The organism is Caulobacter sp. GW821-FHT12D05, from assembly GCF_058807295.1.
Genome location: NZ_JBXAQO010000004.1, coordinates 382,684 through 438,256, shown reverse-complemented (window position 1 = coordinate 438,256; position 55,573 = coordinate 382,684). Strand labels below are relative to the sequence as shown.

The following is a 55,573-nucleotide window of genomic DNA, read 5'->3' as shown; positions in this document are numbered from 1 at the left end:
GCGCGAGCACCTGCCGCGCCTGACCGAGCGCTTCTATAGAGTGGAAGGCCAGAAGAGCGGCGAGCGCTCGGGCACGGGCCTGGGCCTGGCGATCGTCAAGCACATCATGAACCGTCACCGGGGCGGGCTGACGGTCGAGAGCGTCCAGGGCGAAGGCGCGACCTTCGGCGTCTATCTGCCGATGGCCAAGGCGACGTCAGCCCCCGCGCCGGTCCCGCCGCCAACGGCGACGGCCGAGGCCTAGAATTCGTTCCACTCGTCGGTCTTGACCGCCACGGCGGCCGAGCCCGGCCGGCTGATCGGCGCGCGGGCCGGGCGTGAGGCAGGACGGGGCGCATAGGCCGGGGCCGATTGGGCGCGGGGCGCGACGCTGGTCGTGAAGCGGTTGACCAGGGCCGACAGCTCGTTGGACTCCTGCCGCAGGCTGGCGGAGGCGGCGTTGGCCTCCTCGACCATGGCCGCGTTGCTTTGGGTGACCTGGTCCATGCGGTTGACGGCGGTGTTGACCTCCGAGAGGCCGACCGACTGTTCGCGCGACGACTCGGCGATCTCGGAGATCAGGCCGTCGATCTGGCCGACCTTCAGGGCGATGGTCGACAAGGCCTCGCCCGTGTCGCCGACCAGGCGGACGCCACGCGCCACCTGCGAGGACGAGTTGGCGATCAGGATCTTGATCTCCTTGGCGGCCTCGGCCGAGCGCTGGGCCAGGGCCCGGACTTCCGAAGCCACGACCGCGAAGCCGCGACCGGCCTCGCCCGCCCGCGCGGCTTCGACGCCGGCGTTGAGGGCCAGAAGGTTGGTCTGGAAGGCGATCTCGTCGATGACGCCGATAATGCTGGTGATCTGGCCGGACGACTTCTCGATCTCGCCCATGGCGGCCACGGCGTCGCCGACGATCTGGCCCGAGCGGGCGGCGTCCGCGCGGGCGGCGGTGGCGGCCTCGGACGCCTGCTTGGCGCCGTGGGCGCTACGGCTGACCGTGGCGGTGATCTCGTCGAGCGCGGCGGCGGTCTTTTCCAGGTTGGCGGCCTGCTGCTCGGTGCGCTGGGCCAGGTCTTCCGAGGCGGTCGAGATCTCCTGGGCCCCGGCCCCGACGCTCTGGGTGGCGTGGGCGACCACGCCCATGGCCTCGTCCAGCACCGACATGGCGGTGTTGAAATCGTCGCGGACCTTGCTGAACTGCGGATCGACCGGATCGGCGATGCGATAGGTCAGGTCGTTCTGGGCCAGGTGCTCGAGGCCCTGGGCGATCTCGTTGACGGCATGGACGCGGCCGGTGACGACGGTGGCGAACTTCACGACCTTGGTGATGTTGCGCTTGTGGTCGAAGATCGGATTGTACGAGGCCTGGATCCAGACCTCCTGGCCGCCCTTGCCCACGCGCTTGAACTCGGCGGCCACGAACTCGCCGGCGTTCAGCTTGCGCCAGAACGCGGCGTATTCGGGCGAGGCGCCATAGGCGGCCTCGACGAACATCCGGTGGTGCTTGCCCTGGATCTCCGACAGGGCGTAGCCGAGCGCGCCCAGGAAGTTGTCGTTGGCGGTGATGATCTGGCCGTCCGGCGTGAACTCGATCACGGCCTGGGCGCGGCCGATGGCGTCCATCTTGCCGCGCTCCTCGGCGCTCTTACGCTTCTCTTCAGTGATCACCGTGGCGATCTTGACGATGCGCGAGACGCGACCCCGCCCGTCGCGGATCGGGTTGTACGAGGCCTGGATCCAGATCTCGACGCCGCCCTTGCCCAGGCGCAGATACTCACGCGCGTCGAACTCGCCCCGGCCCAGCTTCTTCCAGAAGTTCGCATATTCCTCGCTGACCGCGTGGGTCGGCTCGACGAACATCCGGTGGTGCTGGCCGACGATCTCGTCGAGGCTGTAGCCCATGGCCGTGCAGAAGTTGGCGTTGGCCGACAGGATCTTGCCGCTGGGGTCGAACTCGATGGTCGCCAGCGACTTGTCGAGGGCGGCCAAGGTCTCCACGGCGTGCGAACGCTTGAACATCGTGCCGGCTTCCTGGGCGGTTAGGGAGGTTCGAGCGCGAACCTGCCCGTCCAGCTCTTCACCAAGTCCTAAATGAAGAAGCGCGACGTCCCCGCTTTGAGGGCGATGAAATCGCTCGCGATCGTTTTCCTTTTCTAGCGCTTTGAAATAACGCGGAAATTTAGAGGCCAAATCCAGATCGCGCATGGCGTGCGACGGGGTGCGACATATCGACCGGGGCTGTGACGTTGCTGAATCCCGACAGTCATCGGACCGCGGGCCGGGCGCTGTCGTCAAACTGTCACAGATCCGTCGCATAAGCACAGCGCCGGCCCGGCATAGATCGGGGCGGGGGAAGGTCAGCGATCCTGCGGGGCCTTCGACAACTCGCGACAAGATTAGCCTCACGCATGCTGACCTGGCTCTCGCTCCTCGTCCTGGCGCTGTTCTCCGGTGTGGCTTTCGCCGCCGGTCGCCGCCGCGCCGTGGCCTCCGCTGGAGGCCGCAAGCGCGTCCTCCACTCCCTGCCGGATTACTACGGGACCTACGCGGCCCTGTGGGCCGGCGTGCCGGCCGCGCTGCTGCTGCTGCTGGGCGCCGCCTTCGGTGGCCGCGTCGAGGACGCCATGCTGCAGTCCACGCGTCCCGCCGCCGTCCAGGCGCTGGAGCCGGACCGTCAGGCCGTCTTCTATAGCGACGCCCACGCGATCGCTTCGAAGCAGCCGCCGTCGGAAGTGACCTACGAAGGCGAGATCAAGGTCGCCCTCGACGCCAAGGTCGCCGAGGCCCGCCGCATCGAGGCCGTGCTGAACGTCGGCATGCTGGCCGGCGCCGGCGTGCTGGCCCTGGCCGGCTTCCTGCTGGCCTTCCCGCGCATCTCCACCGAATTCCGCGCCCGCAACCGGGTCGAGGGCTGGGTCAGCATCCTGCTGATCGGCTGCTCGGTCGCGGCCGTGCTGACCACCTTGGGCATCGTGCTCTCGCTGGTCTGGGAAAGCTGGCGCTTCTTCCAGAGCGTCAACCCGATCTCGTTCCTGTTCGGCACCGAATGGAGCCCGCAGATCGCCATGCGCGCCGACCAGGTCGCCTCGGCGGGCGCGTTCGGGGCCGTGCCGCTGTTCGCCGGCACCTTCCTGATCATGCTGATCGCCATGCTGGTGGCCGCGCCTGTCGGCCTCTACTCGGCGATCTACCTCTCGGAATATGCCGGCCGCGGCGTCCGCGGCGTGGTCAAGCCGCTGCTGGAAATCCTGGCCGGCGTGCCGACCGTGGTCTACGGCTTCTTCGCCGCCCTGACGGTGGGCCCGCTGTTCCGCGCCGGCTTCAACGCCATCGGCGCGGCCCTGCCGGCCGGTCCGCTGGCCACCTATCTGATGGAAGTCCAGAACCAGATGGCCCTGGTGGCCGGGGTGGTGATGGGGATCATGCTGATCCCGTTCGTCTCCTCGCTGTCGGACGACATCATCAACGCCGTTCCGCAGTCGCTCCGCGACGGCAGCTACGCGATGGGCGCCACCAAGTCCGAGACCGTCAAGAAGGTTGTCCTGCCGGCCGCCCTGCCGGGCATCATGGCCGCCATGCTGCTGGCCGTGTCCCGCGCCGTCGGCGAGACCATGATCGTGACCATGGCCGCCGGCCTGCAGGCCAAGATGACGGTCAACCCGCTCGACACCGTGACCACCGTCACCGTCCAGATTGTCACCTTGCTCACCGGCGACCAGGAGTTCGACAGCCCGAAAACGCTGTCGGCCTTCGGCCTGGGCCTCACCCTGTTCGTGGTGACCCTGACGCTGAACATCGTCGCCCTGCGCATCGTCCAGAAGTACCGGGAACAATATGACTGACGCCACCCTCGGCGCGGCCGCCCCGCGCTCCGCCGCTTCGGCAGCCATGGAAGCCCGGCTGAAGAAGCGCCACGCCGCAGAGCGGACCTTCAAGGCTCAGGGCATGGCCGCCATCATCGTGGCCCTGGTGTTCCTGGTCGTGCTGGTCGGCCGGATCGTGAGCCAAGGCTACACGACCTTCGAAACCCACACGCTGAACGTGCCGGTCTATCTGAACCCGGACCGCATCGACACGTCGGACCTCTCGGGCGTCAACTACGACTACATCGTCGCCGAGGCGGTGATGAAGAAGTTGAACATCCAGGACGACGACCTGGGCTCGGTCTCGACCAAGGTCCAGGACCTGGTGTCGCGCGACTTCGGCTTCCAGATCCTGAACAAGCTGAAGGCCGACCCCAAGCTGATCGGTCAGACGATCACCCTGACGGGTCCGCTGAAGGCCGACGCCGATCTCTACTTCAAGGGCGAGATCAAGCGCACGACCGCCGAAGGCGACCGCAAGCTGGACAACCAGCAGCTGGACTGGCTGGACAAGCTGGAAAAGACCGGCGCGGTCACCTCGGGCTTCAACTTCGCCTTCTTCACCAATTCCGACTCGACCGAGCCTGAACAGGCCGGCGTGCTGGGCGCGGTGGTCGGCTCGGCCATGATGCTGATCATCACCGCCCTGATCGCGGTGCCGGTGGGCGTGCTGGCCGCGACCTACCTGGAAGAGTTCGCCCCGAAGAACCGCTGGACGGACATCATCGAGGTCAACATCAACAACCTCGCGGCCGTGCCGTCGATCGTCTACGGCCTGCTGGGCCTGGCGCTGTTCATCAACTGGCTGAACGTGCCGCGCAGCTCGCCGCTGGTCGGCGGCCTGGTGCTGGCCCTGATGGCCCTGCCGACCGTGATCATCGCCACCCGCTCGGCGCTGAAGGCCGTGCCGCCGTCGATCCGCGAAGCCGCCCTGGGCGTCGGCGCGTCCAAGACCCAGACGGTCTTCCACCACGTGCTGCCGCTGGCCATGCCCGGCGTGATGACCGGCGCCATCCTGTCGCTGGCCCACGCCCTGGGCGAGACCGCGCCGCTGCTGATGATCGGCATGGTCTCGTTCGTGCCCGGCGTGCCGGAAGGCTTCACCGGCGCGGCCACCGTGCTGCCGGTCCAGGTGTTCATCTGGGAGAACGCTTCCGAGCGGGCCTTCCACGAACGCACCGCCGCGGCCATCATCGTCCTGCTCGTCTTCATGATCGTCATGAACGCCGCGGCCGTCATCCTGCGCCGCCGCTTCGAACGCCGCTGGTAGGTTTCACATGACCCAGATCCTGAACCCCAACGCTTCGCCCCTTCTCCGTGGACACGCCATGACCGTCCAAAGCCCCGACGACACCGCCCACACGCCGGTGATCCACACCACCGTTCCGCACGGCCACGCTTCGGCGGCGGTCGGCGAGGCCAAGATCAAGGCGCGCGACGTCAAGGTCTTCTACGGCGACAAGCAGGCTTTGTTCGATGTGAACATCGACATCCCGGGCAAGTCGGTCACCGCCTTCATCGGCCCGTCGGGCTGCGGCAAGTCGACTTTCCTGCGCTGCATCAACCGCATGAACGACACCATCCCGTCGGCTCGCGTCGAAGGCTCGATCGAGATCGACGGCAATGACGTCAATCTCAAGAGCGTCGACCCGGTGGTCCTGCGCTCGCGTGTCGGCATGGTGTTCCAGAAGCCGAACCCCTTCCCGAAGACCATCTTCGAGAACGTCGCCTACGGCCCGCGCATCCACGGCCTGGCCTCGTCCAAGGCCGACCTGGAAGCCGTCGTCGAGAGCAGCCTCAAGAAGGCCGGTCTCTGGAACGAAGTCGCCGATCGCCTGCACCAGCCGGGCACCGGCCTGTCGGGCGGCCAGCAGCAGCGTCTGGTGATCGCCCGCGCGATCGCCGTGTCGCCGGAAGTGATCCTGATGGACGAGCCCTGCTCGGCCCTGGACCCTATCGCCACCGCCAAGATCGAGGAGCTGATCGACGAGCTGCGGACCCAGTTCTGCATCGTCATCGTCACCCACTCGATGGCCCAGGCCGCCCGCGTCTCGCAACGCACGGCCTTCTTCCACCTGGGCAAGCTGGTCGAGAGCGGTCCGACCGAGGAGATGTTCACCAATCCTCGCGACAGCCGCACGCAAGACTACATCACCGGCCGCTTCGGCTAAGCGGAAGGATCCCTCAAATGACCGAACATACCGTCAAGTCGTACGGCGAAGAGCTGGCCCACCTGACCGCCGAAGTCACCCGCATGGGCGGCATCGCCGAAAGCCAGGTCGCCGACTGCATCGCCGCCATCGCCCGTCGTGACGCGCCGCTGGCCCAGGCCGTGGTCGCCGGCGACGAGCGCCTGGACGCCTTGCAGGGCGAGATCGAGCGCAAGGCCTTCCGCCTGATCGCGCTGCGCCAGCCGATGGCCGTGGACCTGCGCCACGCCGTCGCCGCCCTGAAGATCTCGATGAGCCTGGAACGCTGCGGCGACATGGCCAAGAACATCGGCAAGCGCGCCCTGATCCTGACCGAAGCCGATCCGATGACGGCCCTGACCCGCTCGATCGAGCGCATGGGCAAGCTGGTGCAAGGCCGTCTGAAGGACGTGCTGGACGCTTACACGACCTCGGACCTGCAACGCGCCATCGGCGTGTGGAGCCGCGACGAGGAAGTCGACGAGCACTACAACTCGATCTTCCGCGAACTGCTCACCTACATGATGGGCGACCCGCGCACGATCAACGCCTGCGCTCATCTGCTGTTCGTGGCCAAGAACCTCGAGCGCATCGGCGATCACGCCACCAACATCGCCGAGATCATCCACTTCGAGCTGACCGGCGACGAACTCGTGTCGCAGCGTCCCAAGCTCGACGTCGTGGCGCAGTAACCTAAGAGGCGACTTGAAGTGACTCCCTACGTTCTGGTGGTGGAAGACGAAGACGCCCTCGCCACCCTGCTTCACTACAACCTCGACAAGGAAGGCTACCGCGTTGGCGTGGCCGGTGATGGCGAGGAAGCCCTGATCATGGCCAATGAGCGGGCCCCTGACCTGGTCATCCTGGACTGGATGCTGCCCAAGGTCTCGGGCATCGAGGTCTGCCGCCGCCTGCGCGGCCGGGCCGAGACCCGCAACGTGCCGATCATCATGCTGACGGCGCGCGGCGAGGAAACCGATCGCATCCGCGGGCTCGACACCGGCGCCGACGACTATGTCGTTAAGCCGTTCTCGATGGTCGAGCTGACGGCCCGCGTTCGCGCGGTGCTGCGCCGCATCCGTCCGGGCCTGGCCGACGACCGCATCACGGTCGGCGACATCATCATCGACCGGGTCGCCCACCGCGTGAAGCGTGGCGGCAAGGAGATCCACCTGGGTCCGACCGAGTTCCGCCTGCTGGACTATCTGATGCAGCATCCGGGCCGGGTGTTCAGCCGCGAACAGCTGCTGGACGCCGTCTGGGGCTCGGACGTCTATGTCGAGGCTCGCACGGTCGACGTCCACATCGGCCGCCTGCGCAAGGCCTTGAACGGCAGCGCGGACGGTGACCCGATCCGCACCGTGCGTTCGGCGGGTTATTCGCTGGATCTGGACGCGGCTTAAGGCTCGTCCAGCAAGGCGTCGGGCCTGCCCGCGTGGCGGGCCCAGTCGGCCGCCGTGCCGTTCCACAGCGTATCGCGCAGGTCGCGTCGCGCGCCGTGTTCCAGCAGGAGCCGGACGGCGTCGGCGTGCCCGTTCCAAGCCGCCTGATGTAGCGGCGTCGAATGAGCGTGGGCGTTCGGCGGATTGAACCGGTTCGGGTCCTCGCCGGCCTCTAGCAATAGTTTCAGCACCCCGGTCCGGCCGAACTGCGCGGCCAGGGCCAGAGCCAGGTGGCGCTCGGCGGGCCGCGCCGTCGCGAGCAGACGCAACGCTTCCGACAGCTCATCCAGGGCCGCCGCCGTCGGCAGGCTCGAGGGCGCGCCCAGCCGCAGCAGCGCACGGGCCGCCACGAACTCTCCATGGACGAGGGCGCCATCCAGGGCGTGGGCCGGATCGGCGCCGTACTCGACCAGCAATTCGATCAGCGCCTCCTGGACGCCAGCCTCACGGGCGACGCGGCCTGAGGCGACCAAGCCCAGCGTCTCCTGGATGTCGGCCGGAGCGCTTCCGGCCTCAAGGATCGCCCGCGCCACCTCGACCACGTTCGGCGGCAGACTGTCTTTGCGGACCGGGTTCTCGGCGACGAAGGCCAGCAGGACGGGCGCGCGGAAATAGGCCGGCTCCTCGAACGTCGCGCGGCGGCGGGGCAGGTCCGGATGCGCCGCCAGCAGGGCGCGCAGCGTGGCGAGGTCGCCGGCGTCCAAGGCCTCGACGGCCTGGCGCAGGATGGGGTCGGTGATCTGGTCTCGAAGCGTGGAGATGAGAACCTCCCTCAGGCCTCCGCCGTACGCTCGTTCTCGTCCGCCGCCCGGGTCGCCATGTCAACGGCCGCCGCGATGCTCTCGAACAGCGCCGTGACCGTGATCGGCTTGGCCAGGTGCAGGTCGGCGCCGGCTTCAAGGCAGGCCTCGACCTGATGGGGCATGGCGTTGGCGGTCAGGGAGATGATCGGGATGCGCACCGTTCCGGCGGCGGCTTCGCGCTCGCGGATGGCGCGGATCGCTGTCAGGCCGTCCATGACCGGCATCTGGGTGTCCATCAGCACCACGTCGAACGGCTGGCTTTCGAAGGCCTCGACCGCGATGGCCCCGTTCTCGGCCACCACCAGGTCGGCGGTCTCGCCCAGCATCAGCTCGACGACGCGCTGGTTGGTCGGGTGATCCTCGGCCAGCAGCACGCGCAGGCGTTCGGCCGTCGGGGCCGGGGCAGGGCGGCGCGCGGGGGCGGGGATCTCGGCCTGCGCCTTCTCCAGGCGGGCGGTGAAGCGGAAGGTCGCGCCGTGGCCCGGCGTCGAGTCGCAGGTGATGTCGCCGCCCATCAGCTTGGCGAAGCGCAGGGCGATGTTCAGCCCCAGGCCCGAGCCGCCGAACCGGCGGGTGATCGAGCCGTCGCCCTGGACGAAGCGTTCGAACAGGCTGGCCTGCACCTCTGGGGTGAAGCCCTCGCCGCTGTCGGCGACCTCGACAGACAGTTCGATCGCGCCGTCCGACGCCTCGCGGGTGGCGGCGCGCACGGCGACCGAGCCCTCGCAGGTGAACTTCACCGCGTTGCTGATCAGGTTGTTGACGATCTGGCCGATCTTCAGCGCGTCGCCGACCGCGCGCTCGTGGAAGTCGCCGGCGAAGTCGAGGCTGAAGGTCAGGCCCTTCTGGTGGGCCAGGCCCTCGAAGGTGGCGGCGGCCGCCGTCAGGCCGGCGCGCAGGTTGAACGGCGCGGGCTCCAGCTCGACCTCGCCGGCCTCGACCTTGGCCAGGTCCAGAATGTCGCTGAGCAGGGCGTTCAGCACCCGGCCCGAGCCCAGGATCACGTCCATCATTTCGCGCTGGCGGTCGGTCAGCTCGGTCTGGGCCAGCACCTGGGCCATGCCCAGCACGCCGTTCAGCGGGGTGCGGATCTCGTGGCTCATGTTTGCCAGGAATTCCGACTTAGCGATGCTGGCGGCCTGGGCGCTTTGCAGCGCGGCCTCCAGGGCGGCGGCGGATTTCTTCCGCTCGGTGATGTCTTCGCTGATGATCAGCAGCAGCTTCTCGTCGCCCTCGCCGGGGATGCCGATCTTCTTGGTTTGCAGCCAGCGGTCGCCGTTGTGCGGGGTCTTCAGCGGCTCTTCGTCGATGACCCAGACGCGGTCGCTGTCCAGCACCTTGCGGTCCATCTCGGCGAAGAAGGCGGCCTGGTCGGCGGGGAAGAAGTCGGCGTCGTTGCGGCCGATCAGGGCTTCGCGCGGCACGCCCAGCAGCTCCTCGCCGGCGCGATTGACCAGCACGAAGCGGCCGTCCTTGCCGTTCTTGACCACCAGCATGGCGGGTACGCTCTCGACCACGGCGTCCAGGAAGGCGCGCGAGTGCAGGGCTTTGGTCGGGTGGGAGGAGCGGTCGTGTTCGTCGGCGGCCATGCGTGGCGTCGGCTTTCCTGCGGCGCTTTGGCCTTAAGGCCTTGAATGGATGCGTGAACTCAAAAACGCATAGTGCGTGGCGCTGCGACGCTGACAAGCACCCCGGAGGCGAGCGGGACGATAGGACGCAGTTCAGCGGCCCAGGCGGCGCAGGACGTCCTCGCGATAGGTGCGGCTGGTCACCAGCTCGGCCCCGCTGGCCAGGATCAGCCGCCACGAGCCGTCCGACAGCGGCTGGGCCTCGCGCACATGGGCCAGGTTGACCAGGGTCGAGCGGTGGACGCGGGCGAAGAGGCGCGGGTCCAAGCGGACCTCCAGGCTCTGCAGGGTGACGCGCAGCAGGCCTTCGCGCCCGGACCAGTGGACGACCACGTAGTTGTCGGCGGCGGCGAACCACTCGACCGCCGAGGCCTCGACGGGAACGCGGCGCGAACCGGCCATGACCATCAGCCGCTCGGGCGGGGCGGCGACGGCGCGGGCTTCGGCCAGAGCGGTCTCTAGCAGGGCGTTGCGGGCGCGGGCCTCGGCGGCGCGGCGATGGTGGACGGCGGCCAGGCCGACGGCGACGATGGCGGTGTAGAGCAGGATGCAGACGGGAACTCTGCCCACGACCCGTCCGGTGAGGTTGGCGCCGCCGATGAAGGCCTGGTCGATCAGGCTCGACGCCAGCGCCTCCAGCGGTACGGCGATGATTCCGGCTAGGAACGCGGCCAGCAGTCCCTTCGGCCCGGCCCCGAACCGCCGCAGGATCAGCCACACCAGGCCCGCCGCCGGCAGCCAGGCGGCATAGACTGCGCCCTGCCAGGCCAGCGAGGTCGGCACATCCAGCACGATGCCGCGCTCGGCCGAGAACCGCCGCGCGAACCAGGCGGCGCTGACCGTGGTCATCAGCCAGCTATAGGCGGTGAACGCCCAGACCCAGGCGGCGGTCGGCGCGCGCCTCAAGCGGGCGATAAGGTCTGCCGCCGGCGCGTCGCCAGCACGACGATCCAGATCACCGCCATCGGTTGGAACAGCAGGGTCGGCCAGAGCTGGCTCCATGGCGTGGGCAGGAAGGTCAGGAAATTGCCCGAGAAGGCGCTCATCACCGCCCCGTAGGCGCTCAGCATCTTCACAAGATGCTCGTAGGTCCAGAGGTTCGGCGAGAACGGCCAGTCGGTGGGGCGCGTAAAGCGCCACAGATCCCAGCCACCCAGGGTGAAGGCGCCATAGACCAGAGCCATGGACACCGCGCCGTTGCGGCCGGTCTGGCCCGTGGCGACCAGGAACAGCACCCAGGCACCGATGGCGATGACGAACAGGGTGACGCCCCAGTCCAGCGCCGTCGCCCGCTGGCGCGGATCCAGGTCCGGCCGCTTGCGCCGCAGGACCCGTGTCCCGGAGAAGACCGTGATTGTCGCCGTCGCCGACAGGGCCGCGAAATAGGCGCTGAAGTGCAGCGCCGTCATGATCCAGGCGGCGGCCAGCAGCACGCTCATCAGGACGACAAATGTCCGCCCGGACCAGCGATGGGCGCGCGAACCCTTGCGGGTGAGGATCGGCAGCAGGCCGGCGGCGACCAGGGCAAAGCCGCAGGCGACGTGCAGGGCCAGGGCGGGGGAGAAGATCTTTTCCATGGCTCAAGCCCTGGCCAGCCCCGCCCGGTCTCGCCATCGCCAAGGGGCGAATGACGGCCAGCGGGGGCGAACCGCTTGACCCGGGGGCGCGCGCACGCCACACCCCGCGCTCATGGAAAAGCTGACCATCCTCCTCGTCGGATCCGGCGGGCGCGAGCACGCCCTGGCCTGGAAGATCGCCCAGTCGCCGCTGTGCGGCCGCCTCGTCGCCGCCCCGGGCAATCCCGGCATCGAAGCCGTCGCCGAGTTGCGCGCGGTCAAGGCGACCGACGCCGACGGCCTGGTCGCCCTGGCCCAGGAGATCGGCGCGGACCTGGTGGTGGTCGGTCCGGAATCGGCGCTGGAAGTCGGCCTGGCCGACAAGCTGGCCGTGGTCGGCATCCCCTGCTTCGGCGGCAGCCAGCGCGCCGCGCAGCTGGAAACCTCCAAGGCCTTCACCAAGGACTTCTGCCAGCGCCACGGTCTGCCGACGGCGGCCTATGGCGTGTTCGAGGATGCCGCTTCGGCCGGGACGTTCCTCGACACCCTGGAAGCCCCGTTCGTGATCAAGGCCGACGGCCTGGCGGCCGGCAAGGGCGTGGTGATCGCCGCCACCCGGGCCGAGGCTGACGCCGCCGTGCTCGACATGCTGGGCGGCCGCTTCGGCTCGGCCGGCGCCCGCGTGGTGATCGAGGAGTTCATGCACGGCGAGGAGGCCTCGCTGTTCGCCCTTTCCGATGGCGAGACTGCGGTCCTCTTCGGCGCGGCCCAGGACCACAAGCGCGCCTATGACGGCGACGAGGGCCCCAACACCGGCGGCATGGGCACCTACTCCCCGCCGCCCGTCCTGACCGACGCCTTGATCGACCAGGCCTGGCGCGAGCTGATCGTGCCGACCGTCGAAGGCATGGCCGCCGAGGGCAATCCGTATGTCGGCGTGCTGTATGCCGGGCTGATGCTGACGCCGACGGGCCCGAAGCTGGTCGAATACAACGCCCGTTTCGGCGACCCCGAGTGCCAGACCCTGATGCTGCGCCTGGACAGCGACATCGTCCCGATCCTGCTGGCCTGCGCCAAGGGCGAGCTGGCCAGCGCGCAGCCCCCCAAGTGGCGCGAGGAAGCCGCGATCTGCGTGGTCCTGGCCGCCGAGGGTTATCCCGACGCGCCCAAGACCGGCGGCCTGATCCAGGACGCCGAGGCCGACTTTGGCAACGAAGCCGTGGTCTTCCACGCCGGCACCGCCCGCGACGCCGAGGGCGCCCTGCGCGCTTCGGGCGGCCGGGTGCTGAACGTCTGCGCCCTGGGCGCGACCCTGCACGAGGCCCGCGACGTAGCCTATGCGGCGTTGGGGACGATCAGCCTGGAAGGCGGCTTCTACCGCAGCGACATCGGCTGGCGGGCACTCAAGCCGCACGGCTGAGCGCCCGCCGCCACCTTTAGGTTCGGTGCGCGATCTCCACGAGGATCTCGCCCGGCGCGGTGACGTAGAAACTGAAAGCCCCACGCTGCACCGAGGCCTCGCCTACGGCGACGCCGCCTTCGCTCATGCGCCGGTGCAGGTCGCTGACCGCGCTTTCCGTCTCCAGGTGGAAGCCGATGTGGAACGGGTACGGCCAGGTCTGGGCGCCCGTGTCCTGCAACCGGCTGAGGACCAGCACCAGTCCGGCGCTATCACGCAGGATCGCAAGGCCGTTCTGGCCCAGTGTCCGCTCGTGGGTGAAGCCCAGCCAGGTTTCGAAGAAGTCCCGCGTCGCGGCGATGTTGGGAACGGGCAGGTCGAGGTGGTTCAGGCGCATGAGCGCTCTCCTTGATGAGGGGCGCGGCGCACGGAGGTTTTGATAACATCGACAGGACCACAGATGCGCCGAGCCAACGGCGCGGGATTGCGCCGCCGTCTCGTCGCGGGTCCCTGCCCGAAGGCGGGGTACAGGTTCCTCCGCGGTGCGGAGTGACCGGGCTTACCTAGGTTGGTTCCGGTCCTTGGCCCTTTTTCGACGCCGGGATTGTAGCGGGTTGCCTCTCTCGCGTCTGCCTCTAAACTCCCCGTTCAAACAAGCGTTGGGGAGAAGCGCGCCATGGCCGAAGCCGCCGAACAGTCCGCCCAGGACCTGAACTCGGGCACCAAGCCGGTCGACCCGCGCCATGCGATCGACGAAGCCAAGCTGGCGACGTGGCTCGAGGCTAATGTCGAGGGTTACGCCGGTCCGCTGGAGGTGCGCCAGTTCAAAGGCGGCCAGTCCAACCCGACCTACCAGCTGGTCACGCCGGGCAAGAAATACGTCCTGCGCCGCAAGCCGCCGGGCAAGCTGCTGCCGTCCGCCCACGCCGTCGACCGCGAGTACAAGGTGATCTCAGGCCTGAACAAGGCCGACTTCCCCGTCGCCAAGGCCTACGCCCTGTGCATGGACGAGGAGGTCATCGGCACGATCTTCTACGTGATGGACAATGTGGAGGGCCGGATCCTGTGGGACGGCACCTTGCCCGACTACCAGCCCGCCGAGCGCCGGGCGATCTACGAGGCCCAGATCGACACCCTGGCGGCCTTGCACAATGTCGACTACGCGGCCGTGGGCCTGGCCGACTACGGCAAGCCGGGCAACTATTTCGCCCGCCAGATCGACCGCTGGACCAAGCAGTACAAGGCGTCCGAGACCAAGACCATCGAGGACATGGATCGGTTGATCGACTGGCTGCCGCAAAGCTGCCCAGTCGACGACAAGACCTCGATCGTCCATGGCGACTACCGCCTGGACAATATGATCCTGCACGCCACCGAGCCGCGCGTGGTGGCGGTGCTGGACTGGGAGCTGTCGACCCTGGGCAATCCGCTGGCCGACTTCAGCTACTTCCTGATGAACTGGGTGATGCCGTCCGACCAGCGCGGCGGCCTCGCCGAGATCAAGGACCTGGAGGCCTATGGCGTGCCGACCATCCCGCAGGCGGTCGAGCGCTATTGCAAGGCCACCGGCCGCGACGGCCTGCCCGAGTTGGACTGGTATTTCAGCTACAACCTCTTCAGACTGGCCGGCATCTGCCAGGGCATTGTCGGCCGCGTCCGTGACGGCACCGCCGCCAGCGCCCATGCGCAGCTGATGGAGGCGCGCGTGCCGGTCCTGGCCAAGGGAGCCTGGGCCTTCGCGCAGAAGGCGGGGGCTTAAGGTCTACATGCGGAAACTGCTGTCGGGCGTCTGCGCCCTGGCTCTGGCCAGCGCGCTGGGTGGCGCTGCCTGCGCCCAAAACCAAGCAAAGGAAACCGTCTTCGTCCAGGCCGGCCGCCTGCTGGCCGATCCGGCCACGGGCAAGGTCGAGACAGCCAAGACCTTGGTGCTGGAGAACGGCAAGGTCACGCGCATCGTCGACGGCTATGTCTCCGAGCCCGGCGGCAAGGTCGTGGACCTGAAGGATAGCTTCGTCTTGCCCGGCCTGATCGACAGCCACGTCCACCTGACCCACGAGCAGAACCCGAACGGCCGCCTGCAGGCCGTCACGCGCGGTCCCGCCGACGACGCCCTGGTCGGAGCGGGTTTCGCCCGCAAGACCCTGATGGCCGGCTTCACCACGGTCGCGGACCTGGGGGCCGACAACAAGGCCATCTTCGCCCTGCGCGAGGGCATCAAGCGCGGCGACGTACCCGGCCCGCGCGTCCTCGCCGCGGGCTCGGCCGTGTCGGTCCACGGCGGCCACGGCGACGTCAACGGCTATAGCGAGGAGGTCATGCACGTGCTGCGGCCGACCTCGGTGTGCTCGGGCGCCGACGACTGCCGCCGCGCCGTGCGCGAGCAGGTCTGGCTGGGCGCGGATATCATCAAGATCACCGCCACGGGCGGGGTGCTATCCAACACCGCCGCAGGCCTGGCCCAGCAGTTCTCGGACGATGAGCTGAAGGCCATCGTCGACGCGGCCCACCGCATGGGGCGCAAGGTCACCGCCCACGCTCACGGCGTCGACGGCATCAACAGCTTCCTCAAGGCCGGCGGCGACTCCATCGAGCACGGCACCTATCTGGACGCCGACAGCATCGCCGCCTTCAAGAAGAACGGCGCCTATCTGGTGCCGACCCTGATGGCCGGCGACTTCGTCTATCGGGTCGCCACGGGACCGAACAATTTCCTGACCCCGGCCCAAACCGCCAAGGCGCTGGACGCGGGTCCGAAGATGCTGGCCATGGCTCGCCGGGCGCACGAGGGCGGGGTCAAGATCGCGTTCGGCACCGACACCGGGGTCAGCGCCCACGGCGACAACGCCGGCGAGTTCGCGCTGCTGGTGAAGGCGGGCCTGACGCCGTTGGAAGCGATCCAGACGGCGACGGTCAACGCGGCCGATCACTTCTCGCTGTCGAGCGAGATCGGCAGCCTGGCGGCCGGCAAGGCCGCCGACCTGATCGCGGTGAAGGGCGATCCGCTGAAGGACGTCACCGAGCTGCAGCACGTGACGTCGGTGATCAAGGGCGGGGTGGTCTACAAGTAGCTACAGCCCTACCTTGGCCAGCAGCTCCGCCAGCGCCGCCTCGTCGTCGAAGCGCGCCCGGACCGGCCACGGCGTCACCTTCTCGCGCCACTTGGCGGGCAGGCGCACCCAGTCCTTTTCGGTGGTGACCAAGCCGGCGTCATAGACCTTGGCGCGGTCGGCCAGCATCTTCAGTGTGGCTTCGTCATATTCGCCGTGGTCGGGGAAAGGGGCGAAGTCGACCAGCTGGCAGCCGGCGGCGGTCAGGGCCTTCTCGACCTTCCAGGGCTTGCCGATGCCGGCGAAGCCGACCTGCGGGCCCGCAGGGACTGGCGCGGCGGCCTCGAGCCGCGCGACCAGCACCGGCATGTCGCCGAACTCGACCAGCAGGTCGAAGTCGGGCTGCTCCATGTCGACCGGCAGCAGCACGATCACCGCGTCGGCGCGAGAGAGGCCCACCTTCAGCGGCTCGCGCATCGGGCCGGCGGGGAAGACCCGGCCGTCGCCGAACGGCCACTCGCCGCCGCGCGTCTCGCCGTCGACCACGACCAGGGACAGGGCCTTCTTGATGCTGGGGTTCTGGTGGCCGTCGTCCATGACGACCGCCTGGGCGCCCCGGCGCGTGGCGGCCTTGGCGCCGGCCACGCGGTCGACCGCCACCCACATCGGGAAGTCCTGGGCCAGCATCAGCGGCTCGTCGCCGACGTCCTTGACGGTGTGGCGGGACGTGTCGACCTGGGTCGGGCCCTTCAGCTTGCCGCCATAGCCGCGCGACAGGCCGTGGGCGTTGACGCCACGCTTGGTCAGGGTCAGCAGCAGCTCGCGGACGATCGGGGTCTTGCCCGCCCCGCCCATGGTGACATTGCCGACGCAGATCACCGGCGCGCCGACGATGGCCGGCGTCGTGCGGGCGATGCGGCGACGGGTGGCGTCGGCCCAGATCCACGACAATGGGGTCAGCAGGGCGCGGGTCAGCGGGGCCGGCCCGCCGTTCTTCACGTACCACCAGCGCGGCGTGCCGAGTTTCATGGGACCAGCTCGAGGATGCGGGACAGGCCGGCGCGGGCCTCGGCGTCGCGGGTGTCGACGTAGGTTCGGGCGCGGGCGGCGCGGGCCTTGGCGGCGGCGGGATCGGCCAGGTCGGCGGCGATCGCGTCCAGCAGACCTTCGGGCGAGGTCATGACCACGCCGCCTGCGGCCTCCAGGCCCGCGAAGGCCGAAGCCCAGTTCTCGACGAACGGGCCGCTTATCGTGGGGCAGTCCAGCCGCGCGGCCTCCAGCGGATTGTGGCCGCCGATGTCGGGGACCAGGCTGCCGGCGATCACCGAGGTTCCGGCCAGGCGGAACCACAGGCCCATCTCGCCCAGGGTGTCCGCGACGAGGATGTCGGCGGTTTCGCGGGATTGGCTGCGTAGAGCGGCGGTGAGGCCTCGGGCCTTGGCCAGCTCCACGATAGCCGGGCCCCGCTCGACATGACGCGGCGCCAGAACGACCGGCGGGCGATCGGGCAGGGCGGCGATGGCGTCCAGGGCGATCTCGTCCTCGCCCGGATGGGTGCTAGCGATCAGCAGCGGCGGGCGGGCGAAGGTGATGTCGCTGGCCACGGCCGGCAGCGGCGCGGCGCCGAACTTCAGGTCGGCCTCGCCGGCGACCTTGCCGCCGAGAGCCTCGAAGCGGTCGTGGGCGCGGGCGTCCTGAGCTAGGATCAGGTCGAAGCTCGACAGCAGCTGGCGGGCGGCGTCGGGACGTTTGCGCCAGCTGGCGAAGCTACGGTCCGACAGCTTGGCCGAGACCAGCGCCAGGCGCACACCAGCGGCCTTCGCTTCCAAGAGGAGGTTCGGCCACAGCTCGCTCTCGACGAAGACGGCCAGGGACGGCTTCCAGCGGGCGATGAACCGCCGCGCCGCGCCGGGGGCGTCGACCGGGACATACTGGTGGATCGCGCCGGTCGGCAGGCGCTTGGCCAGCAGGGCGGCCGAGGTGGTGGTGCCGGAGGTGACGAGCACACCGACCTCGGGTCGCTCCACCCGCAGGCGCTCGACGAGCGGCAGGATCGACAGGCTCTCGCCGACGCTGGCGCCGTGCAGCCAGACCAGCGGGCCATCCGGGCGCACGACCTCAGCGCGGCCGAGGCGTTCGGCGATCCGCGCCGGGTCCTCCTTGCCCTTGCGGGCGCGGCCGGCCAGCAGGGCGGGAGCGATGGGTTCGAGAAGGCCCGTGGCGGCCCGGTAGAGGCTCAGGGCGCCGGGACGGATCACACGACGCCTTCGGGGGCCAGCGAGCAGTTGTGGGCGCCGTGGGTGGTCTCGACCTGGATGGTCACGTGGCCGATCTTGAAGCGGCTGGCCAGCTCGGCGCAGGCGTCATGCAGGAACTGGTCGTGGTCCCCGTCCAGCGGGCGGACGACGTGCGCCGTCAAAGCCGTCTCCGTCGTGCTCATCGCCCAGATGTGCAGGTCGTGGACCTCGCTGACGCCCGGACGGCCGGCCAGCCACTCGCGCACCTTGCCGGGGTCAATCCCGCGCGGGGCGGCGTCCAGCGCCATGTCCAACGAGTCCCGCAGCAGGCCCCAGGTGCCCAGCACGATGACGACGACGATGGCCAGGCTGACCACCGGGTCGATCCACAGCCAGTTCGTCAGGCCCATGGCCAGGGCCGCGACCACCACGCCGGCCGAGACGGCGGCGTCGGCGGCCATGTGCAGGAAGGCGCCGCGAACGTTCAGGTCGTCCTCCGCGCCCTTCATGAACATCAGGGCCGTGGCGGTGTTAATGGCGATGCCGATGGCGGCGACGATCATCACCGGGCCGGTCTGGACGGGCTCGGGCGCGCCGAAGCGACGAACGGCCTCCCAGGCGATGGCCCCGACGGCCAGCAGCAGCAGGGCGGCATTGGCCAGCGAGGCCAGGATGGTGCCCTTGCGCAGGCCATAGGTGCGGCGAGCGCTGGGCGCGCGCTTGGCCAGCACGGCCGCGCCCCAGGCCAGCAGGAGGCCCAGAACGTCCGACAGGTTGTGGCCGGCGTCGGCCAGCAGGGCCAGCGAATGGGTGATCAGGCCCGCGCCCGCCTCGACCAGCACGAAGCCCAGGTTCAGCGCCACCCCGATCGCGAAGGCGCGGCCGAAGTCCTTGGGGGCGTGATGGTGATGGCCGCCGGGACCGTGGCTGTGGCCATGTCCGTGATGGTGGCCGTGACCGTGCGCATGGTCATGATCGTGGTGATCATGGTCGTGCTTGTGGTCGTGTCCGTGAGCGTCGTGAGCCATGGCTCCTACATCCCACCAAGGGCGGGCCGGATCAATCTTCGACCAGTTCTTCGGCGCGGCGGGTGACGGCCGAGAGGCGGTCGGCCCATTCTTCGGCCAGCTGGTCGGGATCATCGCCCCGGCCTGCGCCGGTCGGGCCGTCCCAGACCATGGCGGCCTTGGCGAAGGGCAGGGGGACCATGGTGTTGTCCCACGAGCCCAGGCGGATGCAGGGCTTGGCGGCCAGGCCCACGAAGATCACCGGCGCGCCGGTGACGCGGGCCAGGGAGGGCGTGCCCTTCTCCATGTGCTCGGCCGGGCCGCGCGGGCCGTCGGGGGTGATGGCGACGCCACCGCCGTCCTTGACCCATTTGACCATGTCGCGGAAGGCCTGCTCGCCGTGCTTGTTCTTGGCCAGGTCGGTCTTCTTGGCCGAGGAACCGCGGATGGCCGGGAAGCCCAGCTTCTCGACCGTGCGGGCGATGAACTCGCCGTCGTTGGAGCGCGAGATCAGGGCGCGCATGTCCTGGCGGACGGCCAGGTCCTGTGGCCAGCTGAGCGGCGACATCGGGATGCGCGAGTGCCAGAAGCACAGGATCGCCCCGACGCCGGTCTCGCGGCCTTGCGCCCAGACCTGTTCGGCTTGCTCGGCGCCCTCGACGGTCATGCGCAGGGTGCGGAACACCAGCTTGGAATAGCCGGCGAAGATCGAGGACAGCAGCCAGATCACGAACGGCGAACGCAACGGTCTCAAGCAGACGCCTCCGGCACGTGGTCGAGGTCCTGGGCCTTGGCCAGACGGCTGTAGAGGCCGCCTGCGCGGACCAGCTCGGCGTGGGTCCCGGTCTCGACGACGCGACCCTTGTCGATGACGTAGATGCGGTCGGCGTTCTTCACGGTCGACAGGCGGTGGGCGATCAGGATCGTGGTGCGGCCGGCCATCAACCGCTCCAGGGCCGCCTGGACCTGGGCCTCGCTCTCGGTGTCCAGCGCGCTGGTAGCTTCGTCCAGCAGCAGGATCGGGGCGTCCTTGAGGAAGGCGCGGGCGATGGCGATGCGCTGGCGCTGGCCGCCCGACAGCCGGGCCCCGGCCTCGCCGACGGCGGTGTCGTAGCCCTCGGGCAGTTCCAGGATGAAGTCGTGGGCGGCGGCCTGGCGGGCCGCCGCCTCGATCTCCAGCTGGCTGGCGCCGGGGCGGGCATAGGCGATGTTGGCGCGGATGCTGTCGTCGAACAGGAACGGCTCCTGGGTGACCAGCGCGATGCGGTCGCGCAAGCTGGCCAGGGTCACCGAGCGGACGTCGTGGCCGTCGATGGTCACCGCCCCGCCGTTCACGTCGTAGAAGCGCGGGATCAGGTTCAGGATCGAGCTCTTGCCACCGCCCGACGGGCCGACCAGGGCCACGGTCTCGCCCTTGCTGGCGGTCAGCGAGACGTCCGACAGGGCCGGGATCTCGGCGCCGTACGAGAAGGTGACGCCGGTGAGGGCGATGGCGCTGTCGCCGGCCGGCAGGGCCTTGGCGTCGGCGGGATCGACGATGGTCGGGGCCACGTCCAGGGCCTCGAACAGGCGGCGGGCGGCGGTCAGGCCCTCGGCGAAGACGGTCTGCAGGTTGGCGACCTGGCGCAGCGACTGGGCGGCGATGCCCAGCAGGATCACGAACTTCAGGAAGCCGCCGGGGGTAATCGGCGGCAGGGTCAGGGGACCGACGACCAAGGTCCCGGTGATGGCGCGCCAGCCCGCATAGGCGAACACGGCGGCGATCACGAGCTGCGAGAAGAGCTCGGTGGCCGGGGCGGCCATGGCGCGGGCGTTGCTGCCCTTGATCAGGTGGCGCTGGCGGCGCTCGACCACGGCGGCGACGCGGCCTTCCTCATAGGCCTCGCGGTTCTCCATCTTGACGATCTTGACCCCGTCCAGGCTCTCCATGATCGCCGTCGAGAGGTTGGAGGTCTCGCCCATGGCGCCCTTGGCGGCCTTGGTCGTGCGCTTGGAGAAGTGGCGGATGACGCCGTTGACGCCCGGCACGATGATCAGCACCCCGGCCGCCAGGATCGGGTCGGCGCCCAGCAGGGCCCACAGGGTGATGACGACGGTCAGGCCTTCACGGACATAGTTGATCACGCCGGTGGTCGCCGCCTCGCGGATCAGGCCGGCGTCGTACAGCACCGAGGCGACGTACGAGCCCGAATGGGCGCCGCGTAGGCGGGCTAGATCGGCGCGGATCAGGCGGCCGAACAGGCGGGTCTGCATGTCGCCGACGACGCCGTTGCCGATGCGGTTGATCAGGCTGGCCTGGATGACCTGGAACACCCCGCGCCCCACGGCCAGGGCCGCGATGGTCAGCGGCACCCAGATCAGGGCGCCGGGCTGGGGATGGGCGATCAGCTTGTCGACGGCCGGCTCGACATATTCGCCCAGCATCACCGTCAGGCGGGCGACGATCACCGCGCTGATCATCGAGACCAGGAAGCCTTTCCAGCGGGGCTTCAGGAACTCGCGCCACATCCGGCCCATCAGGGCGCGGTTCGAGGGCTGGTTGTCCGGCGAGGTCATGCGGGAGGGGTCGGATTTCGTGCGAGGACTGTCAATGACTTGCGGGACGCACTGCCCACGAAAAGCGACGCCATGAGGGCGGGTTTTGCCTTTCGGGGCTGATACCCTTACCTAGGCGGCGAAATCCCGAAGGAAAGCGCCCTCTTGGCCAAGTTCGACCTCGCCACGCCCTGGGGCCGGTTCAAGACCTATCTCCACTATCTGTGGAACGACCACGCCTATCTGCGCCTGGGGTTCTCGAACGCCCACTGGATCAGCCCCGAGATGGTCCGCGCCAACCAGCCCTGGCCGTTCCAGCTGGCTTGGTGGAAGAAGCGCGGCATCAAGACGATCGTGAACCTGCGCGGCGGCTTCGACGGCAGCTTCTATGCGTTGGAGAAGGACGCCTGCGAGCGCCTGGGCCTGAACTTCGTCGACTTCACGATCACCTCGCGCGAGGTCCCGATCCGCGAGCGGGTGCGGGGGGCGAAAGAGCTGTTCGAGAAGATCGAGTACCCGGCCCTGATGCACTGCAAGTCAGGCGCGGACCGGGCGGGGATCATGAGCGTGTTCTACGCCCACTACCGCCTGGGCCTGCCGATCCGCGAGGCGGTCGAGCAGCTGTCGCCGCGCTACCTGCACATCAAGCACGGCAATACCGGCGTTCTGGACTACGTGTTCGAGCAATATCTGGAAGTCGGCGAACCCAAGGGGCTGACGTTCAGCGAGTGGGTCGAGAGCGACGACTACAATCCCGTCGAGATGAAGAAGACCTTCCGGGCGAACATGCTGGGGAAGGTGCTGACGGATAAGATCCTGCGGCGGGAGTAGGGAGGCGGCGCTGGCCCCTCCACCGCCTTCGGCGGTCCCCCTCCCCCAAGAGGGGGAGGAGAGATAACCCTCCGCCCCGTTTGGGGGCGGACAGACCTGCGTGAGCAGGTCAGGTGGGGGCTAGTGCTGACTCAGCCCTCGCTCGAAGGATCCAGCAGCTTGTGCGCGTGGATGATGAAGTAGCGCGCGTGCGCGTTGTCCACCGTCGCCTGGGCTTTGGCCTTCCAGGCCTTGTGGGCGTCTTCGTAGCTGGGATAGGCGCCGACGAACTCGACCTTGGACAGGTCCCGGAATTCGATCCCGGCGACATCCTTCAGTTCGCCACCGACCACGATATGAAGAAGCTGCTTATCGACCATTTGAAGCATGTTCCTGCGAGGAATTATGTTTATGGCAGCTCGATATGCCCGACGCGTGACAGGATCAACGGGTGAAGCGCCCGATTGGCGCAAACCAGGCTCGGAACGAGCGGAATGGGGCGATTATAGACGAATTCTCGGCCCTTGTGGTCGCTGAGCGTCGCGCCGGCGCGGCGGCAGATCAGGTCGGCGGCGGCCAGGTCCCACTCGCTCTTGGGCGATAGGGCCACAGCGGCGTCGAAGGTCCCGGCGGCCACCAGGCACATGCGATAGGCGATGGAGTTGCGGCTCTCGATGCGCATTTCCGGCCAGGGCTCGCGCCAGGCCGGGTGGGCGAACATCTTGGCGTCGCCCAGCATGGCCGCGCCGAAGAGTTCGCTCGTCGCGCTGGGGGCGATGGGCTGGCCGTTCAGCGTCGCTGGACCATCGATCGTGGCCGCGTAGGTCTCGTTCAGGGCCGGGGCGTGGACGACGCCGGCGATCGGCTGGCCGTTCTCGACCACGGCGATCGAGACCGCGAACCACGGCTTGTTCTTCATGAAGGCCACGGTGCCGTCGATCGGGTCGACCACGAACTGCCGGCGGGTGGTCAGGCGGGCCGGGTCGTCGGCGGTCTCTTCCGACAGCCAGCCATAGTCGGGGCGCTCGGCGGTCAGCTGCGTCTTCAGCAGGGTGTCGACGGCCAGGTCGGCGTCGGTGACTGGCGAGCCGCCCTCCTTGGACCAGATCTTCAGGCCGCTCTCACGGGCCGAGAGCGCCAGCTCGCCGGCTTCCTTGGCGGCTTGAAGGATCAGGTCCAGGTCGTTCATTTGCCCGCGATCGCCAGGGCGTCGACCAGGATCGACGGGCTGTTGCTGGCGCCTCGGAATTCCAGGTCCGAGCCGGGGATCAGGCGGGCATAGATGTCGATCAGGTTGCCGGCCACGGTGATCTCGGTGACCGGGCCGGTGCTCTCGCCGTTCTCGAACCAGACGCCCGAGCAACCCACCGACCAGTCGCCGGTATTGCCGTTCAGCGAGGGGCCGAACATCGAGGTGACCAAGAGGCCCGTGCCGGCGTCCTTCATCAGGCCCGTCAGGTCCTGGGCGCCCGGCTGGAGCGTCAGGTTGTGGGTCGAGACGCCCGAGGGACCGGCCAGGCCGCGCGAGGCGTGACCGGTGGTGACCAGGCCCAGCTGCTTGGCCGAGCTGCTGTTCAGCAGCCAGGTGGTCAGCACGCCGTCGTCGATCAGGCTGCGGACCTGGGTGGCCACGCCCTCGTCGTCGAACGGCGCCGAGCCCAGGCCGCGCACGCGGTGCGGATCCTCGGTCAGGTTGACGCCCTGGGCGAAGATTCGCTGGCCTAGCTTGTCCTTCAGGAACGAGGTGCCACGGGCGATCGACGGGCCCGAGATCGCGCCCAGCAGCGGGCCAATCAGGCTCATGGCCAGGCGGTTCTCGAAGATCACCGGGGCGGTGGTCGAGGCGATCTTGCGCGGGTTGAGGCGGGCGACGGCCTGGCGGCCGGCCTCCATGCCGATGTCGCCAGCGGCCGGCAGGTCGCCGAAGTGGCGGGTCGAGCGGCCTTCGCCGCCGCGCTCCATGCCCGCGCCCTCGCCGGCGATGGCCGAGGCCGACACCGAGTGGCCGGTGGCCGCGTGCGTGCCGTGGAAGCCGGCGGTGGTGACCAGCGACCAGCTGGACGAACTCCAGCTGGCCGAGCCGCCGTCGGTATTGGTGACGCCCTGGACCTCGCGGGCGTGCGCCTCGGCGATCCGGGCCTGGTTCTCCAGGGCTTCGGCCGAGGGCTCATAGGCGTCGATCAGGTCGAGGTCGGGATAGGGACCCTTGGCCAGGCGATCATGCTGGGCCAGGCTGGCATAAGGATCTTCCGGGGCCAGGCGGGCCATGGCCACGGCGCGCTCGATCAGCTTGGCGCGGGCCTCGGCCGAGACGTCGGAGCCGGAGACCGTGGCGCTGCGTTGGCCGATGAAGACGCGCAGGCCAAGATCCCGGGCCTCTTCGCGCTCGACCTCTTCCAGCTCGCCCAGGCGAACCGAGACCGAGAGGGATTGGCGCTCGGCGAAGACAGCTTCGGCCGCGTCGGCCCCGGCCTTGCGCGCGGCGGCGACCACGTCATGCAGCAGATTATCGTCCATGTCGGTCTTATGGACGAGGCCGGCCTAGGCCGGCAAGCGCTACCCGATGGCCGACAGCAGCAGGGCCACGCCCGCGAAGATGTAGGCGAGCCAGGTGGCGACCATGCCGATCGAACGTCCGATCGACGCGCCGCCGTTGGTGGACAGGCCGAAGGCGTGGATCGCGCGGCCGGCGAACAGCACCAAGCCGACGACATGGACCGTCAGCGGCGAGGCGCCGGCCACGGCCAGCACGGCCAGGGAGGCGACGCCCGTCGGCACATATTCCGTGGCGTTGCCGAAGGCGCGGATGGCGCGGGCCAGTTCCGGGATGCCTTCGTCGCCCAGCGCGACCTTGTGCTTCTGGCGCAGGCGCACGACCAGCAACGACAGGATCAGCAGCAGAAACAGGTGCAGGCCGGCCCAAAGCGCGGCCGCGTGACCCGAAGCAATCGTATCCATCAACTCAAACCCTAGTACGCCGCCCGCCCCCGAGCGTGACCGACATATGAGACTGTCCGGGGACGGTCGGCAAGCCGACCCGCCTCTCAGGCGACTTCGCGGGCGATCGGGTAAAGCAAGTAGTGATCGTCGTAGAACGGCGTGCGCTCGTAGAACCAGGCCAGGCGCGCGTCGGGATCGGCGGCGAACTGGGGCTCGGCGGCCAGCTTGGCCTCGAACGCGGCCTTCAGCGCGGGATCAGCGGCCAGCATCTTCTCGGCCAGCGGGGCGATGGCGTAGGGCTCGATATATTCGACCCGGCTCAGCACTTCGGGGACCATGCCCCAGGCGAAGACGCTCTCGCTGGACTGCGGCTCGAGCAGCAGCACGACCAGGTCGCCCAGCGGCTGGTCGGTCGGGACGCGGATCGAGCCCTTGGGGAAGGTCCAGGCGCGGGTCTCGGTGGTGACGGTGTCGACGCTGATCTGGACGTGGCCCTCGTTGGCGCGGTCGGCCAGCTTGGGATCGACCAGGCGGATCATCTCGACCTCGACGGTCTTGTCCGTCGGCAGGGTTTCCAGCGTCACGCCATGCAGCTTCAGCCGCTCGATCAGGTCGGCGCGGTAGCTGGGCACGTAGTAGGCGACGGGACGCTTCAGGCTCAGCGAAGGTTTGGAGCCGTAGAACGGGACCTGCCACAGCGCCGGATCGGCCTCGCCCAGCCAGCGCACTTCCTGCCGGCCCGAGGCGGGGCTGTCATAGTACTCGTAGCGGATGCCCTTGAAGGCGCGGGTATAGGCCGGCGTCGGGTCGGAGACGAAGTTGGCCAGCACCTCGGCGGGCCGCAGGGCGCTGTCGGCCGCGATGGCCCTCCGCAGGTCGCCGCCCTGGTCGGCCAGCAGTTTCAGCGCCGTCTCGATGAAGACATAGGTCCCCAGCACCCGTTGCACGTGGGGTTTCAGGCTATGGTTCTCGATCAGGATGGTCGGGACGTGGGCCGCCGCGCCCCAGCCGTTGGAGAAGCGCTCGCCTAAGCCCCCGTCGTTGAAGCCGGCCTTGGGGTTTTGCTCGTCGACGCCGAACACCAGCTCGCCCGGGATGTGGCCCTCGGCCTCCAGGCTGGCGTTCATGGCCGGCTTCAAGACGTCATCCAGCCATTTGGCGATGGCCGGCGAGCGGCACCAGACGCCGTTCTCGCCGTTGAAGCCGTAGGTGACGTCGTACTGGTAATCCAGGCCGTCGGTCACGTGGACGTCGACATAAAGATCGGCCTTGTACTTGGCCTGCAGGCGCTTGAGGGCCTGCATCTCCGGCTGGTCCAGCTTCATGAAGTCGCGATTGAGGTTCTGGTTGGTCGCCGTGTTGCGCCAGCCCTGGATGCGCGGTCCGCGCTGGTTGGGACGCGAATAGGGGCCCGAGCGTTCGTGGCCGTCGACCGACAGGATCGGGAGCAGGACCAGATTGACCTTGTCCAGCAGACCGTCCTTGCCGTGAAACGCCATGTCCCGCAGCAGCATCATGCCGGCGTCCTTGCCGTCGATCTCGCCGGGGTGGATGCCGCACTGGACCAGCAGCAGGGGCTTCTTCGGGTCCAGCGTCTCGCCGTCCTTGCTGGCGATGACGGCGAAGATCTCGCGGCCCTGCGGCGAGACGCCGAAGTCCTCGACGCGGACCAGCTTGGACGCCTGGTCCAGCCGGTCGAACCAGGCGCGGGTGTCGACATAGGTCGGCGAGAAGCCGTGCTCGGCGTCGGCCTCGAACGGCGTGATCCACGGATCGGACGCGTCGCGGATCAGCGCCTGGCTGGCGCCCTGCCAGTGCGGGGCCGGCGGCAGGAAGGCTTCGTCCCAGGGGGCTCTAGGGGATTGCGACATGGCGGGAGCTCCCAGGGCAAGCAGGGCGGGGCCGGCCTCAGGCGGCGGCCAGGGAAATAACATACAGTAGGTTCAGCACCGCCAGCAGGGCGATGTCGACGACCCGGTTGCGGACCAGCATCAGGACGATCAGCAGGACGTAGTAGGTCAGGTTCATCAGGGCGGAGAAGCCCGTCCAGCGCATGGCGATGGTCTCGGACAGGCCGCTGAGGATCACCTGCAGAAGCTCAAAGCCCAGCAGGTTGCCCAGCACCATGCCGCCGACCACGTAGCGCTTGTTGTCGCGACACCAGGCGTCCAGATCGGGCCGGGCGGCAAGGTCGCGCGGGACCAGCAGCGAGGCGGCCACGTAATAGGCGCCGCCGGTCAGCAGGCAGACCAGCACGATCTTGAGGCTCATGTCAGCCGAGCCCAGGGCTTTCCAGCCATTGGTCACGCAGGCGGCCAGGTCGAAGACCAGCAGCAGCGCCAGCAGTGGCGTGGTCCAGCCGATCCGGACCGCATCACGGGTTTCCAGGACACGGACGGCGCCGGACAACAGCCTGCCGACCGCCAGGGCCAGCAGGGCGCCATAGAAGGCGAACAGAACCTCGATCGCGTCCATCAGCTCTCCGTCGAGTCGACCGACGCTACTTCCAGATCGGGGTTCCGTCTCCCGGCAAACCCAGGCGGGCCCACTTTTCGGTGACGGCTTCCACCACCGATTGATCCATGCGGATTTCCTCGCCCCATTCGCGCTTGGTCTCGGGCGGCCACTTGTCGGTGGCGTCCAGGCCGATCTTGGAGCCGAGGCCGCTCTCGGGGCTGGCGAAGTCTAGATAGTCGATGGGCGTGTGTTCGATCACCGTGATGTCCCGGGCGGGATCCATCTTGGTGCTGATCGCCCACATCACATCCTTCCAGTCGCGGGCGTTGATGTCGTGGTCCACGACGATCACCCACTTGGTGTACATGAACTGGCGCAGATAGCTCCACACGCCCAGCATCACGCGCTTGGCGTGGCCGGGATAGGCCTTCTTCATCGAGACCACGGCGATGCGGTAGCTGCAGCCCTCGGGCGGCAGCCAGAAGTCGACGATCTCGGGGAACTGCTGGCGGATCAGCGGGATGAACACCTCGTTCAGCGCCTCGCCCAGCACCGAGGGCTCATCCGGCGGCCGGCCGGTGAAGGTGGTCAGATAGATCGGGTCCTTGCGCATGGTGATCGCCGTCACCTGGAAGACCGGGAATTTCTCGACGCTGTTGTAATAGCCGGTGTGGTCGCCGTAGGGGCCTTCGTCCTCGAACTCGTCGAGCAGGACGTGGCCTTCGATGACGATCTCGGCGTGGGCCGGGACCATCAGCGGCACGGTCTTGGCCGGCACCAGATCGACCTTGGCGCCGCGCAGCAGGCCGGCGAACTGGTATTCCGACAGGGTGTCGGGCACCGGCGTCACGGCGGCCAGGATGGTGCCGGGATCGGCTCCCAGCACGGCGCAAGCGGGCAGGGGATCCTTGTTCCCCGCCTTCTTGTGGCGAGCGTAGTGCTGGGCCCCGCCGCGATGGGCCAGCCAGCGCATGATGCACTTGTCCTTGCCCAGCACCTGCATGCGGTAGATGCCGAGGTTGAAGTCGTCCTCACGGTCCTTGCCCGGACCCTTGGTCACGACGAGGGGCCAGGTGATCAGCGGAGCCGGCTCGCCCGGCCAGCAGGTCTGGACCGGCAGCTTGGTGAGGTCGATGTCGTCGCCCGTGAGCACGACCTCCTGCACCGGGGCCTTCTTCACCGTCCCGGGGCGCATGCTCATGACCGTCTTGGCCAGGGGCAGCATGTCGATCGCGTCCTTCAGGCCCTTGGGCGGCTGGGGCTGGCGCAGGAAGGCCAGCAGTTCGCCGACCTCGCGCAGCTCGCCCGCCGTCTCGCGCGGCTCGCCGCCCAGGGTCACGCCCATGGCCACGCGCTTTACCGTGCCGAACAGGTTGGCCAGGGCCGGCATCGAAGAGCGCGAACCGTCGGGCAGCAGGACGTGCTCGAACAGCACCGCCGGACCGCCGGTGGCCAGCAGGCGGGTCTGGATCTCGGTCATCTCCAGCACGCTGGAGACCGGCTCGGTGACGCGCACCAGCTCGCCCTTGGCCTCCAGGACGTCGATGAACTCACGGAGGGAACGGTAGGCCATGGGGTACTCGTCTAGTTCGCGACGGCCAGGTCGTCGGCGTGGATCATCGGGCCTTCGGTGAAGCCGAGCTCGGCCTCAATGGCGTCGGAGCGCAGGCCGGCGATGCGCTGGGCGTCGGCGCTGTCGTAGCGGACGAGGCCCCGGGCGACTTCCTGGCCGGTCTCGTCGCGCACACGGACGGCGTCGCCCTTCTCGAACGGGCCTTCGATGGCGCGGACGCCGGCCGACAGCAGGCTCTTGCCGGCGGCCAGCGCGGCGGCGGCGCCGGCGTCGATCGTGACCCAGCCCTGCGGGGCCAGAGAGCCGGCGATCCAGGCCTTGTAGGCGGCGGCGGGTGAGGCGTTGGCCTCGATCAGCGTGGCCTTCTCGCCGTCGGCGATGGCGGCCAGCGGGCGCGGGCGCGAGCCCAGGGTGATCAGCGTGGCGCAGCCGGCGGCGCGGGCGATGCGGGCGGCGGCGATCTTGGTCGCCATGCCGCCGGTGCCGACCCCGGCCGCGGCATTGGCGCCCTCGGCCATGCCGGCGATCTCGGCGGTGATCTCGGTCACCAGCGGGATGTGCTCGGCCTTGGGGTTCTTTCGCGGGTCGGCGGTGTAGAGGCCGTCGATGTCCGACAGCAGCACCAAGAGGTCAGCGCCGGCCATCTGGGCCACGCGCGCGGCCAGGCGATCGTTGTCGCCGTAGCGGATCTCTTCGGTGACGACGGTGTCGTTCTCGTTGACCACCGGCACCACGCCCAGGCCCATCAGGGTCTCGGTGGTGGCGCGGGCGTTCAGCCAGCGACGGCGCATCTCGGTGTCGTCGCGGGTCAGCAGGATCTGGGCGACGCCGACGCCATGCGGCTCGAAGGCCTCTTCCCAGGCATGCATGAGCAGGCTCTGGCCGGCGGCCGCGGCGGCCTGCTTTTCGGGCAGGGTGGTCTTGCGGCCGACCAGGCCCAGGCGGCGGCGGCCCAGGGCGACGGCGCCCGACGAGACCACCAGCACCTGCTTGCCAGCGGCGCGCAAGGCGGCGGCGTCGGCGCAGAAGGCCTCCAGCCAGGCGCGATTGGCGCGGCCCGTTTCGGCGTCGACCAGCAAGGCCGAACCGACCTTGAAGACGATACGGCGGGCGTTACCAAACGCCCCGGCGGCCTGGCTCACGGCGTCCAGCCCCCGGGGGTCTCGTCGATATGGTCCTCGTCCTCGGCGATCTCTTCCTCGAGGTCGCCACGGCGGATGCGCACCTGGCGATAGGCGGCGCGCAGCAGTTCGGTGACGCCCTGGCCCGAGACGCCCGACACCAGGCGCGGCTTGACGCCAGCGACGGCTTCCAGCTCGGCGATCTTCTCGGCGAGGGTCTCTTCGTCCAGGGCGTCGATCTTATTCAACGCCAGGATCTCGGACTTGTCGGCCAGCTCGTCGCCATAGGCTTCCAGCTCGCCCCGGATGGTGGTCCAGGCGCCGGCGATGTCGTCCTGCGTGGCGTCGACCAGATGGATCAGCACCGCCGAGCGCTCGACGTGGCCCAGGAAGCGGGTGCCGAGCCCCGCGCCTTCCGACGCGCCCTCGATCAGGCCGGGGATGTCGGCCAGCACGAAACGCTCGCTGCTGGACAGGTCCACGACGCCCAGGTTCGGGGTAAGGGTGGTGAAGGGATAGTCGGCGATCTTGGGCTTGGCGGCGCTGGCGGCGGCCAGGAAGGTCGACTTGCCCGCATTGGGCAGGCCGACCAGGCCGACGTCGGCGATCAGCTTCAGCCGCATCCAGATCCAGCGCTCTTCGCCTTCCTGGCCGGGATTGGCGTATTTTGGCGCCTGGTTCACGGGGCCCTTGAAGTGCAGGTTGCCCCAGCCGCCATTGCCGCCCTTGGCCAGCAGCAGGCGCGCGCCCGCGTGGTCCAGGTCGGCGATCAGGGTTTCCTTGTCCTCTTCGAGGATCTCGGTGCCCACCGGAACCTTCAGCAGCACGTCGTCGCCGGCGGCGCCGTGACGCGCGCGGCCCATGCCGTGCACGCCCGTGCCGGCCTTGAAGTGCTGCTGGTAGCGGTAGTCGATCAGAGTGTTAAGGCCTTCGACGGCCTCGATCCACACGTCGCCGCCGCGACCGCCGTCGCCGCCGTCCGGGCCGCCGTACTCGATGTACTTCTCGCGGCGGAACGACACCGACCCGCCGCCGCCGTTACCCGAGCGGATGTAGATCTTGCATTGGTCCAAGAATTTCATGGCGCTCTTTAGTCCCAAGGCGTCCCGCGCGTCGAGCCAAAACGGCCTCGCATCCTTACGTTACGGCAAGCACACCGATCTTTCGAACTGTGACGCTTGGCCGCGAATAAAAGCGTGACCGCTGTTCGTCGTCGTGACGAAATGTTAAAACACAGAGTGCGACAAAGTGTCTTGGCAGCGTAACCGTCGTTTCTCTCGACGGAGTGGGAGGCTGACCTTGGCTACGGCAGAAGACAGCAAGGCGATACTGGCGGGGGATCTGCGCGATTTGTCGACGCAGGAGCTTCACCGTAAGTATAGCGCTGAGGCGTCCGTCCACCGCAACATGTTGATCGCGCGGGGAACGGGCATCGCGCCGCAGTGGCGCGACTTCAAGACGTTCGTCGCCGAGGTCGGGGTCAAGCCGTCCAGCGAACACACCCTGGTCCTGCTGAATCGCTACGAGCGCACCTACGGTCCGGGCCGAGCCCGCTGGATGACCGCCGAGGAACAGGCCGCTCACGAGATCGAATTCGACCGCCTGCGCGCGGAAAAGCAGCGTGAAGAACAGCTGCTGATGCACCAGGCCGCCGCCACCAAGCGCGCCAGCGCTCCGAATGCGCCGTCGTTTGGCCAGTTCACGCCGATGGCCGGCAAGCACGTGGCCTTCACCGACGTCGCCAAGAAGCTGGCCATTCCGGTCGCGGCCCTGTCCAAGACCATGCCGGCCGGCACCAGCGCCGACGAGCTGGTCAAACGTTCGGCCGTCGTCAACGAGCTGATCAACGACCAGGCCACCTGGCTGCCGCCGGATCCGGCCCGCAAGGCCGGCTTCTTCGAGGCCTACCGCATCTGGCACCTGCAGGTGCAGCCGCAGTTCGGCCGCGCCGCCACCCCGACCTTCTTGTTCCTCTACATCGCCCTGCCGGTCATGAAGCAGTGCCGCGACGAGCTGATGGACCTGGACCTGTGGAATCCGCTGGGCCAGCGGGCCATGGCCGCCCGTGACGGCCACGTGTCCTGGAAGAAGTACACCGAGTTCATGCCGCGAGCGCAGGTCGCGCTGATGGAGATCCCCATCTACGCCACCTACTCGCTGCTGAGCGACCTGGACGCCCTGTGCGAGCGGATCGTCGTCGCCGAAAAGCGCTTCCGCGAAGGTCCGCAGAAGGTGATCCACACGCACCGGGCGGCTTAAGCCCGGTTCAGGCCAACCACACCATCATCCGCGTCGCCGCCGGTTCGCCGCGAGCGATCGACGGCTTGTGCTCGACGACGCCGGTATACAGGAAGCCGGCCTTGACCAGCACCCGGCCCGAGGCGTCGTTGTCGGCGAAGTGGCCGGCGGTGACGTAGCGCTTTTTCCAGCGTTCGCGGGCCCAGCTCAGGGCGCCCCGGGTCGCCTCGGTGGCATAGCCTTGGCCCCAGTAGGGCCGGCCGATCCAGTAGCCCAGCTCGACCTGGCCCTCGGCGGTCGTGAACAGCCCGATCACCCCGATCAGGCCTTCGCCCTCCAGCGCGATGGCGAAGGTGTTGTCGCGCGAGCGATCCTGCGTGCCGCAACGGGCCACGAAATCCTCGGCGTGATCGCGGGTATAGGGCGAGGGCATGCGCGTGGTCATGCGCGCGACGTCACGATCGAGGCAGAAAGCCGCCACGCGTTCGACGTCGGGCTTGGCCGGCACGCGCAGCGTCAACCGCTGGGTGTCGATGACGGGTCTTTCTTCGATGACGCACATCGGCGCCTCCCAGAGTTCTTCGGCTCCTCTTGCTCGGGAACCGTGACGCCGCCATGGCAAAGTTTGTTTCAGAAGGCGGCGAGACAAAACAAAAGCGGGGAGCCCGGCGTTCCGGACTCCCCGCTAGAGATCGTCTGTCCGGATCGTCTTCTGAGTAAGAAGCACGACCCGAATGAACTCTGGTTCGTGCTTACTCGGCCGGTTGAGCGGCCGGAGTCACCGTCACGTACGTGCGGTCATGCTTCTTGGTCACGAAGCCCACAGCGCCTTGCACGAGGGCAAAGAGGGTGTGGTCCTTGCCGATGCCGACGTTGGCGCCCGGATAGAACTTCGTACCGCGTTGACGCACGAGGATGTTGCCGGCGAGAACCTTCTCGCCGCCGAACTTCTTCACGCCAAGGCGCTTCGACTCTGAGTCGCGACCGTTGCTGGACGAGCCGCCTGATTTCTTGTGAGCCATCTTGCTCTCCTACCTTTAGAAGGCGTCGCCCTTAGGCTTCGCCTTCCTCCGTGGTGGCGGCGGCCTTCTTAGGGGCGGCCTTCTTCTTCGGGGCGGCTTCGGCGGCCGGCTCGGCGGCGACGTCAGCAGCCTTCGGAGCCTTGGCGGCCTTCTTCGGAGCGGCCGGAGCAGCTTCCGAAGCGGTCGGGATCGTCGCCGGAACGGCGGCGTCGCCGAGGCCACGAGCGCGAGCGTTCAGGATGACCTTCGGGGTCAGGTCGATAGCGCCTTCCCACTTGGCTTCCAGGCCAGCGCCGACGACCGACGTGACGCGCACGACGGATTCGAATTGGCGGTGACCGCGGGTGCGGCGATAGCCCTGGCGACGGATCTTCTTGAAGATCTTCACCTTCTCACCCTTGCGGGTTTCGAGCAGGGTCCCGGAGACGACAGCGCCGTCCACGGTAGGGGCGCCGACCGTCACGGCCTCGCCTTCGCCAAGCATCAGGACTTCACCGAAGGCCACGGCAGCGCCGGGTTCACCTTCGAGCTTTTCGACAACCAGCAGGTCGCCGGCTTGAACCCGGTACTGCTTGCCGCCGGTTTTGATCACCGCGTACATAGGTTAGCGCCTTAAAAACGTGCGTTCGCAAAATAGGGATCGCCCGCTCGGAAACCCGGCGGGCGAAGAGGGCGCGACTTATACAGCCGCAGGGCGGAGAGTCAACGCCGTCCCCGAGGATTCACCGGCCGTTGCGAAGGAAACACGACAAGATCGTCGGAACCCCCTGGGTTGTTACTTTATAACGCGCTATATGCCGTGACGTGAACTCGACCTTCTTCACTTCCATCGCCGTCACCGGCTTCGCGGTGGCCTTCCTGCATGCGGCCCTGCCGACGCACTGGCTGCCGTTCGTGCTGGTTGGTCGCGCCCAGAAATGGTCCACGGGCCGCACCCTGGGCGTCACGCTGCTGGCGGGTCTGGGCCATGTGGGCCTGACCATCGCCCTGGGCCTGGCCCTGGTCGTCGCGGGCCTGGCGCTGGAGCCCAAGCTGGGCGGCCTGTTCCACTGGGTGGTCGGCGGCCTGATGGTCGCCGTGGGTCTCTTCTATATAGCGCGAGGGCGCCACAACCACGCGCTGCCGGAAGCCAGCCGGCGGACCTACGGCTCGGACCGCGCGGCGATCATCGCCCTGGTCACCCTGCTGACGCTGTCGCCCTGCGAGGCCTTCCTGCCCTACTATCTGGCCGGCATGCAGCACGGCTGGCAGGCCTTCCTGGTGCTGAGCGCGGTGCTGATGGCCGCCACCTCGGCCGGCATGCTGATCTTCACCAGCCTGTCGCTGGCCGGCTTCAAGCGCCTGGGCCTGCAGTGGGTCGAGCGGTACGAGGAGACCATCCTGGGCGGGGCCCTGGTCGTGGTCGGCCTGGCGGTGGCATTCTTCAAGACGTAAGCGGCTTTCACTCTGCGTCACGGCCTCCTAAATAGCGGCCATGACCCAAGCCTCCTCGAAAATCCCCGTCACCGTGCTGACCGGCTATCTCGGCGCCGGCAAGACCACGCTGCTCAACCGCATCCTCACCGAGGAGCACGGCAAGAAGTACGCCGTGATCGTCAACGAGTTCGGCGAGGTCGGCATCGACAATGACCTGGTGGTCGGCGCGGACGAGGAAGTGTTCGAGATGAACAACGGCTGCGTCTGCTGCACGGTGCGCGGCGACCTGATCCGCGTCCTGCAAGGCCTGATGAAGCGCAAGGGCGGCTTCGACGCCATCATCGTCGAGACGACGGGTCTGGCTGACCCCGGCCCGGTGGCTCAGACCTTCTTCGTCGACGATGACGTGAAGGCCCGCACGGCGCTGGATTCGGTCACCGCCGTGGTCGACGCCAAGCACATCATGCTGCGCCTCTCCGACAGCAAGGAAGCGGTCGAGCAGATCGCCTTCGCCGACCAGATCGTGCTGAACAAGACGGATCTCGTCTCGGAAGACGACCTGCGCCACGTCGAGTCGCGCATCCGCCGCATCAACCCGCTGGCCCCGATCCACCGCGCCCAGCGCTCCAACGTTCCGCTGGACGCCATCCTGGGCAAGCACAGCTTCGACCTGGAGCGGATCACCGAGCTGGAGCCGTCGTTCCTGAACCCGGCCCACGGCGAGGCCGGCCATGTGCACGACGAGCACTGCGGCCACGATCACGGCCACCATCATCATGACCACGACCATGTGCATGACGAACACTGCGGTCATGACCACCATCACCACGATCATGATCATGGCCACGCCAGCGCGATCCACGACGACGGCGTGAAGGGCATCTCCCTGACCCTGGACAAGCCGGTCGACGGCCAAAAGATCACCGCCTGGCTCAACGAGCTGCTGGCCAAGCGCGGCCCGGACATCCTGCGCGCCAAGGGCATCATCGACGTGAAGGGCGAGAACAAGCGTCTCGTCTTCCAGGCCGTGCACATGATCCTGGAAGGCGACTTCCAGCGCGAATGGACCGACAAGGACAAGCGCTACAGCCGCATGGTCTTCATCGGCCGTGACCTGGACGAAGCCGAGTTGAAAGCCGGCTTCGAGGCGACGGCGGCTTAGGGAAAGGAAGATCCTCCCCCTAGCGGGGGAGGTGTCGACGAAGTCGACGGAGGGGGAAGAGGCCGGATCGCCCGCTGTTCCCCCTCCGGCCTTCGGCCGCCTCCCCCACGGGGGGAGGATCCGGACATACGAAAAAGCCCCGGAACTTGCGTTCCGGGGCTTTCGTGTTTTTGGCTGTCGCCGAAGCTGCTTAGTGCAGGTCTTCGTTGATCAGGCCGACCTTGAACCAGCCCGCGGTCTGCAGTTGGTTCAGCACGCCCATGAAGTCGGCGTACAGCACGTCGGCGTCGGCGCGGATCATGACGCGCTGATCGTCCTTCGGGCCGGCTTGGCCGGTCGCGGCGAACTTGGCGTTCAGATCGGCTTCCAGGCCGTCGAGGCTGGTCTGCTTGTCGGCGATGAAGATCGCGCCCGACTTTTGGATCGAGATGAAGACCGGTTCCTTCGGCTTCTCGTTCGTCAGGTTCGGAACTGCCGGCGGCAGGTCGATCTTGATCGAAGTCACGGCCATCGGCACGGCGACCATGAAGATGATCAGCAGCACCAGCAGGATGTCCACGAAGGGCGTGACGTTGATTTCGGAATTCTGGCCCAGCGAATAACGGCCACCGCCGCCGCCAGCAAGTTTAGCCGCCATAGCCTGACTGTCTCCCAGAAGGTCGCGCCGCTCGGGGCGCGCCTGAAATGTCGTTACCTAGCCACGTCTGGCGCAGACGGGCGCGGAAGTAAAGCCCGACGACGCGCCGCAATGGCAACCCCTTTTCGAGTCTTTTTTGTCGAACGCCGTTCGAACAGGCGCCTTGCAGGGTTTGGCTTCGCGTGCGGCGCGAAACGCACCGGCAAGGCGGGCTTTCTGAAAGAGTCTGGTCGTCGGGGCCTGCGTGTCTTATCTCGCGCGCATGATCTTTTCTTTCGACGCCTTCGTCACCGACGCCCTGTTCGACCGCTCCGGCCGGGCCATGTTCGCCCTGGGCGACGGCACAGTCCGCCTCCAGACCGAGGACGGATTCGTCACGGTCGAGGCTCACGGCGGGGCCGTTCTGGCCGCCGCTGTGCACCCCAGCGGCAATGGCGTCGTCACCGGCGGCGACGACGGCAAGGTCGTCTGGAGCCGAATCGAGGGCGGTGAGGTCGTCGCCTCGCTGATCGCCGAGGTGAAGAACCGCTGGATCGAGCACGTGGCGACCAGCGCCGCCTCTGGCCTGATCGCCTTCACGGCCGGCAAGGAGGTCCATGTCCGCGACGCCGCCGACCCGGCCTTCACGCGCACCTTCACCCACGAGAAGACGGTGTCGGGCCTGGCCTTCGAGCCCAAGGGCCGCCGCCTGGCCTCCGCTTCCTATGGCGGCGCCTATCTCTGGTACGCCCGCATCGCCGACCAGAAGCCGACTCTCTTGAAGTGGGCCGGCAGCCACATCGCCACGACCTTCAGCCCGGACGGCAAGTTCCTGATCTCGTCGATGCAGGAAAACCAGCTGCACGGCTGGCGTCTGTCGGACGGCAAGGACATGCGGATGGGCGGCTATCCGTCCAAGATCAAGAGCGTGGCCTTCTTCGATAAGGGCAACCTCTTGACCACGGCCGGCGCCTCGGGCGCGGTCATCTGGCCGTTCGCCGGCGCCAATGGCCCGATGGGCAAGGAAGCCGCCGAGATCGGTTTCTCGCGTGATTCGATGGTCGTCCGGGTGGCGGGCATCGACCAGCATCCGGTGTGCTTCGCCGCCCAGGACAACGGCAAGATCTGGGCCGCCCACATGCGCAACGGCCGCATCGAGACGGTGAAGGCCGAGAAGGGCGCCTCCATCAGCGCCCTGTCGACCAGCGCCGACGGCAAGTGGCTGGCCTGGGGCGACGAAGACGGCGAAGCCGGCGTCATCGCCATCCCGGACATCAGCGGCCCGCGCGAGTTCGCGGGCTAAAAGCCCTTCAGCTCGGCCCATTCCTCGAACGGGGCCCGCTGGGAGCGGAAGTTGTTCACCGGCGCGGCCTCGTCGCGATAGCCCAGGGCCATGCCGGAGAACAGCATGTGGCCCTCGGGCAGGCCGACATGGTCGTCGACGATCTTGTTGTAGTGCGACCAGAACTCCTGCGGGCAGGTGTCCAGGCCGCGCTCGATCGCCAGCAGCATGAAGGTCTGCATCAGCATGCCGACGTCGCTCCATTGCGGCGGGCCGCAGCGGCGATCGATCGAGAAGAACAGCTGCACCGGCGCGCCGAAACCCTGGCCGTTGGTCGAGAACCACTGCAGGCGCTGCAGCTTGTCCTCGCGCGGGATGCCCAGCGCGCCGTACATGTCCTCGCCGACCTGGAAGCGGCGGCTGCGCAGCGGCTCCCACAGGTTGGCTGGATAGACGTCGTATTCGGTGGGGTCGGGCGCGGCGACGCGGGCCAGCATGGTGGCCTTCAGCTTTGCCAGCGGCTCGCCCGAGATGGCTTGCACCCGCCAAGGCTGAAGATTGCCGCCGGACGGGGCGCGGGCGGCGGCTTCCAGGAGCTCGCGGACCAGCGCGCCGTCGACCGGATCGGGCTTGAAGGCGCGCACCGACATGCGGCGGTTGACGGCGTCGATCACGTCCATCGAAGGCTCCCTTAAACCCGTGTATCTATCTATCGTGACAGCGACGGTTAGCATCCGTCCGTCGGGTAAAGACAAGTAGGACTCTCAAGGGGCGTTTCGTGCGGCGGCTTCTGCGAAATATCGCGCTGGCTCTGTTCATCGTGCTGGTGGCCGGACCGGTGGTGACGGTGATTCTCTATCGTTTCGTCCCGCCGCCGGTGACGCCGCTGATGGTGATCCGGGCGGTCGAGGGGCGGGGCCTGGACCATCGCTGGCGCGGGATCGACAAGGTCGCCCCGGCCCTGCCGCGCGCCCTGATCGCGGCCGAGGATTCGCGCTTCTGCGAGCACCACGGCTTCGACTTCAACGCCCTGCAGAAGGCCTATGCCAATAACGAGGCCGGCAAGAAGATCCGCGGCGGCTCAACCATCAGCCAGCAGACGGCCAAGAACGTCTTCCTGTGGCCGGGCCGCAGCTACATCCGCAAGGGCCTGGAGGCTTGGTTCACGGTGCTGATCGAGGTGCTGTGGGGCAAGGAGCGGATCATGGAGGTCTATCTGAACTCCATCGAGTTCGGCTCGGGCATCTATGGCGCCCAGGCCGCCGCCCAGCGCTATTTCGGCGTTGACGCCGACCAGCTGACCCAGGCCCAGGCCTCGCGCCTGGCGGCCATCCTGCCCAGTCCGCTGAAGTGGAAGGTGATCAAGCCCGGCAAGTACGTGGCGCGGCGCACCCAGAAGATCGGCAAGGCCTCGGGCGCGGTGCGCCGCACGGGCCTGGCCGAGTGCGTGGGCTAGCCGCGCATGCCCAGGCCCGCGTCGGCGTTAGCCGCGCATGCCTAGGAAGGCGAAGTAGCCGCCCTGCGGGTCCTTGGCGTTGACCACGAAAGCGCCGCCGGGGACCTCCATCGGGCCCATCAGGATTTCGCCGCCGTTGGCTTTCACCCGCTCGATCGCCGAGTCCACGCCATCGACGCCGAAGTAATAGAGCCAGTAGGGACCGTTCGGCAGGTCGGGATTGTTGAACAAGCCGGCGAACGCCTGGTCCAGGCCGACGGTCTGGTAGGTTCCCATCTCGCCCATGTCGACGGCGTCGTGCTTCTTCCAGCCGAACAGGCCGGCATAGACGTCGAAGGCCTTTTCCCAGTCGGTCGCGTGCAATTCGGCCCAGGCCAGCGAGCCGGGCGACATCGGCTCGGGACGCGGCGGCGGCGTGGTCGGCGCGCCCTTGAACAGCACGAACATCGCGCCCTGCGGGTCGGCGACGACCGCGAAGCGGCCGACATCGGGGATGTCCTGCGGGGCCTTGTGGACTTGGCCGCCGGCGGCCTCGACCTTCTTGGCGAAGGCGTCCACGTCATCGACGGCGATATAGCCCAGCCAGCCGGGCGGTACGCCCTGCATCTCCAGCATGCCGCCGACGTGGATGTCGCCCGGGGCCTTGAAGATCGTGTACGGACCGGCCGGCCCAGACGACATCTCGGACGTCCAGCCGATGACCTTTTGATAGAAGTCGCCGGCCGCCTTGGTGTCGGTCGTGACCAGCTCAAACCAGCAGAAGTCGTTGGCCATGGGGGTTTCTCTCAATGGGGAGGGCAGTGCTTCGACGAAGGCGCTCCAGGATCGGATCATGCGGCGCTACAGCAGCCGGACTTCGGCGCGCTCTCGTACTCGTCGTGGCGACGGATGAAGTCCATGTCGCCCTCCTCGTTGCGGCCCAGCGGGGCGCGGTCGAGGATCATCATCGTGCCCAGCAGGTCCTCGGCCCCGCGGGCATAGGTCGAATAGGTGTGGAACACCTGGCCGGCCTCGTCGCGATAGAAGGCCGACAGGCCCGGCAGCTCGTCATTGGCCTGGGCGACGGGGATGTCGACATAGCCGTAGTTCACCGTCTCGCCGGCCAGTTCGTCCGGCGTGAACGAGACGCGGAAGTCGTGGTTGAAGTCGCTGCCGGCCGCCGACACCCACGGAAAGCGCCAGCCCATGCGGTGCTTGTAGGCCGTGATCTTGTCCAGCGGCGCGCGCGAGGCGGCGATCAGGGTGACGTCGTGATTGTTGAGGTGCGGCAGGGTCCCGTCCAGGTGATCGGCCAGGAACGAGCAGCCGGGACAGCCCGCCTCCCAGTCCGGCCCGAACATGAAGTGGTAGACCATCAACTGGCTGCGGCCGTCGAACAGCTGGGCCAGGGTCTTCTGACCGGCGTCGGTGTCGAAGACATAGTTCTTGGTCAGCTTGACCCAGGGCAGGGCTAGGCGCTCGCGGTTCAGGGCGTCCAGCGCGCGGGTGTGGGCCTTCTCCTTGGCCAGCAGGGCGCGGCGCGCTTGCAGCCACTCTTCTTGAGAAACGACCGCGTGCGGCATCGCGTCCTCCGTAAGCTGAACGGTTTTGGCTTGACTAATAACGTTGATATCAACATAAATTTCGCATGTCAAAGCCGGCAGTGATTCCCGCTGACTCGAGCGTCTCGTACGCGACCACGATCCACGTCCGCGACACCTGCCTGTGCCTGCACGTGCAGCGCGCCGCCCGCGCCCTGGCCCGCCGCTTCGACGACGCCCTGCGGCCGGTGGGCCTGACCAATGGCCAGTTCTCGCTCTTGATGTCGCTGAACCGGCCCGAGCCGGCGGGCATGGGCGGCGTTGCGAGCCTGCTGGCCATGGACCGCACCACCCTGACGGCGGCGCTGAAGCCGTTGTTGCGGCGGGGGCTGCTGATCGTCGAGCCGGATCCAAAGGACCGCCGTGGCCGCGTGCTCAGCCTGACCGGCGCCGGGCGGGCGGTGCTGGCCCAGGCCGTGCCGATCTGGACGCGCGAGCACGGCCAGCTCGACGAGGAGCTGGCCGGGGGCAGTGGCGTCCTGCGCGATGGCCTGAGGAAGCTGGCCTAGAGCCCGATGGTCTTGAGATAGGCCTCGACCTTGGCCTCGTCGCCAGCCTGGCCGACCGTCGCGATGTAACCGTCGGGACGCACCAGCACGAAGCCGCCGGGCGGCAGGCCGTAGGCGTCAGCGAGCCAGCCCTCCGTGTCCGTCAGATCCGCGAAGACGAGGCCGGGGCGCGAGGCGATCGGGCTTTCGCCCAGCACCGTCCAGTGCGGACCGGCCAGAACCTCGAACACCCGCTGATCGCCGCACGGCGCATCCGGCGCGCGGTCGCCCGGCGCGACCTTGGCCTCGACGCCCAGGTCCAGCGACAGGGTCGAGCCCTCGTAGCCGAGATCCAGCTGCCGGGCCTCGCGGCCGCGCTTCATGCCTTGCTTGGTCATGGCCTTGGCCAGGAGCTCCGTGGACAGGCCCAGCACCCCGGCGGCGATCGGGCGACGCTCGGCTTCGTAGGTATCGATCAGGCTTTCGGGCGCGCCGGCCAATACGGCGGAGAGCTTCCAACCCAGATTGTAGGCGTCCTGGATGCTGGTGTTCAGGCCCTGGCCGCCGGTTGGCGGATGGATGTGGGCCGCATCGCCGGCCAGCAGCACGCGGCCGACCCGATAACGGTCGGCGAGGCGGGCGTTGAGGCCATAGACCGAGGCCCAGAACACCTCGTGGACGACGATGTCGTCGTGACCCGTCCGTTCACGGATCAAGGCGTTGAGGCCTTCGACGGTCAGGCCCGCCTCGCCTTGCGCCGGAGCATGGCCCTGGATCTGGAAGAGGTCGGTTCCGGCCAGCGGGCAGAACGACACCTGGGCCGTCTCGCGCGTCCCGAAAACGTGCCAGGCCTCGCGCGTCAGGCCGGTCAGCCGTGTGTCGGCGACCATGGCCAGGCCCGGCATGGTCTTGCCAGGGAGGCCGATGTCCAGGGCGTGGCGCACGAAGCTGCGGCCGCCATCGGCCCCGACCAACCAGCGGGCGCGGATAGTCCGGCCGTCGGCCAGGGTCGCGGTGACGCCCTCGGCGTCCTGGTCGATGCCGGTCAGCTCGGCGCCGTACTCCGGCGTATGGCCAAGGTCGGCCAGGCGCTGGCGCAGGATGGTCTCGGTCAGGAACTGCGGCAGCATCAGCGGCGCGGCGTAGGGCTCGGCCGGGGTGGGCGTCGCGCCCTCGCCGATGGCCGTCTCCTCGAAGCCGCCGTCGGGGGCGTAGTTGCGCACCGGCGGATAGGGGCCGCCCGTCGCCAGCATCGGCGCCAGGACGCCCAGGTCCTCGAACACCTCCAGGCTGCGAGGCTGGAGGCCCTTGCCGCGTGAGCCTTGGAACGGATGCGGCGCCTTGTCGATCAGGCGGAAGGCGACGCCCCGGCGGGCCAGGTCGATGGCCAGGGTCAGGCCGGCCGGACCGGCGCCGGCGATCAGTACGCCGGTCGTCTCTTGGGGCGTGAAAGCTTGGGTCATCCGGATTTCCTTTGTGTGCGTTGTGCACACATTTTGTGTGCAAAAGGCACATAAATCTGAGGCTGGACGACGTCAAGAAAGAATGTGCAAAATGCACGGATGAAATCCGAACTTCGCGACATTCACGCGGCGATGATGGACCTCGCCGGCTTCCTCAATCGCCCCCAGGCCGACGACATGCTGCTGCGCGAGGCCGGCGTGTCGCTGGACCGGGCGCTGTTCCCCTTGCTGGGGCGGATCGGGAAGAAGGGACCGATCGGCGTGGTCGAGCTGGCCGATCTGGCCGGCCGCGACCACTCGGTCGTCAGTCGTCAGGTCGCCAAGCTGGAGAGCCTGGGCCTGGTCGAGCGCCGCCCCGGCGCGGCCGACAAGCGAGTGCGCGAAGCGGTGGTGACGGAGAAGGGCGCCGAGTTGGTCGAGCGGCTTGACGCCGCGCGCCAGCGGCTGGTCGGTCCGATGATGGCCAGTTGGAGCGACCAGGAGCTCAAGGACCTGGCGCGGCTGCTGCGCAAGTTCGTCGACGGCGCGAACGAGGCGTTGAAGGCCTAGTGGGCCCGCCCTCGTCCTTCGACAGGCTCAGGATGAGGACTATTTTGAGCGTCGCATTAGAAACCTCATCCTGAGCTTGTCGAAGGACGAGGTTTCGGGCCCTCAGTCGACGGCCAGGATCACGTCCGACGCGGCGATGCGCGCCTCGACCTTCGCGCCGACGGGCAGCGCCCAGGCAGCATCGTCCGGTTTCAAGGTCGCGGTCAGAGTCTTTCCCGCCGCCAGAGCGATCGTCACCTCGGCCGATGCCTCGCCGGCTTCGCGATCGACGATCTCGCCGGCCAGACGGTTGTCGCCGTCGCCTTCGCCGATCCGTACGAAGCTGGACTTGATCAGGGCGATGGCCTGACGGCCGGGCGCGAGGTCCAGATCCTCGACGCTGCGGCGCGTGATCGACGAACGCAGCGACAGGTCTTCGCCCAGCGACAGGGTCACGACCGCCGTGACGCCATCGCCCTCGACCGCCGTGACCACACCGCGCAGAGCGTTGCGGGCGCTGGTGCGCAGGCCCAGACTCCAGAGCAGTTCAGCGTCGCCCGAGAGATCCGCCTCCAACCTTGCGAAGGCCGCGCCGACCTCGCGCTCGGCGGCGCGGAAGGCGCGGATCACGGCTTGGCCGCGCGGGGTGACCTCGGCCATCCCGCCGCTCTTGCCGCCCGGCGCGGCGCTGACCAGCGGCGCGTCGAACAGGTTGTTCAGGGCCTGCACCCCGTCCCAGGCGCCCTTGTACGAAAGATCGACCTGTTTAGCGGCGGCGCTGATCGAGCCCAGGGCCGCGACGGCTTCCAACAGGGCGATGCGCTCCAGCCCCACGCGGGCCAAGCCGCCGCGCTTGAGGATCAGGGAGGCGCTGAAATCGTCTTCGCGAGCCACTGTTTCACCGTTATGCATGGGAGCTACATAACCGCAGCGCCCCAATAGGATTACCAGATGATCGCCCGCCGTCCGATGCTGATCGCCGCGCTTCTGTCCCTGACGCTGGGCGGGACTGCCTTCGCCGGCGAGACCAAGGTGGCCGTGGCCGCCAACTTCACGGAAGCGGCCAAGGAGATCGCGGCGAAGTTCAAGGCCAAGACCGGCCATGACGCGACCTTGAGCTTCGGCTCCTCGGGCCAATTCTACACCCAGATCGCCAACGGCGCGCCGTTCGAGGTCTTCCTGTCGGCCGACGTCGAGCGCCCGCAGAAGGCCGAGGCCGAGGGCCTGGCGGTTCCCGGTTCGCGCTTCACCTACGCCACCGGCCGACTGGTGCTCTATAGCAAGACGCCGGGTCTCGTTGACGGGAAGGGCAAGGTGCTCACCACCGGCAAGTTCGAGAAGCTGTCGATCGCCGATCCCAAGGCCGCGCCCTATGGCCAGGCGGCGATCGAGACCTTGACCAAGCTGAAGCTGTACGACACGCTGAAGCCCAAGATCGTGCAGGGCTCGTCGATCACCCAGGCCTTCCAGTACGTCCAGACCGGCGCGGCCGAGCTGGGCTTCGTAGCCCTGTCGCAGGTGATCACCGAGCAGGGCGGCTCGCGCTGGGTCGTGCCGGCGGCCAACCACACCCCGATCGAGCAGCAGGCCGTGCTGCTGAAGACGGGCGCCAACAGCGAGGCCGCCAAGGCCTTCGTGGCGTTCCTGAAGAGCGGCGACGCCAAGGCGATCATCAAGCGCTACGGCTACGAGGTCCGCTAGGCCAAATGGATCAGGGCATGACGGAGGTCCTGTGGCTGACGGGCAAGCTGGCGGGGATCACCACGATCCTGCTGCTGCTCGTCGCCACGCCGCTGTCCTGGTGGCTGGCGCGCGGGCGCTCGGCCCTACGCACGCCGGTGACCGCCCTGGTCGCCCTGCCGATCGTGCTGCCGCCGACGGTGCTGGGCTTCTACCTGCTGATCGCCCTGGGGCCGAAGAGCCCACTGATGGTGCTCTTCCAGCCGTTCGGCATCCGGACCCTGGCCTTCACCTTCGAGGGCCTCGTCATCGGCTCGTTGATCTATTCCCTGCCGTTCGCCGTGCAGCCGTTGCGCAACGCCTTTCTGGCCATTGGCGATGAGCCGCTGGAGGCCGCCGCCTGCCTGGGCGCCTCGCCGTGGCAGCGCTTCTGGCGTGTGGCCCTGCCGCTGGCCATCCCCGGCTATGTCGCCGCCGCAATCCTGGTCTTCGCCCATACGGTCGGCGAGTTCGGCGTGGTCATGATGCTGGGCGGCAATATCCCGGGCGAGACCACGGTGCTGTCGACCGAGATCTACCGCCTGGTCGAGGGGCTGGAGTGGGGCGAGGCGCACCGCCTGTCGCTGCTGCTGCTGGCCTTCGCCTTCGTGGTGCTGTTCACCCTGCTGGGTCTGGAGGCCCGCTCGAAGATCCTGCTGCGCACCCGGACCTAAAAGAGCGAGCGCGACGTTGGGGAACGCCGCGCTCGAGGTAACCGAGATTAGGAAGGTGCTCAGAACTTCCAGGTGAGCGACGCACCATAGGTCGTGGGCTTGCCGGGGAAGCGGACCACCACGTTGGCGTTGCTGCTGACGGCGCTCCAATAATATTCGTTGGTGATGTTGCGGCCCCAGATCGACAGGTCCCAGCCCTTGTCCGGCGCGCCGATGCCGAGGCTGGCGTTCAGCATGCCGTAGCTGTCGATCACGAACAGCGGATTGCCCTCCAGATCGGCGTAGGACTTGTCCTGCCAGCGGCCGTTCAGGGCCGCGTTCAGCTCCAGGCCGTCGCCGACCGGCTGCTTGAACAGCGCCGTCAGACCGCCCTGGAACTTGGGGCTGTACAGGAACGGCCGGCCGTCGAAGCTCTGAGACTGACCGGCGGCGTTGATGCCGGTGTAGCCCTTCACCTCGGTGTGCAGCAGGGTCGCCGAGGCGATCAGGGTCAGGGCCCGGCTGGCGCGCCAGGTGATGTCGCCGTCGAAGCCATAGGCTTCGCCATTGGGCACGTTGGCCAGGCGCGACAGGGCCGTATAGATCGGGTCGGCGAAGTACACCGACAGCTGCTTGTCGGTGTAATCGTAATAGAAGGCCGACAGGTTGGCCTGCACCCGGCGGTCCAGCAGCCCGGCCTTCACCCCCACCTCGTAGGCGGTCAGCAGTTCCTGCGTCGCCGGGGCGTTCTGGGTCGAGATGTTGGCGGCGTTGATTGGGGTCGCCCCGGCCTTGGCCCCACGCGAGATCGAGCCGTAGACCAGCACGTCCTCGGCCGCCTGCCAGTCCAGCGCCGCGCGCCAGGCGATGTTGTCCTCGTCCAGCTTGGACTTCACGAAGCCGAAGCTCTTGGTCGCCGGGTCGAAGGTGTTGCAGCCGCCTTGGGTGATCGGCGCCACCAGGCCGTAGGCGGCGGCGAACAGCGCGCGGTTCACGACATTGACGTTCACCAGCATCGAGCCGCCGACGTCGCGCGAGCAGCCGATATAGTCCTGCTTGTCCTGGCTGTAGCGGATGCCCAGGGTCAGCTTCAGATTATCCGCCAGGCGGTGGTCGGCGTTGGCGAACAGGCTCCAGGTCTTGGTCTCGATATTGCCGACGTCCTCATAGGTGCGGAACGCCTGGCTCATCTGCAGGGCGGTGTAGCCGAAGCTGTTGAACGGCGTGGCCAGCAGGGTCGAGCCGACATAGCGGATCGTGCCGACATTGGCGTTCTGGCCCAGCAGGGTGCGGTTGCTGTCATAGATCTTGTCGCGGGCGATATAGCCGCCGACCAACCACGAGCCCTTGTCGGTGACGCCCTCCAGGTGCAGCTCCTCGGCGAACGACTTGATGTCGCCGTGGGCCTTCTGGATCAGCACCTCGTAGGGCGCGCCGCTCCAGTCGAAGACGGCCTTGCGCTCCAGGCGGTTGAAGCTGGTCAGCGATACGAGGCGGGCCTTGTCGGCGACGTCCCACGAGACCTTCAGCTTGCCGGCATGGAACTGGTCGTTCTCGCGCAGCGGATCCTTGATGCCCAGGCCGACGCCGATGTCGGCGCCGCGCACGGCCAGCGGGGCCCAGTCGGCCTGGCTGGCCTTGGTCGGCTTGTTGGCGGCGATGTAGCTGACAAGGCCCGGCGCGTTGAACGGGCTGGCGGCGGTGGCGGGGGTGAAGCCGATGCCTTGGGCCGCGACGGTGTCGGACTTGTTGCGCCAGCCGGAGTAGCTGGCCTCGACCTCGACCTTGTCGGTGGGCTGCATGGCCAGGGACAGGCGCCAGCCGTCGCGGCGCACCTTGCCCAGGCGCTCGCCGCGGCTGTTGCTGATCTGCCAGCCCTTGTCGCTGCGCTCGGAGCGGAACGCGGCCCGGCCCTGGACGCGGTCGCCCAGGCCGCCGCTGACATAGCCTTCGAGGTTGTAGGTCTTGTAGTTGCCGGCCTCGGCGGTCAGCGAGCCCTCGAACTGGTCAGTCGGCTTGGCGGTGACGAAGTCGATCAGGCCGGCGGTGGTGTTGCGGCCGTAGAGGGTGCCCTGCGGGCCCTTCAGCACCTCGACGCGCTCCAGGTCGAAGACCGGGCCGGTGTTCATGAACGGATAGGCGTAGGCGACCTCGTCCCAGTAGGTGCCGACGGTCGAGGTGGCCGACAGGTTGATGGTGTTAAAGCCGATGCCGCGCAGCGTGTAGGTCGGCACGCCCTGGTAGCTCTGGCTGACCGTGAAGCTGGGGGCGACGGTGGTCAGGTCCTTGGGGTCGGTGACCCGCAGCTGCTGCAGGGCCGCGCCGCTGAACGCCTGGATCGGCATGCCGACGCTGTTGGCGGTCTCCTCGCGACGCTGGGCCGTGACCACCAGGGTGTCGATCGTCAGGCTTTCTTCCTGTTTCGGCGGCGTGGTCTGGGCCATGGCGGGGACCGCCATCAGCAGGGCGAGCGCCGACACGCTCATGGTCAGGCGCGTAGGTCCTGGCATCCGTCTTACCTCCCTCTGGCCATGCCTGCATCGGGCCTGGCTTTGAAAGGAGCGTGCGGTTCGCCAACTCGCGTAACAAGCTATCGGAATCGATAGGTGAGGCGCGATTACAACCCGAGCACCAGCTTGGCGATGATGTCGCGCTGGATCTCGTTGGAGCCGCCATAGATCGAGGCGGCGCGGTTGTTGAGATAGCGGGCCATGGTCGTCAGGCCGTGCTCGGGGCCGACGGGGGTCTCGTTCGAGCCGGCTTCGCGGGCCTTGGGCTGGTGCGGAGCGACGTAGGTCGCAAGCGCGTCGACGCCCAGCTCATCCAGTCGCTGGAGTTGCTCGGAGCCTTGGAGCTTCAGGATTGACGAGGCGGGGCCGGGCTTGCCGCCGGTGGCCAGGGCGCTGAGCACCCGGCGCTCGGTCATGTCGATGGCTAGCGCCCCGATCTCGGCTTCGGCCAGGCGGCGGCGGTAGTGGGGATCATCAAGGATGTCCTCGGCGTCGGCCATGTTCCGCAGCCGCTCGAGGCCGGCGTGCAGCCCGGCCGCGTAGCCGCCGCCGCGTTCGAATTCCAAGAGGTGCTTGGCGACGGTCCAGCCCTGGTTCTCCGCGCCCAGGCGGTCGGCCTGGGGCGTGCGGACGTCGTCGAAATATACCTGGTTGACCTCGTGCTCGCCGGCCAGGGTGACGATCGGGTCGACTTTGATGCCCGGCCGGCTCATCTCGATCAGCAGGAAGGTGATGCCGGCCTGCGGTTTGCCTTCGGTCGACGTACGGACGAGGCAGAACATGTGGCTGGCCCAGTGGGCGTGGGTGGTCCAGATCTTCGAGCCGTTCAGGACGTAGTCGTCGCCGTCGGCCACGGCGCGCATCTGCAAGGACGCGAGATCCGAGCCCGAGCCCGGTTCTGAATAGCCCTGGCACCAGTAGTCCTCGCCCGACAGGATGCGCGGCAGGTAGCGGGCCTTCTGCTCGGGACTGCCGAACGCCATGATCGCCGGCGCGACCATCCGAAGGCCCATCGGCGCCAGGTTCGGCGCGCCGGCGCGAGCACACTCGGCCTGGAACACGTGGCGCTGGATCTCGCTCCACCCCGGACCGCCGTATTCGACCGGCCAGCTGGGCGCGACCCAGCCCTTGGCGTGAAGGATCTTCTGCCAGGCCAGGCTGTGGGCCTTGTCGCAGAAGACGGAGGTCATGCGCCGGCCCGCTTCCCGGAGTTCGGGCGCCAGGTTGGCGTCCAGGAACGCGCGGACCTCGTCGCGAAAGGCCAGGTCGTCAGGCGACAGCTCCAGATCCACCCGATTTTCCTTCCCTCGGCATCGTCGGGGAAACTTGCGAATTGGCAGGGGCGGCGCGCAAGCTATCGGAACCGATAGGGAAGGCGGCTCCATGTTGACCAAGGTCGATGACGGCGAGCGCCTGGCGCGGGTCACGGTCCTTGCCGAGCGGGTGTCGGCCCTGGGCCGCGAGATCGGCCTGCCCTACGTCGCCGCCAGCGCCGACATCTCCAGCCCCGAGCCGATGCTGGGCCAGGATGGCAAGCCGCTGGCCGAGACGACCTTCGAATGGCTGGACAACGCCGTGCGCTACTGGCGCGATCGGGCCTTCGCCCTGCGGGCCCCGTTCATCCTGGCGGCCCGCTATTCGGCCGAGCCGTTCTTCTACCACCAGGGCCGGTTCTCCAGCTGGCGACCCTTGCCGAGGCTGGAGGCGATCGAGGTGCGCGAGGCGGCCCGGGCCTTCGGCATCGAAGCGGCGATCATCGCGCCGACCTATCTGACCGGCGGGGTGATCGGGGCGGTGGTCTGGGCGGCTTCGGAGCCTGTGGCCGACCTGCCGGCGCTGTACGCGTCGCGGGCCGACGACCTGCACGGCGCGGCCCTGCGCCTGGTCTGCGCCTATCGCGACGGCCAGGACGATGACGCGCCGCCGGTGCGGCTGACCAAGCGCGAGGTCCAGTGCCTGAAGTGGGCGGCGGCCGGCAAGACCGACGCCGACATCGCCCAGATCATCGGAATCTCAGGCCCGACCGTACGCTTCCACGTCCAGAACGCGGCGCTGAAGCTACGGGTGGCCGGCAGAGCCCAGGCCATCCACCGTGCGGCGGGCCTGGGCTATATCGGAGCGGCGCCTTAGTTACAGCCGTCCAGGTGGAACCTGATCAGCGCCTTGGCTGAGCGCGCCACGGCCTTGACCGGACCGCCTGCGCCCAGCGTCACGCGGGCCCCCGAGGCGCCTTCCATCAGCAGCATCAGGGAGTCGGCCAGGTCGTCGTCCTTGGCGCCGGCGGCGCGGGTCAGGGCGTTGATTCGACGGTACAGCTCTTTCTTGTAGTTGACCGAGACCACCTGAGCCGGGTGGGTCTCCTCGTGCAGCTCGATGGCGGCGTTCGACAGCGGACAGCCCAGAACATCGGCGTTGCAGGCCTTGGTCTCGAAGGCGTCGAAGATCGCTTCCAGCTGGGCGCGGGGTTCGGCGCAGCAGCAGGCCGTCACGCTTTCCCACCAGGCCCAGTACTCGCGCTCCTGCTCGCGCAGGACCTCGGCGACCAGCTCGTCCTTGGACGGGAAGTTTCGATACAGCGTCATCTTGGTGGCTTCGGCCTCGGACGCGATGGTCTCGACGCCGACGGCGCGGATGCCGTGCTGATAGAACAGCTCACGGGCGGTCTCGAAGATCCGGTCCCGCGCGGGGCGCTTGGATACGGGCGCTCCAGGGGTCACCCCCTCGGCCGTTTCCGTGTCGCCCCCGACAGCGTCCCCAGAATTTCTTGTCGCCATTTTGGCAGTGCTCTCCTTGACGTGGGAGTTACCGGTCAGTATCTCTCCGCCATGGAGATGATACCGAACGGTCTCGTCACATCCTAAATCGTCCTTCCGGTCGCTCGGGTCAAGTAACAGCCGCTGCGACATTTCCTCTCTTAAACCCCAAAAAAGGAGCGCGCGCCAATGCCACCGCAAACAAACGTTTACGACGACGCTCCCAAGGCCAAGCAGGCCAAGGGTTTCTTGAGCTTTTTCAAATCCCAGGCCGAGCCCGCCAAGGGCTGGTCCACGGTTCGGACCCTCGGCCACAGCACCCGACGCGCCGCTCGGCGGCCCGTCTGGGAATGACAAGAACCACCGACACCACCTCCCCGCTTCACCGTCCGACAGGGCTTTTCCCCATGCGTATTCAACCCGTCATCACGTCCTTCGCCGGCCTGGCCGCCGTGGCCGTGCTGGCCGCTTGCTCGGCCCAGGCCAAGCAGGAGGCCGCCGCCCCGCCGCCGGTGCAGGTCACCGTCGCCGACGTCGCCTTCAAGTCCCTGCGCCAATGGGACGACTTCACCGGCCGCCTCGAGCCGGTCGACACCGTCGAGATCCGTCCGCGCGTCTCGGGCTATATCGACGGCGCCCAGTTCGCCGAGGGCGCGCGCGTCTCCAAGGGCCAGGTGCTCTTCCAGATCGACCCGCGCCCGTACCAGGCCGAAGCCAACCGCGCCCAGGCCGAGGTGGCCCGCGCCAAGGCCCAGCTGGACCTGGCCGTCGTGAACCGCGAACGCGGCCGTCGCCTGATCGAGCAGAACGCCCTGGCCCAGAGCGAATTCGATCGCCTCTCGGCTGAAGAGAAGGCCGCTCAAGCCAATCTGGCGGCGTCGCAAGCCGCCTACCAGACCGCCCGCCTGAACCTGGAATGGACCCGGGTGACCTCGCCGATCGACGGCCGAGTCTCCAAGACCATCATCACCCGCGGCAACCTGGTCACCCAGACGAGCCTGCTGACGACCGTGGTGTCCGACACCCCGATCTACGCCGAGTTCAACGCCGACGAGCAGACCTTCCTGAAGTACGCCTCGGCCGAACGCGGCAAGAACGGCCCGGTCTATATGGGCCTGATGACCGAGGACGGTTACCCGCATGTCGGCAAGCTGTCCTTCATCGACAACGCCCTGGACGCCAAGAGCGGCACGATCAACGGCCGGGCGATCTTCGCCAATGCCGACGGTCGTTTCACGCCCGGCCTGTTCGCCCGCATCCGCCTGGTCAGCGCCGAGACGCAAACGGTGGCGCTGGCCCCCGACCGCGCCATCGCGACCGACCTGGGAAAGCGCTACGTCGTCGTCGTCAACGGCAGCAACAAGGCCGAGTACCGCACGGTCGAGATCGGTCCGCTGGCCGGCGGCCTGCGCATCATCCGCACCGGCCTGAAGCCGGGCGACCGGGTGGTCGTCGGCGGCCTGCAGAAGGTCAAGCCGGGCGACACTGTCGCCCCGGTCAAGGTCAAGACCGACCTGGCCGACCTGTCGCAGCTGGAGGTCGGCGGTCGTCCGGTCGTCCAGCCGACCCGGTCCGCAGGCCAGAACTAACTGAAGCGTGCGCCCGGCTCGCGTGTCTGAGCCGGGCGTCTTTTTCGGGTTTCGAGAGGTGTCTGTCGCCCGCTGTCTGGCGGGGGAGAGGCCTCTTGCGCCCGAGCATACGCGTATCCGCTCCTCCCCAAGTTCGCCCGCTGAAGGCGCTCCGCCATGAATTTCTCGAAGTTCTTCGTCAGCCGACCGCGCTTCGCGGCCGTGCTCTCGATCATCATCTTTATCGCCGGCCTGGTTTCGCTCCCGAACCTGCCGATCAGCGAATATCCCGAGGTCGTGCCGCCCACCGTGGTGGTGCGCGCGGCCTATCCGGGCGCCAACCCGTCCGTCATCGGCGAGACGGTGGCCGCCCCCCTGGAACAGGCCATCAACGGCGTCGAGGGGATGATCTACCAGTCGTCCCAGTCGGCTTCCGACGGGGCGATGATCCTGACCGTCACCTTCGCGCTCGGCACCGACCTGGATAAGGCCCAGGTGCAGGTGCAGAACCGGGTGGCCCAGGCCCTGCCCAAGCTGCCGCAGGAGGTCCAGCGCATCGGCGTGACGACCAACAAGGCCTCGCCCGACCTGACCCTGGTCGTGCACATGATCTCGCCGAACAACCGCTACGACATGCTCTATCTGAGCAACTACGCGCAGCTGAACGTTCGTGACCGCCTCAAGCGGATCGACGGCGTCGGCGACGTGCAGATCTTCGGCGCGGGCGCTTACTCGATGCGCGTGTGGCTGGATCCTGAAAAGCTGGCCGCCCTGTCGATGACGGCGGGCGATGTGGTCGGGGCCCTGCGCGAGCAGAACGTCCAGGTCGCCGCCGGCCAGCTGGGCGCGCCGCCCAATGCCGGTTCGGGCGCTGAATTCCAGCTGTCGGTCAACGCTCCCGGGCGTCTGACGGACGAAGAGCAGTTCCGCAATGTCATCGTCCGCTCGGGCGCCGACGGCCAGATCACCCGCCTGGGCGACGTGGCCCGCGTGGAACTGGGCGCCGACAACTACGCCCTGCGCAGCTTGCTCGACAACAAGTCGGCCGTCGCCGTGCCGGTGTTCCAGCGTCCGGGCTCCAACGCCCTGGAGATGGCCGCCAACGTCAAGAAGACCATGCAGGAGCTCAAGAAGGAGTTCCCGGAAGGCGTCGACTACGAGATCATCTACGACACCACGGCCTTCGTGCAGGAAAGCATCGACTCGGTGATCCACACCCTGATCGAGGCCATCATCCTGGTCGTGCTGGTGGTGGTGATCTTCCTGCAGGGCTGGCGCGCCTCGATCATTCCGCTGATCGCCGTGCCCGTCTCGCTGGTCGGCACCTTCGCGCTGCTCCTGATGTTGGGCTTTGGCCTCAACGCCCTGACACTGTTCGGCCTCGTCCTGGCCATCGGCATCGTCGTCGACGACGCCATCGTCGTGGTCGAGAACGTCGAGCGCAACATCACCGACGGTCTCGAGCCCGCCGCGGCGACGCGCAAGGCCATGACCGAGGTGACCGGTCCGATCATCTCCACGGCCCTGGTGCTGTGCGCGGTGTTCATCCCGACCGCCTTCATCAGCGGCCTGTCGGGCCAGTTCTACCGCCAGTTCGCCCTGACCATCGCCATCTCGACGGTGATCTCGGCCATCAACTCCCTGACCCTGTCGCCGGCCCTGGCCGCGGTGCTCCTGAAGTCGCATGACGCGCCCAAGGACCGCTTCCAGAAGCTGATCGACGCCTCGCTGAGCTGGCTGTTCAACCCGTTCAACCGCTTCTTCGCCAAGGCCTCGAACGGCTATGTCGCCGGCGTCGCCAAGACCCTGGGCCGCTCTTCAGCCGCCCTGGCCCTGTACGGCGGCCTGCTGATCCTGACGATCTTCGCCTTCTCCAAGACCCCCGGCGGCTTCGTGCCTCAGCAGGACAAGGCCTATGTCGTGGCCGTGGTCCAGCTGCCCGACGCGGCCTCGCTGGATCGTACGGAGACGGTCATCCGCCAGATGGGCGACATCGCCATGAAGACCCCGGGCATCAAGCACTCGGTGGCCTTCCCCGGTCTGTCGGCCAACGGCTTCATCAACAGCCCCAACTCCGGCGCGGTGTTCTTCCCGCTGGACGACTTCAAGAACCGTCGCAGCCACGAGCTCTCGGCCAACGCCATCGTGGGTGAGCTGAACCAGAAGTTCGCCGGCATTCCCGACGCCCAGATCGCGGTGTTCCCGCCGCCGTCCGTGCAGGGCCTGGGCACCATCGGCGGCTTCCGGATGCAGATCGTCGACAAGGCGGGCCTGGGTTCGCAGGAGCTGTACAACGCCACCCAGAACATCATCGCCAAGGCCCAGAAGGACCCGGCCCTGGCGGGGATCTTCTCCAGCTACCAGGTCAGCGTGCCCAAGGTGCAGGCCGACATCGATCGTGAAAAGGCCCGGGCCCAGGGCGTGTCCCTGACCGATCTGTTCGAGACGATGCAGATCTATCTGGGCTCGTTGTACGTCAACGACTTCAACCGCTTCGGCCACACCTACCAGGTCAACGTCCAGGCCGATC

At 68.0% G+C, this 55,573-nt stretch carries 53 protein-coding genes and 2 pseudogenes (2 of these 55 running past the window's edge); 22 read left to right on the top strand and 33 right to left on the bottom strand.

Annotated elements, in window-relative coordinates:
• Positions 1-244, top strand: the final stretch of a protein-coding gene (locus tag AC1RRR_RS20195) for a sensor histidine kinase (RefSeq protein ID WP_492815665.1). 1,175 nt of this gene lie to the left of the window's left edge; 244 of the gene's 1,419 nt are visible here — the last part of the coding sequence; the start codon falls outside the window, past its left edge; the stop codon is at positions 242-244.
• On the opposite strand, the gene AC1RRR_RS20190 is transcribed toward AC1RRR_RS20195, so the two are convergent.
• Entirely contained in the window at positions 241-2,001 is a 1,761-nt protein-coding gene (locus AC1RRR_RS20190; RefSeq protein WP_492815664.1) for a methyl-accepting chemotaxis protein, read from the bottom strand. The two genes, AC1RRR_RS20195 and AC1RRR_RS20190, sit on opposite strands and share 4 nt — an antisense overlap.
• Before the next feature lie 389 nt (positions 2,002-2,390).
• Between AC1RRR_RS20190 and pstC the strand changes: the two genes are divergently transcribed.
• From pstC to phoB, 5 genes are read left to right on the top strand one after another with little or no spacing between them, the layout of a single operon-like run.
• Positions 2,391-3,824 carry a phosphate ABC transporter permease subunit PstC gene (gene pstC / locus AC1RRR_RS20185; protein ID WP_492815663.1) on the top strand — a complete coding sequence of 478 codons (1,434 nt, stop codon included), beginning with the start codon at positions 2,391-2,393 and terminating at the stop codon, positions 3,822-3,824.
• On the top strand, positions 3,817-5,115 hold the full coding sequence (gene pstA / locus AC1RRR_RS20180) for a phosphate ABC transporter permease PstA (RefSeq protein ID WP_492815662.1): 1,299 nt from the start codon (positions 3,817-3,819) through the stop codon (positions 5,113-5,115). Before pstC ends, pstA begins: the two co-directional genes overlap by 8 nt.
• Before the next feature lie 58 nt (positions 5,116-5,173).
• Complete coding sequence (gene pstB / locus AC1RRR_RS20175) at positions 5,174-6,016, top strand: phosphate ABC transporter ATP-binding protein PstB (RefSeq protein ID WP_492816576.1); 843 nt, start codon at positions 5,174-5,176, stop codon at positions 6,014-6,016.
• A gap of 17 nt (positions 6,017-6,033) precedes the next feature.
• Positions 6,034-6,726, top strand: a complete 693-nt coding sequence (gene phoU, locus AC1RRR_RS20170; protein WP_492815661.1) for a phosphate signaling complex protein PhoU — start codon at positions 6,034-6,036, stop codon at positions 6,724-6,726.
• An 18-nt stretch (positions 6,727-6,744) separates the two neighbouring features.
• Positions 6,745-7,437, top strand: coding sequence for a phosphate regulon transcriptional regulator PhoB (gene phoB, locus AC1RRR_RS20165; RefSeq protein ID WP_291871959.1), 693 nt, complete (start codon positions 6,745-6,747; stop codon positions 7,435-7,437).
• Here the strand turns inward: phoB and AC1RRR_RS20160 are convergent.
• The 4 genes from AC1RRR_RS20160 to AC1RRR_RS20145 form a co-directional block, all read right to left on the bottom strand.
• Positions 7,434-8,180, bottom strand: coding sequence for an ankyrin repeat domain-containing protein (locus tag AC1RRR_RS20160; protein ID WP_492815660.1), 747 nt, complete (start codon positions 8,178-8,180; stop codon positions 7,434-7,436). The genes phoB and AC1RRR_RS20160 overlap by 4 nt on opposite strands.
• A 68-nt stretch (positions 8,181-8,248) precedes the next feature.
• Positions 8,249-9,868 carry an ATP-binding protein gene (locus tag AC1RRR_RS20155; RefSeq protein WP_492815659.1) on the bottom strand — a complete coding sequence of 540 codons (1,620 nt, stop codon included), beginning with the start codon at positions 9,866-9,868 and terminating at the stop codon, positions 8,249-8,251.
• Positions 9,869-10,000: 132 nt separating this feature from the next.
• On the bottom strand, positions 10,001-10,813 hold the full coding sequence (locus AC1RRR_RS20150; RefSeq protein ID WP_492815658.1) for a LytTR family DNA-binding domain-containing protein: 813 nt from the start codon (positions 10,811-10,813) through the stop codon (positions 10,001-10,003).
• On the bottom strand, positions 10,810-11,484 hold the full coding sequence (locus AC1RRR_RS20145) for a DUF2306 domain-containing protein (RefSeq protein ID WP_492815657.1): 675 nt from the start codon (positions 11,482-11,484) through the stop codon (positions 10,810-10,812). The genes AC1RRR_RS20150 and AC1RRR_RS20145 overlap by 4 nt, the downstream gene beginning before the upstream one ends.
• A gap of 112 nt (positions 11,485-11,596) precedes the next feature.
• Between AC1RRR_RS20145 and purD the strand changes: the two genes are divergently transcribed.
• Positions 11,597-12,883 carry a phosphoribosylamine--glycine ligase gene (purD, locus tag AC1RRR_RS20140; protein WP_492815656.1) on the top strand — a complete coding sequence of 429 codons (1,287 nt, stop codon included), beginning with the start codon at positions 11,597-11,599 and terminating at the stop codon, positions 12,881-12,883.
• 16 nt (positions 12,884-12,899) lie between these two features.
• Here the strand turns inward: purD and AC1RRR_RS20135 are convergent.
• Positions 12,900-13,308 (bottom strand): annotated as a pseudogene (locus tag AC1RRR_RS20135) (VOC family protein).
• Between the two features lie 230 nt (positions 13,309-13,538).
• Between AC1RRR_RS20135 and AC1RRR_RS20130 the strand changes: the two are divergent.
• Complete coding sequence (locus AC1RRR_RS20130) at positions 13,539-14,621, top strand: phosphotransferase family protein (protein ID WP_492815655.1); 1,083 nt, start codon at positions 13,539-13,541, stop codon at positions 14,619-14,621.
• 7 nt (positions 14,622-14,628) lie between these two features.
• Positions 14,629-15,930, top strand: coding sequence for a metal-dependent hydrolase family protein (locus AC1RRR_RS20125; RefSeq protein WP_492815654.1), 1,302 nt, complete (start codon positions 14,629-14,631; stop codon positions 15,928-15,930).
• Here the strand turns inward: AC1RRR_RS20125 and lpxK are convergent, their stop codons facing one another.
• Genes lpxK through AC1RRR_RS20100 form a run of 5 tightly spaced genes read right to left on the bottom strand, consistent with a single transcriptional unit; the run spans position 15,931 to position 21,709 of the window.
• Complete coding sequence (gene lpxK / locus AC1RRR_RS20120; RefSeq protein WP_492815653.1) at positions 15,931-16,938, bottom strand: tetraacyldisaccharide 4'-kinase; 1,008 nt, start codon at positions 16,936-16,938, stop codon at positions 15,931-15,933.
• Positions 16,935-18,194 carry a 3-deoxy-D-manno-octulosonic acid transferase gene (locus tag AC1RRR_RS20115; RefSeq protein WP_492816574.1) on the bottom strand — a complete coding sequence of 420 codons (1,260 nt, stop codon included), beginning with the start codon at positions 18,192-18,194 and terminating at the stop codon, positions 16,935-16,937. The genes lpxK and AC1RRR_RS20115 overlap by 4 nt, the downstream gene beginning before the upstream one ends.
• On the bottom strand, positions 18,164-19,174 hold the full coding sequence (locus AC1RRR_RS20110; RefSeq protein WP_492815652.1) for a cation diffusion facilitator family transporter: 1,011 nt from the start codon (positions 19,172-19,174) through the stop codon (positions 18,164-18,166). Before AC1RRR_RS20110 ends, AC1RRR_RS20115 begins: the two co-directional genes overlap by 31 nt.
• A gap of 31 nt (positions 19,175-19,205) precedes the next feature.
• Positions 19,206-19,907 (bottom strand): lysophospholipid acyltransferase family protein, encoded by a 702-nt coding sequence (locus AC1RRR_RS20105; RefSeq protein ID WP_492815651.1) that lies wholly within the window; start codon positions 19,905-19,907, stop codon positions 19,206-19,208.
• The gene (locus AC1RRR_RS20100) at positions 19,904-21,709 is read right to left on the bottom strand and encodes an ABC transporter ATP-binding protein (protein WP_492815650.1); all 1,806 of its coding nucleotides are present in this window, start codon (positions 21,707-21,709) and stop codon (positions 19,904-19,906) included. Before AC1RRR_RS20100 ends, AC1RRR_RS20105 begins: the two co-directional genes overlap by 4 nt.
• A 144-nt stretch (positions 21,710-21,853) precedes the next feature.
• Between AC1RRR_RS20100 and AC1RRR_RS20095 the strand changes: the two genes are divergently transcribed.
• The gene (locus tag AC1RRR_RS20095; protein WP_492815649.1) at positions 21,854-22,519 is read left to right on the top strand and encodes a fused DSP-PTPase phosphatase/NAD kinase-like protein; all 666 of its coding nucleotides are present in this window, start codon (positions 21,854-21,856) and stop codon (positions 22,517-22,519) included.
• A gap of 131 nt (positions 22,520-22,650) precedes the next feature.
• Here AC1RRR_RS20095 and AC1RRR_RS20090 read toward each other — a convergent pair whose 3' ends face one another.
• The 9 genes from AC1RRR_RS20090 to obgE form a co-directional block, all read right to left on the bottom strand.
• On the bottom strand, positions 22,651-22,887 hold the full coding sequence (locus AC1RRR_RS20090) for a DUF4170 domain-containing protein (protein WP_291871969.1): 237 nt from the start codon (positions 22,885-22,887) through the stop codon (positions 22,651-22,653).
• Positions 22,888-22,907: 20 nt separating this feature from the next.
• Complete coding sequence (locus tag AC1RRR_RS20085) at positions 22,908-23,687, bottom strand: 3'(2'),5'-bisphosphate nucleotidase CysQ (protein WP_492815648.1); 780 nt, start codon at positions 23,685-23,687, stop codon at positions 22,908-22,910.
• A complete protein-coding gene (locus AC1RRR_RS20080) occupies positions 23,684-25,015 on the bottom strand; it encodes a TldD/PmbA family protein (protein ID WP_492815647.1) in 1,332 nt (443 codons plus the stop codon). The genes AC1RRR_RS20085 and AC1RRR_RS20080 overlap by 4 nt, the downstream gene beginning before the upstream one ends.
• Positions 25,016-25,054: 39 nt before the next feature.
• On the bottom strand, positions 25,055-25,456 hold the full coding sequence (locus AC1RRR_RS20075; protein ID WP_492815646.1) for an MAPEG family protein: 402 nt from the start codon (positions 25,454-25,456) through the stop codon (positions 25,055-25,057).
• 86 nt (positions 25,457-25,542) lie between these two features.
• On the bottom strand, positions 25,543-27,372 hold the full coding sequence (locus AC1RRR_RS20070) for a M14 family metallopeptidase (protein ID WP_492815645.1): 1,830 nt from the start codon (positions 27,370-27,372) through the stop codon (positions 25,543-25,545).
• A complete protein-coding gene (locus tag AC1RRR_RS20065) occupies positions 27,347-27,913 on the bottom strand; it encodes a hypothetical protein (protein ID WP_492815644.1) in 567 nt (188 codons plus the stop codon). Before AC1RRR_RS20065 ends, AC1RRR_RS20070 begins: the two co-directional genes overlap by 26 nt.
• A 25-nt stretch (positions 27,914-27,938) precedes the next feature.
• Positions 27,939-29,468 (bottom strand): UbiD family decarboxylase, encoded by a 1,530-nt coding sequence (locus AC1RRR_RS20060; RefSeq protein WP_492815643.1) that lies wholly within the window; start codon positions 29,466-29,468, stop codon positions 27,939-27,941.
• A gap of 11 nt (positions 29,469-29,479) precedes the next feature.
• Positions 29,480-30,610: a glutamate 5-kinase gene (proB, locus tag AC1RRR_RS20055; protein WP_492815642.1), complete on the bottom strand. Its 1,131-nt coding sequence runs from the start codon at positions 30,608-30,610 to the stop codon at positions 29,480-29,482.
• On the bottom strand, positions 30,607-31,671 hold the full coding sequence (gene obgE, locus AC1RRR_RS20050; RefSeq protein ID WP_492815641.1) for a GTPase ObgE: 1,065 nt from the start codon (positions 31,669-31,671) through the stop codon (positions 30,607-30,609). Before obgE ends, proB begins: the two co-directional genes overlap by 4 nt.
• A gap of 217 nt (positions 31,672-31,888) precedes the next feature.
• Here obgE and AC1RRR_RS20045 point away from each other — a divergent pair, with 217 nt between their 5' ends.
• Positions 31,889-32,848 (top strand): hypothetical protein, encoded by a 960-nt coding sequence (locus AC1RRR_RS20045; protein ID WP_492815640.1) that lies wholly within the window; start codon positions 31,889-31,891, stop codon positions 32,846-32,848.
• 7 nt (positions 32,849-32,855) lie between these two features.
• On the opposite strand, the gene AC1RRR_RS20040 is transcribed toward AC1RRR_RS20045, so the two are convergent.
• The 3 genes from AC1RRR_RS20040 to rplU form a co-directional block, all read right to left on the bottom strand.
• Positions 32,856-33,389, bottom strand: a complete 534-nt coding sequence (locus tag AC1RRR_RS20040) for a GNAT family N-acetyltransferase (protein WP_492815639.1) — start codon at positions 33,387-33,389, stop codon at positions 32,856-32,858.
• 190 nt (positions 33,390-33,579) lie between these two features.
• Positions 33,580-33,849, bottom strand: coding sequence for a 50S ribosomal protein L27 (rpmA, locus tag AC1RRR_RS20035; protein ID WP_099581738.1), 270 nt, complete (start codon positions 33,847-33,849; stop codon positions 33,580-33,582).
• A 31-nt stretch (positions 33,850-33,880) separates the two neighbouring features.
• Positions 33,881-34,450, bottom strand: coding sequence for a 50S ribosomal protein L21 (rplU, locus tag AC1RRR_RS20030; protein WP_492815638.1), 570 nt, complete (start codon positions 34,448-34,450; stop codon positions 33,881-33,883).
• 203 nt (positions 34,451-34,653) lie between these two features.
• Here rplU and AC1RRR_RS20025 point away from each other — a divergent pair, with 203 nt between their 5' ends.
• Together AC1RRR_RS20025 and AC1RRR_RS20020 are read left to right on the top strand one after the other, a co-directional pair.
• A complete protein-coding gene (locus AC1RRR_RS20025) occupies positions 34,654-35,283 on the top strand; it encodes a hypothetical protein (protein WP_492815637.1) in 630 nt (209 codons plus the stop codon).
• Positions 35,284-35,323: 40 nt separating this feature from the next.
• Positions 35,324-36,427, top strand: a complete 1,104-nt coding sequence (locus tag AC1RRR_RS20020; RefSeq protein ID WP_492815636.1) for a CobW family GTP-binding protein — start codon at positions 35,324-35,326, stop codon at positions 36,425-36,427.
• A gap of 9 nt (positions 36,428-36,436) precedes the next feature.
• Here the strand turns inward: AC1RRR_RS20020 and AC1RRR_RS20015 are convergent.
• Positions 36,437-36,541 (bottom strand): annotated as a pseudogene (locus tag AC1RRR_RS20015) (hypothetical protein); the annotation flags it as partial.
• Between the two features lie 76 nt (positions 36,542-36,617).
• A complete protein-coding gene (locus tag AC1RRR_RS20010; protein ID WP_492815635.1) occupies positions 36,618-37,064 on the bottom strand; it encodes a biopolymer transporter ExbD in 447 nt (148 codons plus the stop codon).
• 262 nt (positions 37,065-37,326) lie between these two features.
• On the opposite strand from AC1RRR_RS20010, the gene AC1RRR_RS20005 reads away from it, so the two are divergent.
• A complete protein-coding gene (locus AC1RRR_RS20005; RefSeq protein WP_492816572.1) occupies positions 37,327-38,346 on the top strand; it encodes a WD40 repeat domain-containing protein in 1,020 nt (339 codons plus the stop codon).
• On the opposite strand, the gene AC1RRR_RS20000 is transcribed toward AC1RRR_RS20005, so the two are convergent.
• A complete protein-coding gene (locus tag AC1RRR_RS20000; protein ID WP_492815634.1) occupies positions 38,343-39,005 on the bottom strand; it encodes a nitroreductase in 663 nt (220 codons plus the stop codon). The two genes, AC1RRR_RS20005 and AC1RRR_RS20000, sit on opposite strands and share 4 nt — an antisense overlap.
• Before the next feature lie 98 nt (positions 39,006-39,103).
• On the opposite strand from AC1RRR_RS20000, the gene mtgA reads away from it, so the two are divergent.
• Positions 39,104-39,781 carry a monofunctional biosynthetic peptidoglycan transglycosylase gene (mtgA, locus tag AC1RRR_RS19995; RefSeq protein ID WP_492815633.1) on the top strand — a complete coding sequence of 226 codons (678 nt, stop codon included), beginning with the start codon at positions 39,104-39,106 and terminating at the stop codon, positions 39,779-39,781.
• Between the two features lie 27 nt (positions 39,782-39,808).
• Here mtgA and AC1RRR_RS19990 read toward each other — a convergent pair whose 3' ends face one another.
• Both AC1RRR_RS19990 and AC1RRR_RS19985 read right to left on the bottom strand, forming a co-directional pair.
• Complete coding sequence (locus tag AC1RRR_RS19990; protein ID WP_492815632.1) at positions 39,809-40,555, bottom strand: VOC family protein; 747 nt, start codon at positions 40,553-40,555, stop codon at positions 39,809-39,811.
• Between the two features lie 56 nt (positions 40,556-40,611).
• The gene (locus tag AC1RRR_RS19985) at positions 40,612-41,343 is read right to left on the bottom strand and encodes a DUF899 domain-containing protein (protein WP_492815631.1); all 732 of its coding nucleotides are present in this window, start codon (positions 41,341-41,343) and stop codon (positions 40,612-40,614) included.
• 65 nt (positions 41,344-41,408) lie between these two features.
• Between AC1RRR_RS19985 and AC1RRR_RS19980 the strand changes: the two genes are divergently transcribed.
• Positions 41,409-41,870, top strand: a complete 462-nt coding sequence (locus AC1RRR_RS19980; protein WP_492815630.1) for a MarR family winged helix-turn-helix transcriptional regulator — start codon at positions 41,409-41,411, stop codon at positions 41,868-41,870.
• Here the strand turns inward: AC1RRR_RS19980 and AC1RRR_RS19975 are convergent.
• Positions 41,867-43,312, bottom strand: coding sequence for an FAD-dependent oxidoreductase (locus tag AC1RRR_RS19975; protein WP_492815629.1), 1,446 nt, complete (start codon positions 43,310-43,312; stop codon positions 41,867-41,869). The two genes, AC1RRR_RS19980 and AC1RRR_RS19975, sit on opposite strands and share 4 nt — an antisense overlap.
• A 99-nt stretch (positions 43,313-43,411) precedes the next feature.
• On the opposite strand from AC1RRR_RS19975, the gene AC1RRR_RS19970 reads away from it, so the two are divergent.
• Positions 43,412-43,861: a MarR family winged helix-turn-helix transcriptional regulator gene (locus AC1RRR_RS19970; protein WP_492815628.1), complete on the top strand. Its 450-nt coding sequence runs from the start codon at positions 43,412-43,414 to the stop codon at positions 43,859-43,861.
• A 102-nt stretch (positions 43,862-43,963) separates the two neighbouring features.
• On the opposite strand, the gene AC1RRR_RS19965 is transcribed toward AC1RRR_RS19970, so the two are convergent.
• On the bottom strand, positions 43,964-44,734 hold the full coding sequence (locus AC1RRR_RS19965; protein WP_492815627.1) for a TOBE domain-containing protein: 771 nt from the start codon (positions 44,732-44,734) through the stop codon (positions 43,964-43,966).
• A gap of 57 nt (positions 44,735-44,791) precedes the next feature.
• On the opposite strand from AC1RRR_RS19965, the gene modA reads away from it, so the two are divergent.
• Positions 44,792-45,541: a molybdate ABC transporter substrate-binding protein gene (gene modA, locus AC1RRR_RS19960; protein ID WP_492815626.1), complete on the top strand. Its 750-nt coding sequence runs from the start codon at positions 44,792-44,794 to the stop codon at positions 45,539-45,541.
• Between the two features lie 17 nt (positions 45,542-45,558).
• A complete protein-coding gene (modB, locus tag AC1RRR_RS19955) occupies positions 45,559-46,233 on the top strand; it encodes a molybdate ABC transporter permease subunit (protein WP_492815625.1) in 675 nt (224 codons plus the stop codon).
• 59 nt (positions 46,234-46,292) lie between these two features.
• Here the strand turns inward: modB and AC1RRR_RS19950 are convergent, their stop codons facing one another.
• Both AC1RRR_RS19950 and AC1RRR_RS19945 read right to left on the bottom strand, forming a co-directional pair.
• Positions 46,293-48,722: a TonB-dependent receptor gene (locus AC1RRR_RS19950; protein ID WP_492815624.1), complete on the bottom strand. Its 2,430-nt coding sequence runs from the start codon at positions 48,720-48,722 to the stop codon at positions 46,293-46,295.
• A 107-nt stretch (positions 48,723-48,829) separates the two neighbouring features.
• Positions 48,830-50,014 carry an acyl-CoA dehydrogenase family protein gene (locus AC1RRR_RS19945; protein ID WP_492815623.1) on the bottom strand — a complete coding sequence of 395 codons (1,185 nt, stop codon included), beginning with the start codon at positions 50,012-50,014 and terminating at the stop codon, positions 48,830-48,832.
• Positions 50,015-50,105: 91 nt separating this feature from the next.
• On the opposite strand from AC1RRR_RS19945, the gene AC1RRR_RS19940 reads away from it, so the two are divergent.
• On the top strand, positions 50,106-50,852 hold the full coding sequence (locus AC1RRR_RS19940; RefSeq protein WP_492815622.1) for a helix-turn-helix transcriptional regulator: 747 nt from the start codon (positions 50,106-50,108) through the stop codon (positions 50,850-50,852).
• Here AC1RRR_RS19940 and AC1RRR_RS19935 read toward each other — a convergent pair.
• Positions 50,849-51,496 carry a TetR/AcrR family transcriptional regulator gene (locus AC1RRR_RS19935; protein WP_492815621.1) on the bottom strand — a complete coding sequence of 216 codons (648 nt, stop codon included), beginning with the start codon at positions 51,494-51,496 and terminating at the stop codon, positions 50,849-50,851. The two genes, AC1RRR_RS19940 and AC1RRR_RS19935, sit on opposite strands and share 4 nt — an antisense overlap.
• A gap of 386 nt (positions 51,497-51,882) precedes the next feature.
• Between AC1RRR_RS19935 and AC1RRR_RS19930 the strand changes: the two genes are divergently transcribed.
• Both AC1RRR_RS19930 and AC1RRR_RS19925 read left to right on the top strand, forming a co-directional pair.
• Entirely contained in the window at positions 51,883-53,064 is a 1,182-nt protein-coding gene (locus AC1RRR_RS19930; protein WP_492815620.1) for an efflux RND transporter periplasmic adaptor subunit, read from the top strand.
• Positions 53,065-53,220: 156 nt separating this feature from the next.
• On the top strand, positions 53,221-55,573 hold the 5' portion of the coding sequence (locus AC1RRR_RS19925; protein ID WP_492815619.1) for an efflux RND transporter permease subunit. 824 nt of this gene lie beyond the right edge of the window; the window shows 2,353 of its 3,177 coding nt (coding positions 1-2,353); the start codon lies at positions 53,221-53,223; its stop codon lies off the right edge, out of view.

Bases quoted from the DNA above. Each gene is read 5' to 3' on its own strand.
- AC1RRR_RS20190 (WP_492815664.1), bottom strand. From the start codon at position 2,001: ATGTTCAAGCGTTCGCACGCCGTGGAGACCTTGGCCGCCCTCGACAAG.
- pstC (WP_492815663.1), top strand. From the start codon at position 2,391: ATGCTGACCTGGCTCTCGCTCCTCGTCCTGGCGCTGTTCTCCGGTGTG.
- pstA (WP_492815662.1), top strand. From the start codon at position 3,817: ATGACTGACGCCACCCTCGGCGCGGCCGCCCCGCGCTCCGCCGCTTCG.
- pstB (WP_492816576.1), top strand. From the start codon at position 5,174: ATGACCGTCCAAAGCCCCGACGACACCGCCCACACGCCGGTGATCCAC.
- phoU (WP_492815661.1), top strand. From the start codon at position 6,034: ATGACCGAACATACCGTCAAGTCGTACGGCGAAGAGCTGGCCCACCTG.
- AC1RRR_RS20155 (WP_492815659.1), bottom strand. From the start codon at position 9,868: ATGGCCGCCGACGAACACGACCGCTCCTCCCACCCGACCAAAGCCCTG.
- AC1RRR_RS20145 (WP_492815657.1), bottom strand. From the start codon at position 11,484: ATGGAAAAGATCTTCTCCCCCGCCCTGGCCCTGCACGTCGCCTGCGGC.
- purD (WP_492815656.1), top strand. From the start codon at position 11,597: ATGGAAAAGCTGACCATCCTCCTCGTCGGATCCGGCGGGCGCGAGCAC.
- AC1RRR_RS20130 (WP_492815655.1), top strand. From the start codon at position 13,539: ATGGCCGAAGCCGCCGAACAGTCCGCCCAGGACCTGAACTCGGGCACC.
- AC1RRR_RS20125 (WP_492815654.1), top strand. From the start codon at position 14,629: ATGCGGAAACTGCTGTCGGGCGTCTGCGCCCTGGCTCTGGCCAGCGCG.
- lpxK (WP_492815653.1), bottom strand. From the start codon at position 16,938: ATGAAACTCGGCACGCCGCGCTGGTGGTACGTGAAGAACGGCGGGCCG.
- AC1RRR_RS20110 (WP_492815652.1), bottom strand. From the start codon at position 19,174: ATGGCTCACGACGCTCACGGACACGACCACAAGCACGACCATGATCAC.
- AC1RRR_RS20100 (WP_492815650.1), bottom strand. From the start codon at position 21,709: ATGACCTCGCCGGACAACCAGCCCTCGAACCGCGCCCTGATGGGCCGG.
- AC1RRR_RS20090 (WP_291871969.1), bottom strand. From the start codon at position 22,887: ATGCTTCAAATGGTCGATAAGCAGCTTCTTCATATCGTGGTCGGTGGC.
- AC1RRR_RS20085 (WP_492815648.1), bottom strand. From the start codon at position 23,687: ATGAACGACCTGGACCTGATCCTTCAAGCCGCCAAGGAAGCCGGCGAG.
- AC1RRR_RS20080 (WP_492815647.1), bottom strand. From the start codon at position 25,015: ATGGACGATAATCTGCTGCATGACGTGGTCGCCGCCGCGCGCAAGGCC.
- AC1RRR_RS20075 (WP_492815646.1), bottom strand. From the start codon at position 25,456: ATGGATACGATTGCTTCGGGTCACGCGGCCGCGCTTTGGGCCGGCCTG.
- AC1RRR_RS20070 (WP_492815645.1), bottom strand. From the start codon at position 27,372: ATGTTATTTCCCTGGCCGCCGCCTGAGGCCGGCCCCGCCCTGCTTGCC.
- AC1RRR_RS20065 (WP_492815644.1), bottom strand. From the start codon at position 27,913: ATGGACGCGATCGAGGTTCTGTTCGCCTTCTATGGCGCCCTGCTGGCC.
- AC1RRR_RS20060 (WP_492815643.1), bottom strand. From the start codon at position 29,468: ATGGCCTACCGTTCCCTCCGTGAGTTCATCGACGTCCTGGAGGCCAAG.
- obgE (WP_492815641.1), bottom strand. From the start codon at position 31,671: ATGAAATTCTTGGACCAATGCAAGATCTACATCCGCTCGGGTAACGGC.
- AC1RRR_RS20040 (WP_492815639.1), bottom strand. From the start codon at position 33,389: ATGTGCGTCATCGAAGAAAGACCCGTCATCGACACCCAGCGGTTGACG.
- rpmA (WP_099581738.1), bottom strand. From the start codon at position 33,849: ATGGCTCACAAGAAATCAGGCGGCTCGTCCAGCAACGGTCGCGACTCA.
- rplU (WP_492815638.1), bottom strand. From the start codon at position 34,450: ATGTACGCGGTGATCAAAACCGGCGGCAAGCAGTACCGGGTTCAAGCC.
- AC1RRR_RS20020 (WP_492815636.1), top strand. From the start codon at position 35,324: ATGACCCAAGCCTCCTCGAAAATCCCCGTCACCGTGCTGACCGGCTAT.
- AC1RRR_RS20010 (WP_492815635.1), bottom strand. From the start codon at position 37,064: ATGGCGGCTAAACTTGCTGGCGGCGGCGGTGGCCGTTATTCGCTGGGC.
- AC1RRR_RS20005 (WP_492816572.1), top strand. From the start codon at position 37,327: ATGATCTTTTCTTTCGACGCCTTCGTCACCGACGCCCTGTTCGACCGC.
- AC1RRR_RS20000 (WP_492815634.1), bottom strand. From the start codon at position 39,005: ATGGACGTGATCGACGCCGTCAACCGCCGCATGTCGGTGCGCGCCTTC.
- AC1RRR_RS19990 (WP_492815632.1), bottom strand. From the start codon at position 40,555: ATGGCCAACGACTTCTGCTGGTTTGAGCTGGTCACGACCGACACCAAG.
- AC1RRR_RS19985 (WP_492815631.1), bottom strand. From the start codon at position 41,343: ATGCCGCACGCGGTCGTTTCTCAAGAAGAGTGGCTGCAAGCGCGCCGC.
- AC1RRR_RS19980 (WP_492815630.1), top strand. From the start codon at position 41,409: ATGTCAAAGCCGGCAGTGATTCCCGCTGACTCGAGCGTCTCGTACGCG.
- AC1RRR_RS19975 (WP_492815629.1), bottom strand. From the start codon at position 43,312: ATGACCCAAGCTTTCACGCCCCAAGAGACGACCGGCGTACTGATCGCC.
- AC1RRR_RS19970 (WP_492815628.1), top strand. From the start codon at position 43,412: ATGAAATCCGAACTTCGCGACATTCACGCGGCGATGATGGACCTCGCC.
- modA (WP_492815626.1), top strand. From the start codon at position 44,792: ATGATCGCCCGCCGTCCGATGCTGATCGCCGCGCTTCTGTCCCTGACG.
- modB (WP_492815625.1), top strand. From the start codon at position 45,559: ATGACGGAGGTCCTGTGGCTGACGGGCAAGCTGGCGGGGATCACCACG.
- AC1RRR_RS19950 (WP_492815624.1), bottom strand. From the start codon at position 48,722: ATGCCAGGACCTACGCGCCTGACCATGAGCGTGTCGGCGCTCGCCCTG.
- AC1RRR_RS19940 (WP_492815622.1), top strand. From the start codon at position 50,106: ATGTTGACCAAGGTCGATGACGGCGAGCGCCTGGCGCGGGTCACGGTC.
- AC1RRR_RS19935 (WP_492815621.1), bottom strand. From the start codon at position 51,496: ATGGCGACAAGAAATTCTGGGGACGCTGTCGGGGGCGACACGGAAACG.
- AC1RRR_RS19930 (WP_492815620.1), top strand. From the start codon at position 51,883: ATGCGTATTCAACCCGTCATCACGTCCTTCGCCGGCCTGGCCGCCGTG.